38 protein-coding genes and 1 pseudogene (2 of these 39 only partly in view) are annotated in these 57,671 nt (G+C 39.4%); 21 read left to right on the top strand and 18 right to left on the bottom strand.

Annotated elements, in window-relative coordinates; all coding sequences use genetic code 11:
• A protein-coding gene (locus tag ACQKIC_RS13855) for a hypothetical protein (RefSeq protein ID WP_427591500.1) crosses the window boundary here: on the bottom strand, positions 1–79 show its start. 1,544 nt of this gene lie to the left of the window's left edge; only the first 79 of its 1,623 coding nucleotides appear in the window; it begins with the start codon at positions 77–79; the stop codon falls past the left edge of the window.
• A 145-nt stretch (positions 80–224) separates the two neighbouring features.
• Here ACQKIC_RS13855 and ACQKIC_RS13850 point away from each other — a divergent pair, with 145 nt between their 5' ends.
• On the top strand, positions 225–773 hold the full coding sequence (locus ACQKIC_RS13850) for an REP-associated tyrosine transposase (protein ID WP_427591499.1): 549 nt from the start codon (positions 225–227) through the stop codon (positions 771–773).
• Between the two features lie 201 nt (positions 774–974).
• Here the strand turns inward: ACQKIC_RS13850 and ACQKIC_RS13845 are convergent, their stop codons facing one another.
• Positions 975–1,868: a helix-turn-helix domain-containing protein gene (locus tag ACQKIC_RS13845; RefSeq protein WP_402990426.1), complete on the bottom strand. Its 894-nt coding sequence runs from the start codon at positions 1,866–1,868 to the stop codon at positions 975–977.
• A gap of 196 nt (positions 1,869–2,064) precedes the next feature.
• Here ACQKIC_RS13845 and ACQKIC_RS13840 point away from each other — a divergent pair, with 196 nt between their 5' ends.
• Together ACQKIC_RS13840 and ACQKIC_RS13835 are read left to right on the top strand one after the other, a co-directional pair.
• Positions 2,065–2,193: a hypothetical protein gene (locus ACQKIC_RS13840; protein WP_402990422.1), complete on the top strand. Its 129-nt coding sequence runs from the start codon at positions 2,065–2,067 to the stop codon at positions 2,191–2,193.
• Positions 2,194–2,427: 234 nt separating this feature from the next.
• Positions 2,428–2,760, top strand: coding sequence for a hypothetical protein (locus ACQKIC_RS13835; RefSeq protein ID WP_402870447.1), 333 nt, complete (start codon positions 2,428–2,430; stop codon positions 2,758–2,760).
• Positions 2,761–2,791: 31 nt separating this feature from the next.
• On the opposite strand, the gene ACQKIC_RS13830 is transcribed toward ACQKIC_RS13835, so the two are convergent.
• Positions 2,792–2,938, bottom strand: a complete 147-nt coding sequence (locus tag ACQKIC_RS13830) for a hypothetical protein (protein WP_402870450.1) — start codon at positions 2,936–2,938, stop codon at positions 2,792–2,794.
• Between the two features lie 220 nt (positions 2,939–3,158).
• Here ACQKIC_RS13830 and ACQKIC_RS13825 point away from each other — a divergent pair, with 220 nt between their 5' ends.
• From ACQKIC_RS13825 to ACQKIC_RS13800, 6 genes are all read left to right on the top strand, one after another.
• Positions 3,159–4,598, top strand: coding sequence for a hypothetical protein (locus tag ACQKIC_RS13825; protein WP_427591497.1), 1,440 nt, complete (start codon positions 3,159–3,161; stop codon positions 4,596–4,598).
• Positions 4,599–4,750: 152 nt separating this feature from the next.
• On the top strand, positions 4,751–6,763 hold the full coding sequence (locus tag ACQKIC_RS13820) for a penicillin-binding transpeptidase domain-containing protein (RefSeq protein ID WP_427591496.1): 2,013 nt from the start codon (positions 4,751–4,753) through the stop codon (positions 6,761–6,763).
• Between the two features lie 580 nt (positions 6,764–7,343).
• On the top strand, positions 7,344–10,472 hold the full coding sequence (locus ACQKIC_RS13815) for an Ig-like domain-containing protein (protein WP_427591495.1): 3,129 nt from the start codon (positions 7,344–7,346) through the stop codon (positions 10,470–10,472).
• A gap of 825 nt (positions 10,473–11,297) precedes the next feature.
• Complete coding sequence (locus ACQKIC_RS13810; protein WP_427668662.1) at positions 11,298–12,755, top strand: recombinase family protein; 1,458 nt, start codon at positions 11,298–11,300, stop codon at positions 12,753–12,755.
• 523 nt (positions 12,756–13,278) lie between these two features.
• Positions 13,279–15,336 carry a SpoIID/LytB domain-containing protein gene (locus tag ACQKIC_RS13805; RefSeq protein WP_427591493.1) on the top strand — a complete coding sequence of 686 codons (2,058 nt, stop codon included), beginning with the start codon at positions 13,279–13,281 and terminating at the stop codon, positions 15,334–15,336.
• 179 nt (positions 15,337–15,515) lie between these two features.
• Positions 15,516–16,730 (top strand): right-handed parallel beta-helix repeat-containing protein, encoded by a 1,215-nt coding sequence (locus ACQKIC_RS13800; RefSeq protein WP_427591492.1) that lies wholly within the window; start codon positions 15,516–15,518, stop codon positions 16,728–16,730.
• 98 nt (positions 16,731–16,828) lie between these two features.
• Here the strand turns inward: ACQKIC_RS13800 and ACQKIC_RS13795 are convergent, their stop codons facing one another.
• The 4 genes from ACQKIC_RS13795 to ACQKIC_RS13780 form a co-directional block, all read right to left on the bottom strand.
• The gene (locus ACQKIC_RS13795) at positions 16,829–17,377 is read right to left on the bottom strand and encodes an undecaprenyl-diphosphatase (protein ID WP_427591510.1); all 549 of its coding nucleotides are present in this window, start codon (positions 17,375–17,377) and stop codon (positions 16,829–16,831) included.
• Between the two features lie 141 nt (positions 17,378–17,518).
• A complete protein-coding gene (locus ACQKIC_RS13790; RefSeq protein ID WP_427591490.1) occupies positions 17,519–18,940 on the bottom strand; it encodes an alkaline phosphatase in 1,422 nt (473 codons plus the stop codon).
• 88 nt (positions 18,941–19,028) lie between these two features.
• Positions 19,029–21,908, bottom strand: coding sequence for a YhgE/Pip family protein (locus ACQKIC_RS13785; protein ID WP_427591488.1), 2,880 nt, complete (start codon positions 21,906–21,908; stop codon positions 19,029–19,031).
• Positions 21,909–22,369: 461 nt separating this feature from the next.
• Positions 22,370–23,026: an NlpC/P60 family protein gene (locus ACQKIC_RS13780; RefSeq protein ID WP_402954731.1), complete on the bottom strand. Its 657-nt coding sequence runs from the start codon at positions 23,024–23,026 to the stop codon at positions 22,370–22,372.
• 241 nt (positions 23,027–23,267) lie between these two features.
• Between ACQKIC_RS13780 and secA2 the strand changes: the two genes are divergently transcribed.
• Both secA2 and ACQKIC_RS13770 read left to right on the top strand, forming a co-directional pair.
• Positions 23,268–25,655 carry an accessory Sec system translocase SecA2 gene (gene secA2, locus ACQKIC_RS13775; protein ID WP_427591487.1) on the top strand — a complete coding sequence of 796 codons (2,388 nt, stop codon included), beginning with the start codon at positions 23,268–23,270 and terminating at the stop codon, positions 25,653–25,655.
• Complete coding sequence (locus ACQKIC_RS13770; RefSeq protein ID WP_427591486.1) at positions 25,655–26,536, top strand: accessory Sec system S-layer assembly protein; 882 nt, start codon at positions 25,655–25,657, stop codon at positions 26,534–26,536. The genes secA2 and ACQKIC_RS13770 overlap by 1 nt, the downstream gene beginning before the upstream one ends.
• Before the next feature lie 111 nt (positions 26,537–26,647).
• Here the strand turns inward: ACQKIC_RS13770 and ACQKIC_RS13765 are convergent, their stop codons facing one another.
• From ACQKIC_RS13765 to ACQKIC_RS13745, 5 genes are all read right to left on the bottom strand, one after another.
• A complete protein-coding gene (locus tag ACQKIC_RS13765) occupies positions 26,648–27,055 on the bottom strand; it encodes a hypothetical protein (protein ID WP_427591484.1) in 408 nt (135 codons plus the stop codon).
• 436 nt (positions 27,056–27,491) lie between these two features.
• Positions 27,492–28,418, bottom strand: a complete 927-nt coding sequence (locus ACQKIC_RS13760; protein WP_427591483.1) for an LCP family protein — start codon at positions 28,416–28,418, stop codon at positions 27,492–27,494.
• A gap of 205 nt (positions 28,419–28,623) precedes the next feature.
• Positions 28,624–30,402, bottom strand: a complete 1,779-nt coding sequence (locus ACQKIC_RS13755; RefSeq protein ID WP_427591482.1) for a M14 family zinc carboxypeptidase — start codon at positions 30,400–30,402, stop codon at positions 28,624–28,626.
• A gap of 124 nt (positions 30,403–30,526) precedes the next feature.
• Complete coding sequence (locus ACQKIC_RS13750) at positions 30,527–31,579, bottom strand: LysM peptidoglycan-binding domain-containing protein (protein WP_427591481.1); 1,053 nt, start codon at positions 31,577–31,579, stop codon at positions 30,527–30,529.
• A 188-nt stretch (positions 31,580–31,767) separates the two neighbouring features.
• Positions 31,768–33,918 carry a S8 family serine peptidase gene (locus ACQKIC_RS13745; protein WP_427591480.1) on the bottom strand — a complete coding sequence of 717 codons (2,151 nt, stop codon included), beginning with the start codon at positions 33,916–33,918 and terminating at the stop codon, positions 31,768–31,770.
• 263 nt (positions 33,919–34,181) lie between these two features.
• On the opposite strand from ACQKIC_RS13745, the gene ACQKIC_RS13740 reads away from it, so the two are divergent.
• Entirely contained in the window at positions 34,182–36,386 is a 2,205-nt protein-coding gene (locus tag ACQKIC_RS13740) for a PA14 domain-containing protein (protein WP_427591479.1), read from the top strand.
• Positions 36,387–36,424: 38 nt separating this feature from the next.
• Here ACQKIC_RS13740 and ACQKIC_RS13735 read toward each other — a convergent pair whose 3' ends face one another.
• The 3 genes from ACQKIC_RS13735 to tagD form a co-directional block, all read right to left on the bottom strand.
• Positions 36,425–38,149: a transglycosylase SLT domain-containing protein gene (locus ACQKIC_RS13735; RefSeq protein WP_427591478.1), complete on the bottom strand. Its 1,725-nt coding sequence runs from the start codon at positions 38,147–38,149 to the stop codon at positions 36,425–36,427.
• 105 nt (positions 38,150–38,254) lie between these two features.
• Positions 38,255–39,424 carry a CDP-glycerol glycerophosphotransferase family protein gene (locus ACQKIC_RS13730; protein ID WP_427591477.1) on the bottom strand — a complete coding sequence of 390 codons (1,170 nt, stop codon included), beginning with the start codon at positions 39,422–39,424 and terminating at the stop codon, positions 38,255–38,257.
• Positions 39,417–39,815, bottom strand: a complete 399-nt coding sequence (gene tagD / locus ACQKIC_RS13725; protein WP_402954698.1) for a glycerol-3-phosphate cytidylyltransferase — start codon at positions 39,813–39,815, stop codon at positions 39,417–39,419. The genes ACQKIC_RS13730 and tagD overlap by 8 nt, the downstream gene beginning before the upstream one ends.
• A 389-nt stretch (positions 39,816–40,204) precedes the next feature.
• Between tagD and ACQKIC_RS13720 the strand changes: the two genes are divergently transcribed.
• The 6 genes and pseudogenes from ACQKIC_RS13720 to tagH all read left to right on the top strand — a co-directional run bounded on the left by ACQKIC_RS13720 (position 40,205) and on the right by tagH (position 50,657).
• Complete coding sequence (locus ACQKIC_RS13720) at positions 40,205–42,361, top strand: CDP-glycerol glycerophosphotransferase family protein (protein WP_427591475.1); 2,157 nt, start codon at positions 40,205–40,207, stop codon at positions 42,359–42,361.
• A gap of 347 nt (positions 42,362–42,708) precedes the next feature.
• Positions 42,709–46,038, top strand: coding sequence for a CDP-glycerol glycerophosphotransferase family protein (locus tag ACQKIC_RS13715; RefSeq protein ID WP_427591474.1), 3,330 nt, complete (start codon positions 42,709–42,711; stop codon positions 46,036–46,038).
• A 74-nt stretch (positions 46,039–46,112) separates the two neighbouring features.
• Positions 46,113–47,651 (top strand): glycosyltransferase family 2 protein, encoded by a 1,539-nt coding sequence (locus ACQKIC_RS13710; RefSeq protein WP_427591472.1) that lies wholly within the window; start codon positions 46,113–46,115, stop codon positions 47,649–47,651.
• A 177-nt stretch (positions 47,652–47,828) separates the two neighbouring features.
• Positions 47,829–49,031 (top strand): annotated as a pseudogene (locus ACQKIC_RS13705) (CDP-glycerol glycerophosphotransferase family protein); the annotation flags it as partial.
• 3 nt (positions 49,032–49,034) lie between these two features.
• On the top strand, positions 49,035–49,844 hold the full coding sequence (locus ACQKIC_RS13700; RefSeq protein WP_427591471.1) for an ABC transporter permease: 810 nt from the start codon (positions 49,035–49,037) through the stop codon (positions 49,842–49,844).
• Between the two features lie 15 nt (positions 49,845–49,859).
• Entirely contained in the window at positions 49,860–50,657 is a 798-nt protein-coding gene (tagH, locus tag ACQKIC_RS13695; protein WP_402870547.1) for a teichoic acids export ABC transporter ATP-binding subunit TagH, read from the top strand.
• A gap of 13 nt (positions 50,658–50,670) precedes the next feature.
• Here the strand turns inward: tagH and ACQKIC_RS13690 are convergent, their stop codons facing one another.
• The 3 genes from ACQKIC_RS13690 to ACQKIC_RS13680 are packed head-to-tail and all read right to left on the bottom strand — an operon-like array spanning position 50,671 to position 54,860.
• Positions 50,671–51,849: a glycosyltransferase family 4 protein gene (locus ACQKIC_RS13690; protein WP_427668659.1), complete on the bottom strand. Its 1,179-nt coding sequence runs from the start codon at positions 51,847–51,849 to the stop codon at positions 50,671–50,673.
• A gap of 52 nt (positions 51,850–51,901) precedes the next feature.
• Entirely contained in the window at positions 51,902–53,428 is a 1,527-nt protein-coding gene (gene murJ / locus ACQKIC_RS13685) for a murein biosynthesis integral membrane protein MurJ (RefSeq protein WP_427591469.1), read from the bottom strand.
• Positions 53,429–53,432: 4 nt separating this feature from the next.
• On the bottom strand, positions 53,433–54,860 hold the full coding sequence (locus ACQKIC_RS13680; protein WP_427591468.1) for an O-antigen ligase family protein: 1,428 nt from the start codon (positions 54,858–54,860) through the stop codon (positions 53,433–53,435).
• Between the two features lie 111 nt (positions 54,861–54,971).
• On the opposite strand from ACQKIC_RS13680, the gene ACQKIC_RS13675 reads away from it, so the two are divergent.
• The 3 genes from ACQKIC_RS13675 to ACQKIC_RS13665 form a co-directional block, all read left to right on the top strand.
• Positions 54,972–55,715 (top strand): WecB/TagA/CpsF family glycosyltransferase, encoded by a 744-nt coding sequence (locus ACQKIC_RS13675; protein ID WP_427591467.1) that lies wholly within the window; start codon positions 54,972–54,974, stop codon positions 55,713–55,715.
• A 19-nt stretch (positions 55,716–55,734) separates the two neighbouring features.
• Positions 55,735–56,841: a glycosyltransferase family 4 protein gene (locus ACQKIC_RS13670; RefSeq protein ID WP_427591465.1), complete on the top strand. Its 1,107-nt coding sequence runs from the start codon at positions 55,735–55,737 to the stop codon at positions 56,839–56,841.
• 72 nt (positions 56,842–56,913) lie between these two features.
• A protein-coding gene (locus ACQKIC_RS13665; RefSeq protein ID WP_427591464.1) for a glycosyltransferase family 4 protein crosses the window boundary here: on the top strand, positions 56,914–57,671 show its 5' portion. 295 nt of this gene lie beyond the right edge of the window; the window shows 758 of its 1,053 coding nt (coding positions 1–758); the start codon lies at positions 56,914–56,916; the stop codon falls past the right edge of the window.

Raw genomic sequence — 57,671 nt, 5'->3', positions numbered from 1 at the left:
CAACAGCCAAATCATCCGGATCACCGGCCTCCAACAACTCCGCCAGCCGCTCCCCAACAAACAACAACTCCCGCTCCATACTCTCCTCCTTTTTGGGGTCACTTTTAGGGGTCAGACCCCATTTCCCAAAATTATATTTTTGTATTATCATTGATATATCAGTACTTTAACAACACCGGATGGGGGTCAGACCCTATTTCCCGGCATAGGAAAGGATGATGTTCATGCCTCGTAGACCGAGGATATGGTATCCTGGTGCGATGTACCATATTACTAGCCGCGGCAACCGCCGCAGTGATATTTTTTTAGACGATAAGGATCGCCTTCGTTACCTGCGTTATTTAGAGGAAACGAAAGAAAGGTATTACTTCGAACTCCATAGCTACTGTCTCATGACGAATCACGTGCATCTACTCCTCGAAACGAAACAACCCCCGATTAGTGATATTATGCATAAGCTGAATTCCCGCTATGCCATCTCCTTCAATAAACGGCATGACCATGATGGTCACCTCTTTCAAGGCCGTTACCATTCCGTCTTAATCGAATCGATCGAGCAATTCACTGCCACGAGCCGTTATATCCATTTAAACCCTGTACAAGCCAATATCGTCAAAAACCCCGCCGAATATAAGTGGAGCAGCTACAAAGTCTTCCAAACAGGAAAACCAAGCAAACACGTCAACCCCACACAAATCCTTCATTACTTCCAAACCCCACAGAACTATGAAACCTACGTCATGCGGGGGTCAGACCCTATTTCCCAGACTTAGCAAAAATCAAAAAACCTTTGCCAGCCAAGGGGTATGTAGTATTCGGTAAGGGGTCAGACCCCATTTCCCGGCACCCATTTCGAGGTCATCTCTTTATTATACTTCATTTGGGCTTGGAATTTGAAATGTTGTATACAGGTTTTGGAATATGTTTGTGGTCGGAATGTGAAAAGCCATTCCCGGGTTGGGAATGGCTTGGTCTTAATTTGTTTCTACGAGAGCTTCCCACACTTTGAATTTCTCATCGATAAAGGTGACAAAACGGTTTTGTTTTTGTAAATCGAATATGAGGCGGGCTCGTTCCATATATTTTTTTGCTTGTTTATAGTTACTTTGCAATTCGTAATTATATCCCAGGTGGTAATGGAGTTCAGCTAAAAGGTACATATGGTACTCTTCCAAACACCATTTGATCGCTTTTGTACAATACATAATGGAAGATTCATAATCCTCTAAACGGGTGGAAACTCGTGCTGAATTATAAAAAAGTCTGGTCTTTATCTTTTTATCATTTAAAAATGGTAGATGATTCATATGTGTAAGAGCTAATTTATATGTACATAGAGCTTTTTCATAAAGTCGTTCTTCGAAATATATTACACCCATACTTAGCAGATATTCTATTTCCCTTTCAGAGTACACCTTATCGGTTATATCAGATAAAGCAATGGCCTCCTCTAGGTGCTTTATCGCTTTATTCATGTTTTTATTCATCATGTATTCATATATCCCTTTATGCCACAATAACAATTGCTGATTTTGCTTGTTTTGCGTGAACAATGGATTATTTTCCTCTGTTTTAACAATGTCTCTCATATCTTGGTAATTCAAGGTCCTTCGTGTCAATTCCAATTGATGGGCGACTTCTTGAACATAGTCTAACCGAGGGGTCATTCCTATATCAAAAAAGTAATTAACATCTACACCTAACCTTCTGGAAATCATATATAGAGTGGTGGCGTACGGATAAACAACACCTTTTTCGATTTTGCTAATCTGTGCTTGCGTGCAAATCCCCTCTGCAAGTTCCTCTTGTGAAAGGCCGATTTGTTTTCTGAGTTCTTTTATTTTCTTCCCTACTGCTGAAAAATCCATGTTAACTCTCCTTAAAATATGCCTAGAGTTATATTTATAGTGAAAAATAGAAGAATAAATAAGAATGATTTATTTTCTTTATATAATGTGTATGACCACAACGAAAACGTATTTGATAAATCTATGGTTAAATACAACTATAGAATTTATTTCTATTAAATCCAATATTTTTTTTAAAAATAAGGAGGAATTACCCATGAAAAAAAGTCTTAAAGGGATGGCGGTATCCTTTCTTCTAGTAGCTGTAGTAGTTGTTGGTGGCCTAACATCAGTAACTGAATTACCAAGCGTACATGAGTTACCATCAGTTCATGCGAAAGCATAATATAGACGGTTAGATTATAATTCTCTGACACCTCTTGCATGGGGTGTCTTTTTTTTTGCCTTCATCTAAAATATTCTTTCACGCATATGCCTTTAGTTATATTTATCTATGATTTGTCAATATAAGGGGGCATAGGAAGATGTGGAAGAAACGTGAGGGGCTATATGAACACATGGATGCATGTAGAAAGTTTGTTATAGTAAGAGTAACAAAACAGAGAGAGGTGGAAGGATTATGATTGATATTAATATGAAAGTTCAACCCTCTTTTTATGATGACGAATGTGCCATTGTATTTTCTTTCTATTTTGATAGGGCTGCCAAGAAGGTTGGGGAAGCTGTGGTCTACACATGCAAGAAATCAAATGAGAAAAAATACAACCAAGATGATATAGATACAGATGAACTCCTTGACCCGAGTAGTCAAGAAAAAATCGCTTATATAAAAGAGTTTTCCATCGTGGATGAATACCAGGCGAGCTCTATGAAAAAAATTCAACACTTTTTGGACGTAATCGGCATTCAAAATTGCGTGGGGCAAGATCATCAGAAAAAAGTTGCATATTAAGAACGTAAAGAAACTCATGACATCTCATATGTCATGAGTTTTTGCTTGTTAATTGAGAGTTCTGTGCATTGTTTTTCATTTTCTTTATGAATTCGCTCATCCGCTTCCGGTCGTTTGTTTCCGTAGGTTTTACCCGTTCTAATAACTCGAAATGGTATTTGTTCGTATCAGATTTCACGTTGTCGCCCCCTTACCAAATTCTTCTTATTATTTTGTACCCGTTTTGTGGTTGTTCAAACCAGAAATTACCTTCCGTTAAATAAGGAGTGGAGGGGAATAGAAGCTTGTCCGTTTTCTTACCATATTATGCTTCGTTTTTATTTGATAGAACTGGGGTAAGTGAATAAGAGCACGTGAATGAGAACCGGAGAACCCCGGTCAAGGCGGAGGAAAAAAATATGGCTATGAGTAATGAAAAAAACGACCGTACCAAGCGCTCCTTCCAACAATTTATTTTTCCGTTCATGCTAGAAGGAAATAAAATCGAAGGGTTTGTCAAACGGTTGCTTAAGGATGACTTTGTCTTTTTGGATCTGGATAATATGGACCTGCAGGACGATTTTTATGGCGATCATAAAGTTTCCCATCGTAACTTGGAGCAATACTTTATGCCGAATATTGTCCCCATTTTGTTTCCAAGCAGTTCAAAACAGAAAGAGGGCATACGCCGTTTCTCGAAGAAAATGGATCTGGGATGTACGTTCCGTTCGCCATTCTTAAAAACGGCTTTTATAATCAACTCCATTGATATCTATATTTGCCCGTTTCATATCGGGATGATTAATATCCGGGTTACATTGCCTGAGAACCTTCCTTATGATGATGTCCTTTATTTCACGGATACGTTCCGGATTCTCGAACCCATTGCGGAAGATGAAATCGAGATGAAGGTCGGCTGTAGGAATAATGAGTATGATTACGTGAAAGATTTTGTCTTCAATGAGTTAATCCCTCCTGCTGAGAAATATATTGATGACGAAGAAGACCACACATCCTACTTCGGAAGTTTGCCTTTCTTCGTGGATGAACGCATGTTTGTCCTCAGTTATACGAATCTCCCGAAGGATCGAGAAATTACCAAATCGGATTTATACCGAACGAGTCAGTTAAATGGATATGATAATGATGGAGAACCCTATGTCGGCGCCCTGAACCCGAACTATATTGACAAGTATTACAAGGAGAGGGTGTACGATCGTTGGGGGGAGGAAACGTATTATGTCACGAGCGAGGGGCATTTTGCCTGTGTCACAAAAGCGACAGGCAAGCTAGAGAACCAACTTGCGAGTGAAATGTACGGGCAACACTTCTATTCCATGCTGCTTTACTTCTATTATAAAATAGTCCTGTTGAAGCTGGCTCATGACCATTCCCAGATCGATGTGGAAAAAGACCAGTCGGATACGGAATTGCTAATCTTCATGATCACCGAGTTTTCCGCGAAATACTTATTTGCTGAAGTGAACAGCACCTTCACAGGGAAAGAGCTCTTCAAAATGACGAAAGAAGTGTTCAGGATAGAACCGCTCTATCAAGAAGTGAAAGAAACGCTTTCCTACTTGTACCAAAACCAAGATAAGCTATCCGGGAAAAGCAGTAACTACTTGCTGCAAATTCTTACCATCTATACAGTCATCTCCGGCATATTCGGGATGAACCTGTATATAGAGGATTGGCAAAAGAAATTGACGTTGGAAGATTATATGAATTACACACTGTATGAATGGGTGGCTGTATTGGTGACATCATCCGGCCTGATTATTTCCTTTGTCATGGGCTTCTTATTCTTGAAAAAATGGCTTCAAGAACAAAAGAGCCGGAAAAAGAAAGTGCTATAACAATCAAGTCCTGCGCACATGTGCAGGACTTTTGTTTGTGTTCATGATCCTAAATAGTAAAAAGAGGGAAAGTGTCATTACAAATTTCCCCTTTTCCTCCCAACCTTTGATAAACTATAGATATCATTCTTACTGTTCACTAGGAGGAGATTATGAAAAGATTAGCATTAGTTTTCGGCTGTTTGTTGATGAGTGTATTGTTTTTGGCGGGGTGCTCGGAAGAACCTAGTCCAGAAGAACGCTTTGCGGCCTATACGAAACTATGGAATAAACAAGATTTTGCGAAAATGTATGATTATCTGTCAGCTGATACGAAGAAACAAGTCAGTGCAGACGAATTTGCAGAACGATATAAAAAGATCTATAAAGGAATCGAAGCCGACCAAGTCAAGGTGGGCTATACACAGCCAAAAGAGGAAGAAGCAAAAGAACATAAAGATGATGAAAAGGTGAAATTGGCTTATACCGTCGATATGAATACGCTAGCGGGAGCTGTCAGTTCCGACCATAAGGCGACCCTTGTCAAAGAAGAGAGAGACAAGGAAGAGAATTGGTACATTAAATGGGATGAAAGCTACATCTTCCCGGATCTCAAAGCCGGTGAAAAGATATCAGTCGAGTCCTACCCGGCCATCCGTGGCGAAATTGTCGACCGGAATGAACGTGGCCTGGCGATGAATGGGACGGTTTCGGAAATTGGAATCGTACCAGAGAAAATGGGCGACAAAAAAGCCACCGTCAAACAGGTGGCCGGTACTCTTAACATGACAACGGATGAAGTCGAAAAGAAATTGAACCAATCATGGGTGCAACCTAGTTATTTCGTGCCCATCAAGCAAATATCTTCTGATGAGACAGCAACCTTGGATAAGCTGTTAAGCATCCCAGGGGTCTCTGCCAACAGTTCCGAGGAACGAATCTATCCTTATAAAAAGGCCACTGCCCATTTAATTGGCTATGTGGGGGAGGCTTCGGCGGAAGATCTGGAGAAATTAAAAGGCAAGGGGTACACCGCAAATGACGTCATCGGAAAACGTGGCCTCGAGCAAATTCTAGAAGAACGCCTTAAAGGGAAACCAGGCGGCAAGATCTTCATCAAGACAGAAGAAGGCGAGGAAAAAATCATCGCCGAGAAACCGGCTGAAGAAGGCGAAACGATCACGCTAACAATCGATGCCGAGCTTCAAAAGGATATCTTCAAACAATATGATAACGAAGCGGGATCGGCGGCAGCACTTGATCCGAATACCGGCGAGACACTGGCACTCGTATCCAGTCCTTCTTTTGATCCGAACAAATATGTACTGGGCATCACGAACGCGGAACAAAAGGCATTGGAAGATGACCCGGACAAGCCATTGCTGAACCGGTTCAGTTCAACCTTTGCACCGGGATCGACGATTAAAGCACTAACGGCGGCGATTGAATTGAAAAATGGAATCGACCCTAAATCTGCACTCAGCATTCAAGGGACAAAATGGGCCAAATCGAACTGGAAAGACCATTCCATCACACGGGTCTCCAACCCTGGAGTGCCGATCGATATGGAAAAGGCCCTCATCTATTCCGATAATATTTACTTTGCCCAACAAGCATTGAAACTTGGCAAAGATAAATTCTCAAAAGGGCTCCGAGACTTCGGCTTTGATGAATCCCTGAACTTTGACTACCCGATTAAGGCATCAAGCATCGGGAAGCTCGATAGTGAAGGACGCCTGGCTGATGCGAGCTATGGACAGGCCCAAGTCCAAATGAGCACCCTTCACTTGGCGATGACCTACTCGGCTTTCTTAAATGAAGGAAACATCATGGCCCCTTCCTTAGTGACAGGCGATAAAACGGAAAAGAAACCGTTGAAAGAAAACATCATTTCTGCAGATCAAGCAACTACGATCACCAAGATGCTGACACAGGTCGTGGAGCATCCTAAAGGAACCGCACATGATTTAAACGATATTGGCGTGAAGCTGGCTACGAAAACAGGCACAGCCGAGACCAAAGCATCCAAGAATTCCAGCGGAACCGAAAATGGTTGGCTGGTTGCCATGGATACTGAAGACCCAGAGCTGATCATGGCCTGGATGATGGAAGACGTAAAAGGACGAGGCGGCAGCCATTTGGTAAGTGATAAAATGAAGCCGGTTCTGAAGAAATACTTGAAGTGACACAAAAAAGACACCTATTTCCAATAGGTGTCTTTTTTGTGTCACTAAATACCCGTAGAAAGGAGAGTGGACGAAGAAAATTATACCTGAAAAATACTTAGTTTCGCCCAGTTTAAATCAAGAATAAGGCTGGTAATTAACGATTACTTCACTAAAATGTCATAACATAACAAAATGTAGGTCAATAGTATTTATGATTGACAAAATAGTAATATCTAATTCGTTTATTTGATTATATGGAATATAAAACTATTATTATCAAATTTAGTTAGCTATAAATCTAGTTAAAAGAATAATTGGAAACAATTACTAGGTTTTTTCCCAATAAATATTTATAAAAAGGTAGAAATTCCAAAAAACTTGTATTATTATAGATTAAGTAGAACGGATTGGTAATTAACCCAATTATAGTTCTCTAGTTTAAAAGAACTAGTCATTGATATTATTACTTGTCGTAGGAATTATGAATTGGTCATTTAGTATTAAATGTGTTTTTTTGTAAGTCGTTAGTTATTTCGCTCTATATGAGCTTGCGTTCCTAACGCACTACTTTAGATATTGAAAGGGAGTTTTTTCTAACATGGGAAAAAAGAAAGCAATTAAATTAGCAACGGCAACTGCAATTGCCGCATCAGCGTTCGTCGCAGTAGCACCAACACAATCAGAGGCAGCTACTAGCTCAGTTGACAAAGCGATTACAAAAGCTTCATCAGCAATGCTTAAAGCATTCAACACGTATAACAAAACGGCTCGCGTGGATCATAAACTTCCTGCACTAGCAACAATCAAAAAAGACGTAAAATCAGCTCAAGAAGCTTATGCAGCAGCTGCAAAAGAAATCGCTTCAAAAGGCGGAACGAAAGCTCAAAAAGCGACTCTTACAAAAAAACTAGATACTAACAAAAAATATCTAGACCGCGCTGAACTATACTTAAAAGCAGTTACTACTAATCTTAAACCTACTAAAGAAGCATTCACAGCGGCTGTAGCTGGTGGAACACAATCTAAAGTTTTATCTGCACAAACAGCATACCAAGCAAAAATTAAAGAATTCAAAGATAATGTAGCTAAAGTCTACGGACCGGATGCTCGTGATTTACTTTTAGAAAAATATGCTGAACCAGCACAAAAACTTGCTGATTCTGTAAACGATGAAATGAAAGTTTACGCTGCATACAAAGCAATCGAAAAAGGAGATCTTATCGAAAAAGATCTTGAAGCGGCTTTCAAAGAAATCGACGGCGCTAAAGAAGAAGCAGCTAAAATTGCAAAATTAGACACTACATTAGCTAAAAACATCACAAAAGCAGTTGAGAAAAACAACAAAAAATTCGAAGACACTGTTCAAGCTGCAGTAACTATCGAAGGCATCACTGAAGGAGAAAAAACTGACGAAGAAACAAAAACAATCACGGTCAAAGCTACTAAAGGTTCAGAAATTAAGGTAACACTTAATGGAACAGCAGTAGCAGCTAACGAAAACGGATCTTATACTCTTAAACTACAAGAAGGTTCAAACAAAGTTGCAGTTGAATCAACTGTTTACGGAGTGAAAACTGAGTTAAACCAAGAAATCACTTCTAACCAAACACCTGCTGTTAAGAGTGTAAGTGCGATTAACCTTAAACAAGTTGAAGTTAAATTCAATAAAGAACTTGATAAAGCTTCAGCTGAAACTGTTGCTAATTATGATCTTAAAGTAGGAGCTGCAAGTGCAGTAAACCCTACCGATGCTAAAGTTACTGGAGAAGATACTGTTCTTCTTACATTTGCTGCTCAATCTCAATCTACTGATGCATCTTTGACTGTTAAAAATGTTAAAACTGTAAATGGTAAAGTAGTTGCTGATACTTCTAAAGATGTTCGTTTCATTGATGTGGTTGCACCTAAGGCTGAAACTGTTGAAGTTGTAGCTCCACGAGTTATCCGTGTGAACTTCTCTGAACCGCTTCAATCAGCTCCAACTTTCAAATTGAATAACGGTGCAACTGCTATTGTTTCGACATCTTGGACTCCTGGCCAAGACTATGCTGATCTTACAATTGGTATAGATCCTGAAAATGGTTCTTCTCACACTCTAACTGTTTCTGGTGGAACTGACTATGCTGGATTCAAAATTGATGAAGCTTCAAAATCTTTCGTTTATCAAACAAATGTTACAGCACCTAAAGCTACTGTTTCTAAAGTAGTTGATAATAACACTGTTGAAATCCAATTTGATAAAGAAATTAATGCTAGTACTTTAACTAGCAACCTTGAAATTTTCCATACAGTTAAAGGTGGAAATGGTTACAAAGCAGATGCTGTAACTAGCCTTAAAAACGGTACAAACGATACAATCGTGGTGAATTTTGCTGGTGCTGTATTCCCTGAAGGTCAAGTGAAATTTTTCTTAGGTTACGGTGATGAAAAAGGAACGCTTGTACAAGATAAATGGGGTAATAAATTAACAGTTCAAGAACTTACTGCTTCATATGCAGCTGATACTACTGCACCAGTTCTATCTTCTGTAGAAGGTAAAACTAAGCGTACAATTGAAGTTAAATTTAACGAAGAAATTAAAGAAAACACAGTAACACCTGCTAACATTGTATTGGTAGATGCTGATAATAAAGCAGTGCCAGCAACTGTTGGTCTTGGTTCTGATGGCAAAACTGTAACTATTACATCAACTTCTGATCTTGCAGGTGGAAACTACAAATTAACTGTTAAGAACGTAACTGATACATCTAATAACAAAATTGCTGAGGTATCCCGTACATTTTATGTGAATGATATGGTTGCTCCATCAGTTAATGAATCAGCAGACCTACTTGCTGGTAACAAAAAAGTAAAAGTTAAATTTAGCGAAGCTATGAATGCCGCTTCAATTACTGATAAAACTAAATATCAATATAACGGTGCAGAACTGAATTCTGCTGTCACTGTTACAGCAGTAGACGGTAACAAAGCAGTTATCCTTGATTTCTCTGGTGTAACTGGTTTCACTAGTGCTGAAGGTAAAGTTGTAGTAGTTGGACGTGTAGCAGATGCTACTGGAAACCTTACAGAAGCATTCTCTACAAACGTAACAATTTCTGAAACTCAATCTACTATTGCTGCAACAAAAGCAGAAGTTACTGGAGAACATACAGTTAAATTGTACTTTGATGAAGTTATTACCAATGCAGTAGCGGCTGACTTCGTTGTTAGTAAAGAAGATACTGTCCTTACTACTACAAATGTAGTGAATTCCATTGAATCTGGAAAATCAGTTCTAACTTTAACTGTAAGTGAAGATCTTCCAGCAACAGCTGCTGATGTGACTGTTGATTCTAGCACAGCTGATAACTATACAGTTAAAGCTAAAAATAATGATGGACTTCTAGTTAAATTCGCTGATCTTGAAGCTGCTGATAAGTTCGCTCCTGAAATTAAGACTGCTACTTTTGTAGATGGTACTACTGCTGAAGATAAGGACAAATTAGTTCTTACATTCTCTGAAGCTCTTTACGCTCAGTCTGTACAAGATGCTGATTTCACTGTAGTTGGACGCACAATTGAGTCTCTTGAAGTTAATGGTGATACAATTACTGTTAACTTGAAAGCAGATAACTCAGATTCTAGCTCAGTACCTGCTTCAGTATCACTTGTAGGTTCTGTTGAAGATACAGCTCGTAATGCAAAAACTTCACAAGTATTTGTAACAATTGCTCCAGCAGGCGAATAATTTAGATAGACACCTTTGAAGGAAATCTATTCTTGAAAATATAGAAAATTCCTATGAGGAAATGGAACTGTTTCCTATAAATAGGACAGTCTAAAAAAGAACTATGGTTAAGAGGCTAAAAAATGACTCCGGTATTGTACTGGAGTCATTTATTTAGGCTTCACAATAACAACCGGACTTTGTATTAACCATACTAGATTATCCTTTGTGAAAACGTCTTTAACCTTTGGCATCAATAGGATAAGGCGTTTTTTTATTTATATCAGGAACCTACGGAAATTGTTACTATTGGTAAAGAACTTGTGATCACTTTTAACAAAAATCCGTTAAGAAAGAAACAGTATTAAATGCCTCTGGAGAACTATGTAACGCAGGCATAACAGCAGTTGGTAGTGCTACATCGCTTACAGATCCTCTTAAAGCATCTTTTAAGTGATGATGGTAAGAAGGTAACTGTTGAATCTACTCCTAACTATAAAGGTCAAAACGCGGTACTGTTCAGGATGCAGTTTAAACTCGAAATAGTTAAGAATAGGAACTTCCTTTCAGAAAAATACTTTAGGCATACCTTTCTATGAAGGTATGCCTTTATTTGTATAAAATTAGTTACGTTTTGGTAGTTAATTAGGAGGGAGTACAATTTTTAACTACTTTGTTATTTGCCAATTTACCCAATTATTAATCGTTGTTTTTTCTAGTTAACAAGATTGCGGTACTCGTCACACTGTAGATGTTAACAAAGAGTAATCATTGTCTGAAACATAATCGGAGATTTTTATGAGCTAGTTAACTATTAGTTAAATTTAAATAGTTACCATAGTTTGAATGGATTTAATTAGAGCAGTTAAAGAAGAGGTGAAATTAAATTTAATGAGAAGAGGAATTCAGTACAGCAGAAAATCAACGAACCCAAGAGATTTCCTCGATGAAAAGGAAGGCATTAAATACCAAGAGCAAGTAATGGATGAATACTGCATCAAACACAATATCGAGATAATAGCTAGATATAGTGACGTCGGTTATTCCGGGGTTCATACTCAGAGACCTGAACTACTGGAAATGTTAGATTTTCTGAAAAAGTCAGAAGAAAAGATTGATGTACTTCTTTTCTTTAGCGTTGATAGGTTAGGCCGAGATTTAAGGAACAATATTAACTTAGCTTTAAAAATAAGTGGGTTTGTAAATAAGATAGTATTTGTTTCAGAAGGAATTACTAATAACTACGAACACTTCAAGTTATTTTTGATTCTTAAATCCATTGTTGCTGAAGAGGAACGAATCAATATTATTACTAGACTAGCTGGAGGCAGAAGAACAAAAGTGATGAACCGGAAAATATATTCAGGGAACAAAGCCCCTCTAGGATATGTTCAGAAAAAGGACGGTTCGTTAAAGCTGGCTTCTCTAGATGAGACGAAAGATTTAACCGACATTATAGGGTTGGAAGCAGTTAACTATATTTTTTTAGCTTACCTTTCAAACCAATCACTTAGTCAGATAGCAAAGGACCTTAGACGAAAGTTTGGCTTAACTAGAATGGGTAAAGTATGGGATAAAAACTCAGTAGCCTATATTCTACGAAATGATATTTATGCCGGTATTCTAAGCGGAAAAATAAGTGGCGAAGAATACACAATTCCATCAGGCAATATAGAGCCCTTACTATCAATGGTTACTTATCAATTTGTAAAAACAAAAATTAGTAATTCGGTAAAAGGAAGGAAACCGAAGAAAAATACTCTTCCTCAATTGTCAATCTGCATACAATGTTTAAAGCCGGTTGTACTGATTGGAGAGGAAATATCTTGCCCAAGCTGCCGAAAGTCAATTAATGCGGAGCTTTTATCAAAAAGCATTAAAAAAAAACTTGTAGAACACCTTTTTGGTAACTATACCAGCGACATTGTTAATAGATATTTAATGAATGAGAGAACGAATCTATTTTTCCGTATACAGAACCTTAAGGAAAAAGTGAAGGATCTAGAAGGAACACAGTTGTTGATAGAATCAATGTTTAAGGATGATCCGAAAGAGTTAAAACTATTGCTTAGTTACAATAAAGATGAAATTAGGAATCTGGAGAGAGAGATTAGAGAGATTAATCATTTCTTAGAGTTCCTTTATGGTGAAAAAGCTATTGACTTAAATGAAGAGGATGTCCTGATAAAAGGAAGGAATGACTTATCTCTTGACCTCCCACATCTCTTATTGATTGACTTTAATCTGAGAGATGTATATATAAAGTTTCACCCTTGCGTTTTTGAAGGGAAGACGAAGCGATGAGAGATATAAATAGGAGTATTGTCATCGTTTGCGGTTACTGTCGGACTTCGGGGAAAATTAATGGAGAAGAAAGTATCCTAATCAAAAGTTTATTTTAAAAGAATACTCCAATTGGGAATTCACCCTAGTGGAAGAATGGAATCAGCTGGTGGTTTTACAACGAGAAAATCTATTCGCAATTTCAATATTAAAGGACTACTTTTTCAAGTTTGATAGAAACAAGAATTCTAAAAGCAATAATGATAGCCTAGAAGTTAACAATCCCTAAAATAATACCGTAATATAGAAGGATAATCAGGTTTACAACGAGAAATTAAAAGAAAAGCTATAAATTCCACATAACTGTATAAAGAGGTTGAAAGCCAGCCTTGATGTATACTATTTGTGACTAATTTACTATATACCTCTTAGAATCCTACTAACTTTGCCGATATTACTAATATAGCAATCTATCAAAGTTTTTATCTATAAAAAAGTATAGAGATGAGGCGGAAGTAAGATGAGAAGTTTGAGGTATATATGTATGGCTTTCTTTATCATTTTTTCTACATTTCCAGCATATGAAGCAGTGGCAGCAGAAGGGTCTACAGAGATGAAGGTGAAACTGAGAAACTACTTGGGTAATCAAACATCCGTGACGGTAACGGCAACAGGTGACTATCTAACATCTGATGGTGAGCCCTTTATCAAGAGCGGGGAGGAACTGACGGTTAAAGTGGAGACCGGAAGGCTTGTGGTATACAAGAATGCAAAGAAGATGGAAGCATATTCTTCGTTTACCGCTACACCGGTTAAGGAAGATTCACTATTAACCATTAATAACCGCCCGTATCCAGGATCACTAGAGTTCACGGTTGAAGGCGGTTATGTACGGCCAATCAACCATGTTCATATTGAAGAATATATAAAGGGAGTCGTTCCTAGGGAAATGCCGGGACTATGGCATATTGAGGCCGTGAAAGCTCAAACGATTGCAGCCCGTACCTACGCACTCCGTTTTCAGTCTAAGGTGATCGATGATACGGTTTCTTACCAAGTATATGGAGGAGCCGACGGTCATGATCAATCTAATTTGGCGGTGGAACAAACAAAGGGGCTTGTTATCAAGCATGATGGAAAGTTGATTGAGGCGCTTTTTTCTTCAAGCAATGGCGGCATGACGGAACTGAATTCCAATGTCTGGACAAGCGGTAAACCTCTAGCTTATCTGGACATTAAAGAGGATCCGTTTGATCCGAAAATAAAATGGTCGGTTTCACTGGATAAGCAGCAAATTGATCTTTTCAAAAAAGATTTATCGAAGCCGGGAGATTGGTGGACAAGTGTTAAGGAAAAGGATACAGCCGTCGTTCCTAACTTGAAAAGTTGGCTTCAAAGTAATGGCTATAACAAAAAGGATATTAAAATTACGGATATTCCTGTTTTAGCTTTATCAGATAAAACTTCTGGAGGACGAGTGACAAAGGGCTCCATCCAATTGAATTTCTATGTGAAGGATATGCTTGATGAGAAAGGCAAATTAGTACAGCAAACAGTTACGGAACTGAATGTCCCTGCTTCAAAGATCCGGGCTATGGTAGGTACGGATAAGATGAAGAGTTATTTAGTAGTGGATTCCATATCAACCAATTCGGAGAGAGTTTCCATAGATGGGCTAGGTTTTGGCCATGGGGTTGGAATGAGTCAGTATGGAGCGAAATATAGAGCTGAATTTGGACAAACGTATCAAGAGATTTTAGGATTTTATTACCCGAACACGACGATTGTAATGGAGTATGCCGATGCTGAGCCTGAACAGGAGCCTGTAGTGGATAAGGATACAACAGCACCGAGCATCACTGCTGTAAAGGCGACAGCGGATTATTCTAATAATAAGGTCGGCATTACGTATAGCATGAATGAAGATGCGATCGTTTCCTTAACGATTAAAGATGGCATGGGAAATGTTGTAGCCACTCCTGTTCGTGAACAAGCCTTGAAAAAGGGGAGTCAGTCCGCTACATGGAACATAAAAGATGTCAGTAGTGGAACTTATACCGCAGAAATTATCGCAACAGATCGAGGCAGAAATAGAAGTACGGTAATCCGGGCGATTAAGGTAAGCAAAGATACGACCGCCCCGAAAATTACAACCATCGACACATCAGGGAATTACAGCACTGAAAAGGCAAGCATTTCGTATCATATAAACGAAGATGCTAAAGTGACGGTGCAAATCAAAAATAGCAAAGGGGTAGTAATTGCCACTCCAACTAGTGCAAAATCGTTGAAGAAGGGGAATCAGTCGGTTACATGGGATTTTAAAAATGTATCCAACGGTACGTATACAGCCCTCATCACTGCGAGTGACGCAAGTGATAACCAAAGAACCGCTACAACGAAAATCAATATTAAGAAAACGACAGGGAAAGTGACCGCAACTGTTTTAAATATACGAGAGAAAGCCAATACAACTTCGAAGATTGTCGGTAAGCTTAAGAAAAATCAGACCGTCACAATCTTAGCGCAACAAGGGAACTGGTACAAAGTGAAGTACGGTACTAAAAGCGGGTATGTATCCAAAACCTATATAAAAAAATAACGATTCGAGACGCCATTTCATTGAGAGATGGCGTTTTTTTGAATAAATTTTAGAAAATAATGGGGTTTTTATAGCTGAATCTACTCATAACAAACGAATGAATGATATTATAGGGAAGTATGTTAAAAAATGACTTTATTATTATGGAGAATTAAACAGGAAAAAGGAGTGTCTGCTACATGAGGAAGAGGATTGGGTTTTTATGGATATCTGCTATATTATTGGTCAGCGTGTTATTACCTACGTATTCAGCAGAGGCCGCGTCAAAACCAACTTATACGATATCACCATCCAGCAAAACCTATAAGAATAATATGATGAATTTTTCTACATATAACTCATATACGAAGCATTATTATTTATTGCGTTCATACCTTGAAGAGTTAGAGAAAAAAGGTGGCGGTACGCTTATCCTGAAAAAAGGTACGTATACAATCAGTAATACACTCTATGTTCCTTCGAACGTAACAATCAAGATGAAGGATGGCGTAAAGCTGGTTAAAGGAAAGAAAACGGGAACGAACCAGTTCGTTGCAGCCAAATCCATGTTCCAACTTATAAGGCCATCCAAGTCCTCTAAGAAGGGTGTGTATGGAAAATATAATGGAGAGAAGAATATATCCTTCATCGGCGAAGGTAATGTTACTGTCGATTTAAAGTATATAGAAGACAGCATCGCCATCATCATGGGTCATAATAAAAACATCAAGGTGGAGAATATCCATTTTAAGAATATGTTCTCCGGCCATTTTATTGAAATGGATGCCTCGGATCATGTCATGATCCGTAAGAATACGTTTATAGATTCGAAAGTATCCAAAAATGTAAATAAAGAAGCAATTAATATTGATACACCAGACAGAACCACGCTTGGGTGGAGCCAAACTTGGAGTAAGTTTGATAAAACAGCCAACAAACATATTACCATCGAAAATAATACGTTCAAAAATCTTGATCGTGCGATAGGGACTCATAAGTATTCCGGCGCAAAATATCATGATAAAGTAGTTATCCAAAAAAATAACATAGAGAAAACACGTAGCGATGCGATTCGGGTTATGAATTGGTCTGATGCACGAATCATAAACAATACAATTAAAAATGTAGAAAACGGTGAGCCTGGGACACGAGGGATTTTAGCCAGTGGTGCGAAAAACCCTACATTCAAGAATAATACATTTCAAAAAGTTGGCCGACCTGTTCAATTTACCACCTGGAAGAATGCAGGACCAGGTTCTCAATACGATATTACTTACAATGTATTTAGTAAGAAAAACAAACAAGATCTTTCAAACAATCTAGCGATAAATACCGCAGAAAATTTTATCCGGATCAATAACAAATATAACGAATATATCTTATATACCGAAAAAATCTACCTTGTCTCAAAATAGACTAACAAACCAGCTATGATTAAATTCCTAAAGAAGATGTCTTTCATGAGTAGTAAACAAAAAACTGCTAGTTGAATTCAACTAGCGGTTCTTATGTGTTATAAATCTGCCGATTTAGTTTTTTCTACATTCTCTTGCTTATTCAAAAGACGCTGAATGTTCTTTGATTTTGGGACAACTTTGTAAACAATAAATGATACGACCGTGCTAATCAATGCGCCGACAAGAACATCAGCGGGATAATGAACGCCTACCCCTATACGCGATATTCCCACAAGTACTGCTACAATCAACCATAAAAAACGATATCGGCTTTTGCTGAATAACCAGAAGGTCATGCAAAAGGAAAAGAAGAGGATGGTGTGATCGCTAGGAAAAGAATTATTGATATCTTTCTCTATCAATTTATTCACATCGTCCAAAACGGAAAATGGTTGATAATTGGTATGGAGGTTGCTCACTAGTTTCCCCACTACCTCTGCCAAAATAAATGTAAGGCCTGCACATACAACCATCAATCTATTCCTACCATTACGTGTAAAAAAGAAAACGACAACAGCCAAAGCTAAGAAATACAATGAATAGTCAGCAAGAAAAACAAACACAGGATTTAGATAAGCGTGCTCTTTTCCTAAATCATTAATCATCCTAAATAACGTGATATTCAATTCCAAAATGGTCTTTTCCTTTCTATGTAAAACTTGATATATGAATCATTATAATACATGTTCGATCCCTTTTGGCTAAAGCATGAAATATAAAAAACTAGGGCTGACTATGTGTCAGCCCTAGTTTTGGGATAATTGTTGGCCTGGGGTAAAGGGAACGCCGGCCGCTTTTGCAATGATTTGTGAGATGTCTGTATTGTCGAGTACGCCGTCGAATGCCTCACTTCCAGGTCCGGTTGCAAAGACAGGTACCATATTGGCGGTGTGCCCTCCTGTCGAACTGGCTGCACGTATACTTCGGTCCGCTACTCCAGCTTTATAATGTTTGGCGATGGTACTGCCGATTTCCCAATCGATGCTATGCTGCGGGTAGACAAGCGTTCTATTGCTTCTTACGTGTTCGATGAATTGTTGTGCCTCTTCAGGTGTAAGAGAGATCTGGGCATAGTTCTTGAATGCGGAAATGACGCTTTTGGGTTCAATTTTATTGTCTTTATCAAAGGTAAGTTGCTTGGCCATATACTGAGTAGATACTTTGATTTTTTTCAATGCAGCAATGTCCATCGTTTCCGATGCGGAGATTCCCATCGTTTCATGGTCAGCCAACACGACAATCAAGGTATCCTTCCTTTGCTTTGCCCATTCCACAGCCTTCTTTACCGTCTGGTCAAACTCAATCGTTTCCCTCCAAATCCCCGTATAGTCTGCGGCATGTTCCATTGAATCGATGCGTGCCCCTTCCGCCATTAAAAAGAACCCGTTGTCACTTTGAGATAAGACATCAAGTGCTTTTCCCGTCATTTCGGAGAGTGTGGGCTCCTGTGAGTGGACCACTTCTCTATCCAGCTTGAAATTCATATAGGTGGGGTGGAATAGCCCCAGCAGTTTTTTAGGGTGTTGAACGGAGGCGAGTTCTTCCTTATTCGCCGTAAATGAATAACCGGCTTCTTTAAATTTGGCGACAAGGTCGACGCCATTTTGCCGTTCCTCCTCGAAATAGGAAGCACCACCACCAAGAATGACGTCAATCCGGTGATCAAAAAGCTGCCGGGCAATCTGGGAACCACCTGTCCAGCGGTTTTTTACGCTGGCCCCGAAAGCGGCGGGGGTGGCATCGACGACCATATTAGTGGAAATGAGCCCGACTTTTTTTCCATGTGCTTGAAAGGCATCAAGAATGCTGTCGACCTCTACTCCAGTCGAGTCAACCCCAATCGATTCGTTATTAGTCTTGATGCCAGTGGCAATGGCTGATCCTCCGGCCGCCGAGTCAGTCACATAATTATTAGCGGAATAGGTACGCATCAGGGCGACGTGTTCTAGTTTTTCCATATGAAGGACTCCCAATTTTCCATATTCGAATTGGCGGGCAATTTCAATGGCTCCTACACCCATCCCATCCCCAATGAGCAGGATTACATTTTTGGGAGGCTTTTGAGCTTGTCCATGAATCGGGTAGGCCAGGCAAATGAGGAGGAGGGATAGTAGTACTAGACCATACGGGCGGATGAATAGTTGAATGCTTCTGATTTTATTAGTCATGTGGAATCCTCCATTAGATGTATGTCTTTCTATTATTAGTAGAGATCGATAAAAAAAACCTTCCTGAATATCAGGAAGGTAAAAACTTTTATGCTGCAACATCTGCACGTTCTGAATTTCTGCTGGACTTAAACCAAATAACTGCAAGGGAAAGGGCAGCGAACACGACTAGGAATATGGCGATAACGCTGACACTTGACCAGAATAAACTATAATTGTTAAGGGTTATGACTGATTTAAAGCCGTTAATTGTATACGTAAGTGGTAAGAAACGACTTAATGTTTGCAATCCTTCTGGAAGCATATGAACCGGTAAGCTTGAACCTGTTGTGGATAGCTGTAAAACTAAGAATGCAAAAGCGATGAAACGCCCGATATTTCCTGCTAAAGCCACTAGGAAGAACACGATGGCCAAGAAGGTTAAGCTGATGAATACCGAGAATAGGATTAACATGATCCCGTTTGTAAAGGTTGATTTTAAATAGAAGGAAGCGAAAACAGATGCGATGAGCGCCTGGGCTATCGCAAGCACTGCCATGTTTCTGAATTGGATCGCGTACCATCTAAATGCGGAGCCCTCTGTCACCGATGGCAATTGTAAGTTGAAGAGACAAGCCATGACCAAAACTCCTACGAATAATGCTAACGAAAGGATATATGGAGCATTCGCATAACGGTATCCAGGGAATGTATTGATGGACTTTCCACTCAATTCCACTGGTGCCGCAAACATGGCAATGTTCTTTTCATCCGTGTTAATGGCACTTAATTTATCAGCACCGCCAGATAAGCCGGTTGTCAATGTCTTACTGCCATCTTTGATTTGTCCGACACCACCGTCTACTTGTTGGACACCATCGGATAAAGTGCCCCAACCCGTTTTCACGGTCTTCGTGCCGTCACTCACTTGTGTCATCCCGTTATCCAGTTTGTTTGCACCAATTGTAAGGTCGTTCCATCCCGCTTTCACGGTTTGGTTACCTGCAGCAAGCGTTCCCGTTCCAGCGGCAAGCTTACCAGCACCTTCCGCTAGAGTACTTGTTCCAGAAGCAAGGGTCTTTGTACCGTTAGCAAGCGTGCCAGCCCCGGCTACAAGATCCTTACTGCCTTTAGCGAGCGTTCCGGTTCCAGCTGCAAGGTCTTTACTTCCTTTTGCAAGTGTTCCGGTTCCAGTCACAAGGTCTTTAGTGCCGTTAGCAAGCGTGCCAGCTCCGGCTGCAAGATCTTTACTGCCTTTAGCAAGCGTGCCAGTTCCGGCTACAAGGTCCTTACTACCAGAAGCCAAAGTAGCAGTTCCGGCTGCAAGAGTTGTGGTACCTGCCGCTAATGAACCGGTACCTGTTGCAAGCTGACTGGCTCCAGTGGAGAGGTCCCCTGCACCTTTAGCAAGAGTTTGCGTTCCTCCGTAGACTTGCTTTTGTCCTGCTACTAAAGTGTTTAGTCCAGCTTCTAAAGTGTTAGCCCCTGTTGATGCGCTGGCTAATCCTCCTGATATCTGATCAGCTCCCGCTACTAAACCAGGAGTTTTTTCTGCTAATAACCCGAGACCGCCAGCAACCTGTTGACTTCCTTCTAATAGCTTTTGAAAATCTGGACTTGCCTTAAGTCCAGGTACTTGCTCGGCAAGTTGGGCTAGGCCGGATGCAACAGTATTAGCTCCTGGGGCTAATTGTTTTACTGCAGAGTTTACGTCCGCTGCACCTGTAGAAACTCCTTTGCTACCTTCAGCAAGAGTTGAAATGCCTGCCTTTAATGTATTACTTCCTGCTTCCGCACTTGTTAAGCCATCTAATACTTGCTTGGCACCACCTTGCAAAGTAGAGGCTCCATTCACTAATTCTTTTGTTCCACTATTCAATTTTTGGGCTCCATCATTGACTTGACTAGCGCCACCTTTCAGAGAAGCAGCACCGGCATGTATAGAACTGGCACCCGCATTCAGTTTTTGAGCGCCATCACTGACTTGATTAACCCCACCGTTTAATTGCTGAGCCCCGGCATTCAGAGAAGTGGCACCAGTGTTCAACTTTTGAGCGCCATCGTTAACCTGACTAATACCGCCATTGAGTTTTCGGGCCCCGTTATTGACTTGGTTCACACCACTATTCAGTGCTTGAGCTCCATTATTAAGCTTACCTGCCCCGGCGTTTAACTCATTGGCACCAGCATCTAATTTTCTAGCGCCGCCATTTAAGGTCTGAGCTCCATTGTCTACTTGTTTAGCACCATCCGCTAACTTGCCGATGTCTCCCTGTTTACCAGCAAGAGAGTTATACATCACGCTTGTTCCAGCTTTTAATTCCGCCGCTCCACTTGCAAGCCTTGCAATGTCTGGTGCCTTTTGTTTCAAGGAATCAAGGATTTGAGCGGTACCATTTTTCAGTTCTCCGGCTCCATCATTGATTTTTTGAGAACCATTCGCCCCATCTGTGAAACCGTTTTCAATATCACCCAGTTGATTGAGCAAGCTCGTTGTATAAGTGGCGGTCACCTTATCAGCCAAGCTTTCACGAATACGTTCTGTAGCACTTTTGGTTACTTGAGCAGCCATAAAGTGTAGCCCTTCATTTTGTGTATAGATCAATTCAGGTTTTACCGGATTTGTATCCAAGACTGTTGTTACATTCTGTGAGAAGTTTTCCGGAATTTCAATGACCATGTAGTAATCGGTATTATCTAACCCTTTTTTAGCGGTCTTTTCATCAACGAAGTCCCATCCGAGGGTATCGCCAGACCGCAACTCAGCTACTAAATCATTGCCGACATTAATCGGTTTCCCACCTGAAGTGCCCCCTATATCCTTATTGACGACAGCGACAGGTAGTCTGGATAAATTGTCGTAGGGCCCCCATTTTGCAGTAAGTATAAGTGCTGCGTAGATAAATGGGATTAATAAGACAGCGACGATAGCAATGATCCACCCCGTCCTATTTTGGGAGCCGCCAAACTGAAATCCTGATCCTTTCATACATAACCCCCTATAAACTCTTATTTTTAAAGGATGACTGGGAGCCGTCCAATCAAACTTTTATAAGTATATTCTGACCATTTATTCTAATTCCTTCTTATTTTTGACAAAATATTATTCTGAATTGGATATTTTTAGGATTAAAGTTTCATAAAATAGTAATTATTTGGACAAACAAAAGATACTAAAGTAGGATTTTAATTTAAATTTCTTTAAGAACAATGCATATGAATGGTTATTCATTCACTTTTTGAGTGATTTAATAATTAAGATACTTAACTTTAAAACCTGAATAACAATTCTAAAAAAACAATAAGTATTTTTACGAAATCGTATGAAATGTTAGTTTACCGAGTTCTAATATATGAAGATAGTCGGAAATCACTTATAGTGCAGAGAGGAAAAAGAGTGTACTAATAAAAGAAGGTTCACTGAAATTTATTTCAGTGAACCTTCTTTTATTATAGGGTTTTTGACCCGATATATTTCGGCTTCCAGTAGGAGTTGTCCATGCTTGAGATGCTAACTCCTCTAGAAGTGGCAGAATGGATGAATTGATTATCACCTATGTATATTCCAACATGTGAAACACGTTTGCCATTTTTAAAGAATACAAGATCCCCTGGTTCAGGTTCTGATGTTTTCAAACCAACTTTAGAATACAAATCTGCAGCTGTACGTGGCAAGACGACATCTTGTGACTTTTCAAAGACATAGTAGATGAACCCAGAACAATCGAAACCTTTGGGAGAAGTTCCGCCCCATCTATATGGTACACCCATATATTTCTTAGCTTTTTCTATTAATTTGTCATTATCTATGTTGTATACGCCCAAGGCATTAAAGGTCGATCGGTTGGATATTCCATTTTTCTTTAACTTGTGGTCTTTTTGAAAAGCTTTTACTGCCTTTGTAGTAGATTCATTATAATTATTTGAGTAGGAGCCTGATGGTTTATAGTAACCTTTAAACTTCAGAAGTTTTTGAAGTTGGCGTACGTCGGAATGTTTCATTTTCGGTTCTAACGTTTGATCACCAATATTAGCAGATGCTTGATGCTGTAGAGGTGAAAGCAATAAGACGGCAGCGACAACTAGACTACTAAATAACTTTTTCAATGAATTTTCCTCCTGAAACAAATATTGGTTCTTACATAGTAATATAGTCTTGTTACAATAAACGACATTTTACATTACATTTCTGTTACAAAAGTCAAATTATGCATAAAAAAGTGATCATTAAACCTTTAATTCTATTAATTACTTCATATAGGTAATTATTGCTAACACTCCAGTTTATAACTATATATGATATAATTTCTATAGTGCATTCAATTGATTTTATAGGAGAGAAAACCCTATGTTAACTGGTATGAAAAAGATATTTAATGAGAGTTCTAAAGACTTAAAGCGAATTTATAAGCTTGTAGATAATGTGAACCAACTAGAAGGAAAGTTTGAAAAATATACGGATCATGAATTAAGAGGTATGAAAGATACGTTTAGAAGTTTGCTAGCTTCTGGAAAAACGTTAATGGATATTCAAGCTGAGGCTTTTGCCGTAGTACGGGAAGCATCGAAACGTGTATTGGGTCTACGGCACTATGATGTTCAGCTCGTAGGTGGGTTTGTCTTGAATGAGGGTGCAATCGCTCAAATGAATACGGGGGAAGGGAAAACTCTTGTTGCAACCTTGCCGAGCTATTTACATGCCTTGGAAGGTAAAGGCGTCCATATTATCACGGCAAATGAGTATCTCGCCAGCCGGGATAAGGATTTGATGGGGCAGGTGCATGAATTTTTGGGTCTGACAGTCGGCTTGAATATTTCACAAATGGCTCCTTCTGCAAAGCAGGAGGCCTATGCTGCGGACATTACCTATGGGACGGGTACGGAATTCGGTTTCGACTACCTTCGGGATAATATGGTTTTTCGAAAAGAAGAGAAAGTGCAAAAAGGCCATCGATTTGCCATTGTCGATGAGATTGACAGCATCCTGATTGATGAAGCAAGGACCCCGTTAATCATTGCAGGCAAATCAAGTGATGGAACGGAGCTGTTTCATATTACTGCTCAGATTATGAAGTCGTTTAAAGAGGATGAGGATTTTGAGGTGGCTAACGAATCAAGGGCTACCTTTTTAACAGATCAAGGCGCATCCAAGATTGAAAAGGCGTTCGGAGTAAATAACTTATATGATATAGAGCATCAAGAGCTACTGCATAATGTGACGCAAGCGCTTAAAGCACATGCCATTATGAAATTGGACGTCGATTATATCGTCAAGGATGGACAGATATCCTTGATAGATAAATTTACTGGCAGGGTGATGGAAGGCCGAAGTTTTAGTGAAGGTCTCCATCAGGCCATTGAAGCAAAAGAAGGCTTGGAGATTTCTGAAGAGAATGAAACACAGGCTACAATTACCATCCAAAATTATTTCCGTTTATATCATTCACTTTCAGGGATGACGGGAAGTGCCATGCCTTCGAAAAAGGAGTTTTGGGAAACCTATCAGCTGCCTGTTATTGAAATTCCAACGAATAAGCCCATTCAACGACAGGATAAACCAGATTTAATCTTTAAAGATGAAGTAAGTAAAATCAAAAAAATCGTTTCAGAAGTAACACGTATCCATAAAGAAGGAAGGCCAATTTTGATTGGAACGACTTCCATTGAGCAATCGGAAACGTTATCCATTCACTTGAAGAAAGAAAAAATCCAACATCAGATCCTCAATGCGAAGACGGAAAAAGGCGAGGCGGAAATCATCGCCAAGGCCGGACAAAAGGGTCAAGTGATGTTAGCGACGAACATGGCTGGAAGAGGTACCGACATTTTGCTGGATGAAGATGTTAAGGAATTGGGCGGGCTTCATATTATCGGTACGGAGCGGCATGAAAGCAATCGTATTGATATGCAGCTACGTGGTCGTTCGGGTCGGCAAGGTGACCCGGGCTCTACACAATTTATCATTTCTTTAGAGGACGATTTGTTTGTCTACTATGAGGAAGAAGAAATTGAACGGTACGTAAAGAAAGTTAAAACAGATGAAACCGGTTTGGTCGTAAGTCCTGCTCCAGAAAAATTTGTGAAAATGGTTCAGGAAACGATTGAGCAAACACATCAATCTAGCCGTAATCATTTGTTGAAATTGGAACATGCATTAAATGAGCAAAGTAAAATTATCTATTCGATGAGAGATCGGATTCTGGATATGGAAACGGATCAAATGTTTACGATTCTCCTTGAATATATCGAAAGTTACATCCGTAAGCGCGTGACGAAGTATTACCCTGAATATATGGAAGAGCCGAATTCGAAGGCTTTCATTGAAGAGCTGTCCCTTGTCTACTTATCGTTGGATTGGAAAGAGGACGATTTGCAAGGTCTTAACCGTTCTGAAGTGGAAGCAAAGGCACTTACTGCATTCAATGAAATGGAACCTATGTTGTTGACTTTACAAGAGGATGCTGAGTGGGGAAGCCGGTTACGTGCCTTTATGTTGAAACAAATTGATACGAACTGGATGAGTCATTTAGACGAAATGAATAGAGTGAAGGAAGGCATAGGGTTAAGCGGGTATGGTCAACAAGACCCTTATATGTTATTCGAAAAAGAAGCGCTTGTTCAATTCGAACAACTTATAGGTCAAATCGAGTCAGGCATCAGTGTCCACTTTATGGAGTATGTAAAAAGCCAAAGGGATCAAGAAGAGGAACTTGATGAGAAGGGGGAAGATGAATAATGGGTCTGTTTAGTAAAAGTGGAAAAGCAAAAGAAAAAGTCAAAATCGAGACAGCAACAGCGGAAGAGTCTGTCTCAAATGCAGAAGATGCGATCTATACTACCTTGGTTTTTCATGATGACTCTGATTTTTCCAAGCAAGAAAAGTATGTTTACCAGTTCCACCATCAACAATTGCCATCATTAAAACCAAATCAAATTTCCATTTCAGGAGTTAAATTATCAAGGTTTGAAGAGGAAGTAGTGGTTATGGCCTTCATCCGTAATACATTAGATAAAGCGGTCCGCTTTGAAGTAGTGGATTTATTATTATTGGATGAAAACGGGCAAGCTTTGGCGAAGAAGTCATTTGATTTATCGGAAATGGGCGAAATCCCTGCTGTTTCTTGTATGCCATGGAGCTTCTTATTTGAAGAAGAAGATACCTTAGCCGAGATTCCGGACAATGGCTGGAAGATAGCTTTTGAACTGAAAAATCAGGCGCCTCAAGAACATGCATTGGATTTGGCACCAACATGGAGAGAGCAGCTTTCGGATGCTCAACAGAAGAATCTGCAAAAACTTGTTGCCGGGTTACCCAAGCTTAACCAAGGCGAAGTGAACTTCATGGGACTAGAAGCTACGTTCAAGGAGAATGATCAATTAGCCGTCACGGTTTTAATTCGGAATGGTAGTGAAAAGCAAATTAAGATTGAAAAACTGCCATTGATTGTAGAGGATGCGGATGGAGATCAAGTTTGCCAAGGTGGTTTTTCCCTTGATAACTTTGAAGTGAAATCAAATACAAGTAAGCCCTGGACGTTTATTTTTCCAGGAGAACTCGTGAAAAAGAAAAATCCTGATTTATCACGTTGGAAAGTATATCCGCCTAGTTCTGTATAAAGATCCTGAAAAGCCCTCATAAGCGATGAGGGCTTTTATGGTCCCATAAAAGTTAATTAGTTATGAGATTAAGAATATTTAGGTTTTTAGATAGCAAGGTTTTTTGAGGAATCAAGAAAATTCCGGCCAGTTTTTTTGCACTTGATCGCCTTCAATTTTCACAAGGGTACGATAGTTTAAGGGTAATAAATCGCTTTCTCCCTTACCGGTATGCGGTAGGGCCAATTCAAAAGGGATCAAAGTGAATTCTTCTTCTGTTTCGGAAATCAGATACACACCTTTAATTTGACCATGTTTCTCCATGTCCAAAGTCAAAAAGGCGGGATAGTAGGTTTCATCATTAGCCATAAGTACGGCTTTAGCGGTAATAAGGTGATCTTCTTCCTTTTCTACATCCGGGTTACTCGTTTTCTCAAGAGTTTTTACCGCCCATCCTTGTTTCTTATAGCCACCAATGATTTTAGGAGGATTCTCCTGCAACTTCTTTAAAAGATCATTTGTTTCGTCATGATTATCCATTTATGTTTTGTTCCCTCCAATGATAATTCGTTGTTATGGCAACTATGTAAAAAGCTTCAAATAATTCAATCATTAATATTATACCTATCTTTTTCTATTAGGTAAAATATCTATCTGACAAAATACTGAGTAGTCATGCTGCATCATGAATGTGTTCGCTTACAATTAATGATTCCGATTGCTTTGTATGAGAGGGTTCATTAGCCATTGAAGGTTACTAGGTAGTTTAGTAAGAACTGACACCACATTAAAGTTAAAGTTTCTTTGGATTAGAGGGATGCCTATAAAATGTCGATGATTAGGCAGTACTATTCCATACAATCCAAATTAAGAATGGTTGAAGGTTTAATGATTTAATCAAACGTTTGATTAAATTAGGGGAAGCCTTACCTGAGGTGATTGATTTGGAAAATGAGGGAGTGGCTCCCTCATTTTCTTATATGCCAAGATGCATCTTCAAACGATTTTGTGCTTCGGTTTTTGTTTCATTGGATACAATGTTATACCAAAGTCCATCAACTCGTTGGTTCTCTCCTGCAAGTGTAAATTGTTCAATATTATTGAGGGAAGATTTGTAGTTTTTCTGAATGCTTAACATTTCATTGAACGTTAAATTAGTTTCTACATTTTTTCCGATGGCTTTAAGGATATCATCATAATTGGTCAAAGTGGACAAGCTTGCGCCTTCTTTAATGACCGCTTGTATCACTTGTCGCTGTCTCATTTGTCGACCGAAATCACCGCGAGGATCTTCTTTTCGAATGCGGGAATATATCAAAGCTTCTTTACCATCTAAATCAATTGTTCCTTTTGCAAAGCTGTAATTTTTATAGTTGAGGTTCATATCATTATTGACTGTGATGCCGCCAACAGCATTAACAATGTCCTGGAAGCCCTTCATATTCATCTTTACGTAATAATCTATTGGTATATCTAAATAGGCTTCGACTGTGTTGATCGACATAGTAACGCCACCGTAGGCATAAGCATGGTTCATTTTCTCCGTTGTACCTCTCCCGATAATTTCTGTACGCGTATCTCGGGGGATGCTTAACAATTGAATTGATTCTTTTTTAGGATTTACTGTCATGACAATCATCGTATCTGAACGACCACTATCGTTCTTTCTTTCATCTACTCCTAGTATCAGTAATGAAAAGGGGTCCTTGTTTTTAAACGTTATATCTTCGACGCGTTTATCTGTTTTATGCTCAGTACCCTGCATAGTGTTTATTGTTCCTAATAGGGACTGGTATATAGATGTTGCATAAGCTCCTCCACCAATGAAAAGGATAAGAAGGATGAATCCCAATACTTTTAACGATTTACGTTTTCTTTTCTTTTTTTTACGTTCTGATCTCATTTGTGTTCCTCCTCGAACCATTCCACTTAAATGGAAAAGTGTGAAAAAATACCTAGATGGTATGTCTAATATACCTTTTTTTTACTAAAAAAAGAATAGTTTCTTTTTGTACATGCAGTACATATTTACCTTTTTTAAATGGGAAAAGCGAGGGAATCTAAATGACAAAGATTCCTTCGCTCACTGGGATTGGTGGTTATTCTTATTAAGCGTCTGAGCCGTCTTTTGGAACTTCAGAATCTGGGTCCGGAACTTCCGGGTCTTCAATTGGCGCAGGCTGTTCAGGTACTGTCGGGACATCTGGTTCTAGCAGAAGAAGCTCATCTTCAATTGCTCTTAGCCTATTTTTGAACATAGTTTCTAGTTTTTTGTAGGAGTTAGTAGATTTTAATTTTTTATATTTAGTAATATTTTTTTTCACATCATCGTATTGTTCATTATCCACTTGTTCTTCCATATCCAATAATAATTCATATCTTGCTATATCGTAGTCTGCATTTTTCTTGTTGGTTTTAGCAGGAGTGACATATTTGAGTGTGGCCAATTTTTGAACACTCTTACTGAACATTTTTTTGATTTTATTTTCGGTAGTGCTGGTCTGCTTGACCAATTTATCATAGGTAGTAAATGTTGTACTATTTAGTTTTCCTGCTGTTAAGTGATCCGCTAACTTCTTATTTGTTTGGATAAGATCGTCTCCAGCTTGAATAGCATTCATAAAGGCCAGAGAGTTATCGCGATATGATTTAGTCGTTTTTAATGCTGCATTTGGCTTTGTACGATATTTAGCGGGAAGCTTGGCGATTGCCTTTTCCTGTTTTTTAATTTCTTTATTCGTTTTGTTATATAGGGACAGATGTGCGCTGGTCACTTTCAATTTACTTTGGCTTTTAATGTCGGTAGAGTAATAGTTTTTTAATTTTGCTGCTGTCTTATTATATGTTTTGATTTGCGTGGTCACTTTATCACTAGCTGCAGTATTGCGGGTATCGTAAAGCTTGAATCCTTCTTGTGCTGTATATAGGCCGATGCTTGCATTTTGACTCCAGATTCTAGCGTAATTCCTAAGGGGTACATGGGTTTCACCAACTGCTGGCGACACTTCAATAGTGAAGGCTGGTTTTTTTTCTACATTGGAGAACCAGTCGCTGAAACCTCCACCGAATGATTTCGATTTAACCAAGCTATAGCCAGTTATTTTGCTCAGTTTACTTGCATATTTGGCATCTTGGGCATAACGGCTTCCGGTTTGCTGATACTTCCAGAAGATGATTTGTCCACTCGAATGGTATGAAATGGCCATTTCTGGGTCGATTTTATCTACAAATGATAGTAGAGCTTTCGTTTCGGATGCGACCGCCACTTTTGATCCGTTGTAATTTTTATAATAGGGAACCTTAGGGCCACCAAGGTATTTCCAATTAGGACTATATTGTCGGTTTAAATCCACGCCTTTGGCATTGGCTTTCCAGCGCTTGAAATTCTTGCTGCCACCATTCATTTTAATGATTTTGGCATGGTCTTTTGTAGGAAAATATTTTAGACCGTATTGTTGTAAGGTGACCCCATCCGGGTTGACCATTGGCACAAACCAAATGGTCGTATTATTGAGAAGCTTTTTAACATTGTAGCCGTTTATGTTGGAGTTGCTTTTATATGCAGCGGCATATGTATCTAACATATCCATATTGAGATTGGTTGTGATCCATTCACGTGCATGGTGAGATCCGTTAATGAAGACTTTGGATTCTCCTTTTCCAAGTGAGACAGCGTAGATATTACGACCGTATTCGGATTTCCCAATGACTTCTTTTTTGACTAGTCCTGGATAGGTCTGTTCTAGTTTTTTTATATCTTTTAACATTGTGGTAGTGGAATAGGTTTGGTTAGGATTAACAATTGACTTGGCAAAAGTAGAATTCGAGAATAGGAAAGTTCCACAGAGGACGATAAGTGAAAGTAATAAAAGACGAAATCTGGACATATTGTGCCACCTTTTCTAGTTAGTATCTAGTTAATAATGACTATATTAACATAAATAACTAGAATAAATTATAATTTTTACATAAAAATACCAGACTTATAGAAATATAGTCTGGTAAAAAGAATTATAGACTTCTGTATCCTATAAGTTTGCTTTTGTAATAGGAGTTTGAAACGTTGTTAATCTCTATTCCATTGCTTGAAGAAGCATGAATGAATTGTCCATTTCCTAAATAGATGCCCATATGACTGACGACGGATTTACTTGATCCAGTCGCAAAGAAAACGAGATCACCTGATTTTGGCGAAGACACTTTCTTGCCCATATCATAATAGGTGGAAGAAGAAAGTCTGGATACTTCATAGCCTGCTTTTTTAAACGTGTAGTAAATGAATCCACTGCAGTCAAATCCTGAAGGGGAGGCTCCTGCCCAGGAATAAGGGGTGCCGATTAACTTTTTTGCTTCAGAAATGAGTGTATCCACTTTATTACCTGAGTCTGTTACTTTTTCAGGAGTTTCTACTGCAGAAGCTGGAGTTGCCGATTTAACCAGGGATAATTTCTGACCGATTCTTATAATGTCGGAGGTTAAGGAATTGTATGATTTAAGGTCAGCTACTGATATGTTTGCCTGTCTAGCGATTTTTGATAGGGTGTCGCCCTTTACAACGATATATGTATTCGAAGTGAGATTGACTTTAGGTGTTGAGACATTCGCTGGCTTGGCACTGCTCGGTAAATCAATGGTCGTGGTTGTTTTAGAGCTTGAAACAATCAGCTTATTACCGGCATATATCATGTCGGATTTCAGGTTGTTTAGTTTTTTTAATTCAGCGAGTGTAAGATTATGTTTGTTGGCGATTTTTGTTAACGTATCTCCGGGTACGATGATATAGGTAGAGCTTTTTGTTTTTTCAACGGATACTGACGCTGTTGTAGCTTTTGTTTTAGTTGTAGTTGTTTGAGATTTAGACGTAATAATCTTTTGATTGATCTTTAACATGTCTGTTTGTAGGTTATTAAGTAGTTTTAACTCTTTTACGGTCGTCTTGTGTTTTTGGGCGATTTTGCTTAAGGTATCACCGCTTTTTACTGTATACGAGTTGGCAAGGGCTGGAGAAACAAAAGTCGAAGATAGGACGGCTAATGTCGAAATTGCAACGATACTCTTTTTCACGTATTCCACCTCTAACATGTCTTTTTCCCTATTCTAACAAACTAAATGGAAAAAAATATATTACATTTATGTTACATGGATAAAATGGTATAAATTAACTGACTTATTTTGTTGTAAAATAGTTGTGTTAATTTTGTTGTTTTCTCCTATATTGTGAGTGTTTTTTCACCATGGAAAATGTGTCACACTCACTTTCCTTTTCTTTTGTCGACTACTTTAAAAGTGATGCTAGTTAATGTGCGGGTATTTCCAGCGGCGTCGGTTAACTTTCCTTTAAACTGATAGGTTCCTTCTTTTGCATAGACATTATTGGATATCCTTCCATCCCAGGTAATTGTATGACTTCCTTTTTGATAATGCCGCAACGTCTCTAGTTTTTTTATGGTGTCACCTTTTGAATTGATAATGGAAATAGTAGAAGCAACCGATTCATTCTTGGTGATGGTTGTGGTGATTGTAGAAGCCCCAGTCATTTTAAAAACTGTGCTTGAATTTTTCATGGTTGCTTTAGGGGATTTAGTATCCACGACTACCTGAAGTATCTTCTTCTTTCCTTTATGTTTATCCATATCAAGTAGTGAGGCTTGGAGCGAATAAACCCCATCCTTCGCCTGTTTATTGCTATTGGTTTTTCCATCCCAGAAAAGTGTGTTCTTCCCACCTTTGAAAGTCTTAGATTTTGATAGGGTATCTATTTTCAAACCGGTGTTATCCACTAGAGTTGATGTTAATACAGCAACTTTGTTCAGATGAAAAGGAATTTCCAATTGATCGCCTCCGAGTGGGGAATAACTAATTGATTTCTGATTGAAAGTAAGCTCAGGCGTTACCTCATCTTTTACCGTGACATACGTGCTCTTGGAAACACTATGTTTCTTGCTGTAAATCTTCACAGTGACCTTCACTTTCCCGGAAGGAGCATAGGAGCCATTATCCAATTTCCCGTCCCACTTCGTTGAAAAGACCTGCCCGTCCGACTTTTTATTCGTCACAAGTTTCCGGATGGGTTTATTGTTGGCATCATGAATGAAAACGGATATACTCGTTCCCTTTTTTGCCTTGAACGAAAGGGAAAGGGAATTCGTTCCGTCTTCGATCAGTGTTTGGCTTGATGTCGTCAGCTTTGATAAGGGTCCTGGAGTATGGGTCAATGCGTTATAGGCATCGACACGGCCATGTCCATAGAAATCATCTCGGCCCATTACTCCAAGGTCCTTACTGGATGTTTGTAAGATATCCGCCACTTCTGCTGGAGTAAGGAATGGGTTCTTCGATAAAACCAATGCGGAGACGCCGCTGACTACTGGAGCAGCCATGGATGTCCCACTCATGACATCATAGGAATTCCAAGGAACAGTGGAGTAGATATCCAGACCAGGTGCAGCTAAATCGATAGATGTACCATAGTTGGAGAAATCAGCTTTCCTATCTTGTTTTGTTGTGGCGCTGACGCCTAATACATGATCTAATGCGGCCGGGTACTGTTCAGTCTTTGTATCCTCATTTCCGGCTGCAGCCACGATGAGGATCCCTTTCTTCCACGCGCTCTGTATGGAGTAATCCAATACCTCTGTATAATCTTCCATTGTCAGACTCAGATTAATGATATCCGCCCCCGATTTAACGGCATAATCGATTCCGTCGATAATCGTAAAAATATCCGCCTCATTTTCACTGAATACGTTGACCGGAATGATCTTGACGTTTGGGGCAATCCCAGCGATTCCCTTTCCATTTAGGGAAGCACCGATAATGCCGGCAACATGGGTACCGTGGTCATTCGAAGGTAGCGTTTTGTTGCTCCCGGTAACAGCATTGAATGGCATGATGATGTGGTCCTTCAGTTCGGGATGAGTGGCTTGGATGCCAGCATCAATGACGGCTACTTTAATGTCTGGCGATCCTTTGGTTAGGTCCCAAGCTGTATCCATATTGATTTTCTTTGCGTACCATTGTTTGGAGTAACCCGAATCTGTAGGAATATAGCTCGTCCTCACTTTATAGTTGGGCTCTACCGCCTCTACCTCATCCCACTTTTTAAGAGAGGTGATGGCCTCTTGCCTATCCATTCCTTCATGGAGGGAAATGAGGGTGAAGTTTCCGTTTTGGATGGTTTGGAGTTCTTTTGCTTGAATGCTCTGTAATATGGATTCTTTAACGTTATAGGTAGTCTCCCTATCGAACTTAATGATTAGTTGCTCGGTTTGATAGCTTGTGGTGGAAGAAGACACTTGGTTCTGATTATCATTCGGCTTCGAATTCATTTCGGAACCATAGGCATGTGACCAGTCCGTCGAAAAGAATAGAAGGATAAAGAGCATGGGAATGCATTTTTTCATTAACATATTCCTCCTGAGTTGTTCTAGAAGATTCATATCTAAATAGTATCATGGATTGAAGCATAACCTAGTATTTTCCTTTTGAGAAGTGTGTCGAATCACCTCTAAAAATGTCTATGAGTGATTCAACCTAGGTGGTTAGTACCCTATTTATGCTAAAATTACTCATTTTTCTTAACAATTTATGTATATATACGATATTATTAACAGTATATCGATAAAATTGGACTAGGAGTGAGTTAATTATCAAAACAAAGTGGTTAATGGTTGGCGTAGTTACCTTAGGATTGGTGTTATTTTCAAGCGGAGGATTTTCAGGGACGACTGCTGAGGCGAGCAGTGGTAAATGGAGCGTAACGTATTATCCGAAACTTAACTTCAAAGGAACCGCCGTCAAGAAGACGGTAAGTGATATCAATTTTGCCTGGGGCACTAAATCCCCGGCAGCAAAGATTCCGGTCAATAAATTTTCCGCTAAGTTGACGAAAACGCTTACGGTCAAAGAGGGCGCGAAATACCGTATTTCCGGAAAAGCGAATGACGGTGTAAGAGTCTATGTAAATGGTAAGAAAAAAGTAGACTATTGGAAAGATGGGTCTCATTCATTTAAGAAGGACCTTATGTTGGCAAAAGGAGATCATAAGGTGGAAGTGCAATATTATGATCAAAAGGGCAATGCCTACTTGAATGCCGACGTTGAAGAGGTACCGGAGACCATCCCAACAGACAAATGGACAGGCTTGTTTTTCCCAAGTTCTAACTTCACGGGAACGCCAGTAAGTACCACGGCTAGCAATCTGAAATTTTCATGGGGTTCAAAAGCCCCCGTCGATAAAATAGCAAAAGGTACATATTCGGCCATCTATCAAAAGAAAGTGGTCGTGAAAAAAGATACGAAATACGTGTTAATGGGGAAAGCGAACGATGGCGTCCGCATTTATGTGGATGGTGTAAGGAAAGTAAACGAATGGAAGAATGGCACGCGTAACTTCGAAAAGAACCTCACGTTGAAAAAAGGGACTCATACGATAAAAGTAGAATACTATAATAAAAGTGGAAGTGCGCAATTACAAGTCGATCTTAAGGAATCGGAAAAGGTTACACCGTTAGAAAGATGGGCAGTGACCTTATATGGTAACCAGGATTTGACGGGGAACAAGGTCTATCAAAGTGCCGCTACATTGGACTATGATTGGGGCACGAAAAAGCCAGCCACTGGAATCCCGACCAATCATTTTTCAGCGATATTCGAGAAACGGACAAAGCTGACAAGCACGGGTACGTATATCTTATCAGGCGGTGCTAATGATGGGATACGGGTATATGTAGATGGAACGAAAAAAGTAGATCAATGGAAAAATGGAACACATCCTTTTAACATAGAGATGAAATTGGATGCAGGCATTCATGTCATCAAAGTGGAGTACTATGACAATACGGGGTTTGCTAAAGTTGAGGTGGATTTAAAAGAGAAATCGAATATCACCAGGGCAGCAAAGACCGGGTATAATGTGACCTTGGATTCGGCTCTGTCGAAGCAAATGTCGACTAACCCGCAAACTGATAAAAAATATGAAGCTTTCATCCCTGCAAGCAGTGTGAAACTTGCTTCGACGAAGACGAGCGGGACAACGAAGGAAAAGGTCAACATCATTACAACGGACTCAAGGAAATTAGGTTCGTTATCGAAGAACGCGAAGGTGACGATCCAAGATAATAAAACGATCGATAAGAAGAAGTATTATAAAATTGTAACGGGTTGGGTTAGTGCTTCCAAAGCTGATACGAAGTATTATATGGATCCGAGTAACTTTACGAAATCGGATACGTCCTATTATCAATTTGCTAAACTATCAATGTTTTCCGCACTGAATGAAAGTGAAATCAATCAAAAAATCCTCCAAGATAAGGGGATCTTGAAAGATCAAGCAAAATCATTTTTAGAGGCTGGATTCAAGTATGGCGTGAACGAAATCTACCTCATCTCCCATGCTAATCTTGAAACGGGCAGAGGGTCCTCAAGGCTGGCTAAGGGAATCAAAGTGAAAACGAAAAAAGACAGCAAAGGCAACATCGTTTATGCAGCCAATAAGGAAAAAGAGATAGTTGTATTGGCAGATGATGCGAAGGATTATGAAGCCAAGGTTTACAATATGTACGGAATCGGTGCCTATGATAGCTGCGCTTTGGAGTGCGGTGCAAGAAGGGCGTTCAATGAAGGCTGGACAACTCCAAGCAAGGCCATCGTGGAAGGTGCGCAATTCGCGGCGGAGAACTATATTTATGCCGGTCAGGATACGCTTTATAAAATGAGATGGAATCCAGATCAGTTGGTGGAGAAAGGGTATGCCACCCATCAATATGCCAGTGATATTGGCTGGGCCGTTAAGCAGACCAAAAATTATGTAGAGCTTTATTCTCTACTCAATAGTTATACGGTCGTGTATGATGTTCCAAGTTATAAATAAACGAAAAAAAGGGTACCGCTCGGGTACCTTTTTTTTCGTTATTGAACATTGGAAGAGGCGATATACCAAGTCGTTTTCGAACCTGATACTTGGATCTTGTACCAATTGAACAAGTTGGCGGCATTATTGTCTTCGATGGAGCTTTCTACAATTTTGAATGTCGTTCCCTTTTTAAATGTTTGCTTTTTGGAACTGGTTGTCGATGGCTCATTTCTAAATAGCGTATCCTTCTTTAACGTGAATGAAGCTCCTTTTTCATGGAGCTGAGTGGATTGTGTTTGTTTAGGTGTTTGATAAGACAGCTTGTTTTGGAAATTCAGGATGCTGTCGCTTACCTTGATATCCACATCATCTTTGGTGAAGATATAAGGATTTACAAAGGCTTGTTGATTAATCAAATGATAGACCTTTGCCTGATAGGGAGCCTTTGCAGCTGGGTGGTTCCGTTCGGATAGACCGTTATAGGCCATGATGGCAAAGTACCAGTTTTCAAGAATGTCTGTTTTATAGTGATTGACCTTAGGCAATACAGGTCTCTTCGCATTGGCATAGTCCCACTTTTTTAGTAGGATCTCCACGCCGGCCTGAATATTATACTCCGTATCATACTTTACTTTATCCAAATCATAGCTTTTGTCTTCTTTGGATTGGGGCGTGATCTGCATGATTCCGTACCCACCATCCGAACTTGTGAACACGTCGCCGGCATTCGTGAATTGGTGCCACTTTCCATTCTCCGTTTTGGCAATGGCTTTAACAACCTCAGGTGGAATGTTCTTTTCGATTGCCTTCTTCGTTAGCAAGGCTTTTAATTCTTTCGTGCTTAGAAACATGTCGGACATGATGGTTGTTAGTTTTTGCTCCAATAAGTTTCTTTCAGAAGGAAGAGCTTTTATCTTTTTCATAATGGAATCACGAGTTTGTGGGACCTTTGCATCTGACTTTCCTCGGGAGATAAGGCCATCTACCTTATCGTAGTCAGATTGAAGGGCAACCCATTCGCCAAGTTGATCTTTCTTCGAGAATTCCTTCTTGGCAAGGTCGTTCTGTATTGCGCTGAATTCCTTCTTCAGTTCTGCCTTTTGTTTTGTGTTAGAAATCGTATCAATATATAGAATGACCTTTTTATAATATGGCAGGATCTTTACGCTAGTGGCATTCATATTTTTCTTGGTATCGTTAATGGCCTGTTTCACGGTCGAAACCGTTTTTAAATTCCTCTTATGCTTTTCGACAGGCTTGATATACAGTGATTTCATTTTTTCTTTTGTTTTGGTTCCTTTTACCTGAGTGACCTTAATGGATTGCTTATCAAAGGTGGCTATAAGGGAAAGGTATGCCGTATGAGCGGATTGCGTGTAGGGCCCGGTTTTCAAAGCCTTTTCTAGTTTCATCCGTTTTTTGTCTATTTCTTTCCCGGCTTTAACAGCGGCGATATAAACCTTTCCAGTGTCCACTTTTGTCTTCACTTTCTTGAGGCGATTGTTATACTTTGTTTTCGCCTTACCGTTGGATAGCTTATTGACTTCCTTTAGAGCTGTCGCATACTTGGTGTTTGCCGATTTATATTCTTTCTCAGGCAGGTTTTTCCCGGTCGCTTTACCAGGGAGATAACTCAACGTATATAAAGTGGACGCTGCCTTTTCCGCATTGGCGACTGAGGTCTCTGTTTTGGAAACGGCATGCGTTGAACTTGGCTGTAGAATGGCAACGAAGAGAAAAAGGGTACAGAGGGTAAGAAAAAGTTTTTTAGCTTGTATCAAGAAATGAAACCTCCTAGTAAAATAGTCTACGTTACTAGTATTCTACCAGAAAATATATGAATTTACATAAAAAACCACCCTTGTATTTGGGGTGGTTGAAATAGTCTATTTTTTAGGAAAAAGGAAGTCGACCAGATTTCTGCTCGAATCCCCGGTTGAATACTGATTCCATTTTTGCTTGAAGGGTTCGACTTTTTCTAACTGGTAATCAGCTGTACGAATTTTCTCGAGAAGTTCTTCTGTTGTTGTGACGATGGGCCCTGGCATCGAGGATTTGTAGTCTTCCCAGAACCCACGCTCTTCTTCGTATTCTTGCAAGTCATAGGCAAAGAAGATCATGGGCTTTTGTAAAATGGAAAACTCAAATGGAATCGATGAGTAGTCCGTTATGAGAAGGTCTGTGCTTACAAGAAGCTCGTTCACGTGAAAATCGCCGGTAACGTGATACACGAATCCAGGAAACTGATGCATGACATCATGTTCAGCTGTTACAGCTGGATGAAGCTTGAGTAGTACCGCATAGTTCTCATTTTGTAGTTCTCTGTAGAGCAAATCTAAATCGAGCGCTACTTTTCCCGAGTTTAAGTCGGCATTCCGAAAAGTGGGAGCATACAAGATGATTTTCTTATTCTCAAGTTCGGGATATTTGGTCAACAGTGCCCGTCTTGCATCCTGCTTTGCACTTTCATTAAAAAAGAAGTCGGTACGCGGAATTCCTGTTCTGAGTATATGGGAATCCGGCAACTGAAAACTTTCCTGATAAATCCCGGCCATTTTATCTGAACCGGTCGTGACATAATCGAATTGTTGATAGACGCTTAAAAATCGTTTTCTGGCCCTGGATGAACGATCGACAATCGAAGGGTCCATTGCGCCGAATTTCTTGACGGCACCAGCCGCATGCCAGACTTGCACAAGGCTTACGGGCTTTTTGAATGTTACCGTCGAGAGAAAACCAAAATAGTTATCCATAATGATCCATTTGGATGTGGCCAGGTGATAAATGGATCGGATTAAGGCAATGATATTCTTGGTCTCAAACGGAAGGACGATGGTTGTCCCATCGTCCTTTACTTGTATATAGCTGCCTGCCTTCGTTAGAATCACTTTTTGGGAAGAAATGTTTTGCTTGTCCATTTCATCTTTAATGTACTGGCAGTTATCTCCGAATGTAGTGACGAAAGTTGTTTTATTTCTTAATGGGAATAGCTTGAAAAGTGAGAAAAGAACTTTGAAGCCTAATAAATAAATCTCGATCGCAATTTCCCTAGCCATTTGTAACTTTTAAAAGGTCATCTTTGATTTGTGAAGTGGATATTCCAATGGTTCTTGGCAGGTATACGACTTCACAAACTTCAGCTAATTCATCGAATTTGCCTTTCCAATCATCGCCCATGACAAAAACATCTACACCTTCACGAATGATATCTTCTCTTTTTTGTTCCCAAGTATTTTCCGGAATGACTTCATCTACGTATCGTATGGATTCAAGAATCATTTTCCTGTTTTCAAAGCTATGGTAGGACTTTTTATCTTTTAATGCGTTAAATTCATCCGTGGAAATAGCAACGATTAAATAATCTCCTAAATCTTTAGCGCGTTTAAGTAGATTAATATGTCCCCAATGAAGTAAATCAAAGGTTCCGTAAGTTATAACTTTTTTCATGATTTTCTCCTCCTGTACTTGTGAATTTATATATTTAGCAGAAATCTGAATGGTCAAATAGTAAGGAATCAATAGTAAAGCACTATTCTTAAACTTTTTAGATAGTAAGCAGTACACCTAATTATACCTTATTAAATTTACAATTGAACCACAAAATTTTTACAATCTTGTTGAAGATATAACATATCTAATCAACTTGGATATAATTTTACATTTTTTCCTGACGTAATTCAAAAATTTCTATTTCTAAGTTATGATGGTATTACTTGAAAAGTGGATTTTAAGTATTTCTTAAGTGGAAGAATTACGGGGACTGCTTCGTTGAACTTCGTGTTTTTATAATAGTCGCAATATTCTTTATATTAGTTTGGGAGGAGAAAAGATTACGGATGCAGAATAGTTTACTAAAAAATAGAAAGATAATTAGTGTGCGCTTAGATAAAGATGTTTATTGCATTGAAGTGGTCATTAAGCAGACGTACTTGGAAGGTGTGGAAGATTTCTTTTTTGTTATAACGAATAGATTTAATGAAGATAATAGTATGTACTTGGATTTTGTGAAAAAGGATCAACTGAATGACTTTGATTTGTTTGAAATAATGGTGCCATTCAGTTCAAATATAGAGAAGCTCGTTGAAGGCGAAATATGGGACCTTCATATTTTAAGGATATTAGATAATAACGAGGTTAAGTCTAGAATTAAAAGCAAAGGGCACGAATTAAATCTGTATTCCATTGTACAAGAAGACCTAGAAAAAATGGTTTATCCTTATACTACTAAAAAGGGGAATTTTTCTTTTTGTGCGAGTGATTATAAACTATTTTCTATGTTCGATGAATTACATGTAAAAAAGGATGGAACTATTCAATTTTCTGGTTATTTTAATTATCCACCATTATTTCAAATAAACGGTTATGAGTTTGGTCAGATGACGCTGCTCGTTAAGGATAATTTAACGGAAAATGAAAGGATGGTTCCTTTAAAAAGCGTAAATCGCGCTGAACAGGGCAAAAAGTATATCGGAAGTAAATTACCCGAAAATATAGGTTTTCAAGGTGAAGTTAATCTCCTGGAGGAATTAGAGTTAGAACAAGTTAAGCACTTTTCGTTTTACATGGTGCTTGATTATAAAATCAATGGTGTTCAGAAACAGCTGTTGAGTTTAAGAATGAAATGCAATTTGGTTCAAGGTCTTCCTGTTAGATATATTTTAAAGGTGAAGGACAAAAAGGTACAGCTGCGAATTAAATCGACAAAAGTCTCAGAGTACTTATCTCTTTCCGTTTCCCGTTATAACCTCAAAGCTGAGGTTGTTCAAGGGATTAAAAAGAGATGGGTGAAAATTCGTAGAAGCAAGCGGCTTATAAGCTGGTACAAAGCTGCTTTCACAGTTATCGGGATGTTGGTGCCAACCAATAAGAAGCTGGTGGTATTCGAGAGTTACCACGGAAAGCAATATAGTGATAGTCCAAGGGCTATTTACGAATATATGAAGGAACATTGTCTGGATTATAAGCTGATTTGGAGTGTGAACCGTGCTTCTATGAACTATTTTGCTCAAAAAGACGTCGAGTATGTTAGACGATTTTCAATACGTTGGCTTCTAATTATGACGAGGGCGAAATATTGGGTGAATAACGTTCGGTTTCCGATATGGCTTCCAAAGCCAAAGCACACGATTTACGTGCAAACATGGCACGGTACGCCACTTAAACGCCTAGCTATGGACATGGACGCAGTACATATGCCTGGAACAAATACCAGTAAATATAAAGCGAACTTCTTAAAAGAGGCAGGTAAATGGGATTACTTAGTGTCACCAAATACCTATTCAACGGAAATTTTCCAACGGGCGTTTCAATTTAATAAGGACGTGATTGAATCAGGTTATCCGCGTAATGACTTCCTGAAGAACTCTAATAACGAAGAAACAATAAATGATCTTAAAAGGAAATTCAATCTGCCACTTGATAAAAAAATTATTTTGTATGCCCCTACGTGGAGAGATAATCAGTTTTACAGGAAAGGGAAATACAGATTCAATCTAGAGTTGGATTTAATGCGAATGCGTGAAGAGCTGGGCGACTCCTATATTACTATTATGCGTATGCATTATTTAGTGAGCCAAAATATGGACCTTACTGAATTTGAAGGCTTTGCGTATGACTTTTCCCACTTAGAAGATATTCGAGAATTGTATGTAATATCGGATATCCTTATAACTGATTATTCATCTGTATTCTTTGATTATGCAAACCTAAGAAGACCGATAATCTTCTTTACATATGATCTTGAAGATTACCGTGATAACTTAAGGGGATTTTATTTTGATTTTGAAGAAAAGGCACCGGGCCTTCTGACAAAAACGACAGAAGAGCTTATTGCCGGTGTGAAAGATATTCAAAGTAGGCAATTTAAGGTAAGTGAACGATTTGAAGAATTTTATGAGAAGTTTTGTTATCTTGAATGTGGACAATCAACTAAACGTGTCGTAGAGGCATTTGTGCAAACGGAGAAAGTGACCATGGATGTGGAACGTGAATGACCCCGCTGTTTTGACAGCGGGTCTTTTTAATTTGAAAACAATGTCCTTTCGGTGGATTATTACATAGTACGTGTTTTGGTGATACTTTCTGATTTCTACTTTAGTATGTACAAATTTTATTGAGTAATTACTTTAAATGTCTGTCTTAGTGATTTACATTATATAATGTACTCTTCTGCATAGAGTTAATTACTTAGAAGGCAAACGACATATCTTAAATGAGGATCCGCCTGGCTAATTGGACCTTATTATCATCAACATTGAGAAAAATATGAAAAAAGTTTATGATTTTAAAGTATATATTTTAAAATAGTTCTTTTTAAATAATAAATTATAGGTGGTTCGCCATGATAAACAAGCTTTTTAGAATAGGGAAAGCAAGAAAATCTCCTAAAATTAAATTAAAACAAAGTCTGACCATTACCCAAGATAAAGATTTTGTATTGATCAAAGGGAAGTTCTCTAAAGAATATTATTGTGCAAAAGAACTTTGGCTTTTTTCTAGAGAAGATGAAGAAAAAAAAGTAAAAATAGCTGAAACTGTTATTTCATCTGACTTTAACTTTGAATTGAACCTGAAACATTTAATCCAAAGTTTACAAGAGGATGAACCAGTTGTTTATGACTGTTATATAAAGGTCACCGTTCCTGTTGAACTGATTGGAGAAAAGACATTATTCAAAGTGCAGCATGGGGCCGAATGTGTAGAAGTTGATGGGCATTTAAATATTGAATATCTTATTCGACTTGGCCGTTTCCAGGAGACGAACATTGGTCAATTAGATTTTTATAACGATAAAGATAGACAATGTATATTCTCTATAACTAAAAAAGGGAATTTGTCTCTTTATATGGATGTCACACCTAATACTTCGATAAAATCTCAAATTGAAAAAATAATCAATAAACCAAAAATGATGCTTATCGATGGTCAAATCTTCACTAGACATTCAAAAATTTTATCTGGAGAAGGTGTAATCAAAGGACGACAAAGCGATCAAGAGTATAAGGCAGATATTTCTTTTATATATAACCAAGAAATGAATATAAAGAAGTTTGGTCTGAATCGCTATATATATAATATTAAATTAGATCTGGAACAAATAGTAAGTGAATCCTTAGAAGATGATGTATATGATATTTATATGAGGCTGCAGTTACATGATCAGGAAGAACCGAAGCTGGTCCGTATTGGGAGACCAACGACTCGAGCTAAATTATTTACTAAACAGACCAACGTTAGTAGAAATCGTACCGTTGCGATTATCAATCCGTACTATACGTTTAAAGCTTCCAATCTGTCTTTAGAAGTGTTTAACTTCCCGAAAGATACGTATGAATATCTAAGAAGGAAAATGGGATGGAGAAGATTCCTGAATGTATTTAAACAGAAGAAAGATGTCTGGCTGATTGGTGAAAGAATTTATAAAGCACAGGATACAGGATATCATTTCTTTAAATATATGAGAGAGAATCATCCGGATAAAGAAGTTTATTATGTGATTGAAGAAGGCTCTGTTGAAGCTAAGAACGTAGAGCCACTTGGAAATGTACTCTACTTCAAATCCAAGGAACATATTAAAAAGACATTGGAATCGACACGTGTTATTTCTTCACATCATCCAGATTATTTATACCCTCTAAGAACGTCTACCTTTAAAAAGCGGGTTAAGTCGATTAAAGTCTTTCTTCAACATGGTGTAATGGGCACAAAAAATATGGTGGCTAATTACGGGAAGAACTCAACATCTGGTTTCAAAACGGATATTTTTCTAGTGAGTTCAGATTTTGAAAAGAATATGATTGTTACAGATTTTGGCTACAATGAAAAAGAAGTGTTTGCTACGGGTTTATCTAGGTTTGATTCCCTTTTTAATAATGATGTTTCAGTAAAACGACAACTGTTGATTATTCCAACTTGGAGAGATTGGATTACATCCGATGAAATCTTTTTGGAAAGCGAGTATTTTGAGCGTTATCAGGAATTAGTAAATCATCCGTTTTTACATGCTCTTTCTAAGAATTTTGGCTTTGAAATCATATTTTGCTTGCACCCCAATATGCAGAAATTCACTTCTTATTTTAAAGATGCCCCAGTAAGGGTGATTAGTCAGGGAGAAGTGGACGTTCAAAGGTTAATTAAGGAAAGCTCGATTATGATAACGGATTATTCTAGTGTGGCCTTCGACTTTAGCTTCCTGCATAAGCCAGTGATTTACTATCAATTTGATAGAGATCGTTTCATAGGGAGAAGACCATCGCATTTGGATTTAGATAACGATCTTCCGGGTGAAATCAGTAATGAATTGGATGAACTGCTTGCTATACTTGATAAGTATGCCAAAAATGATTTTACAATGGAGAATAAGTACATTGACAGAGCCAATCGCTTTATTAAATATCGTGATGTTCATGCTAGTGAGAGAATCTTTGAAGTCATTCAAAATGTAGGCAAAGATGAAAAGACGGCAGTGAAAATTTACAATCATCCGGTTATCAAGCTCTTAATGAATCGTTTTAGAAAGAGTAAATATTACTTCCCTGTTATGAAGAAAGTATATAAAATCATGTCTAAAGCCATTCCAGTTGATCAAAATCTTATTCTTTTTGAAAGTGGAATCGGGAAGCAATATTCCGATAGTCCTAAGTACATTTTTGAAGAACTAGTGAAAAGGGATAATAACTATAAAAAGGTTTGGGTTTACAACAGTAATTTACCTGTGAAGGATAAGAATACTATACGGATAAAACGTTTAAGTCCGGAATATTATTATTACTTAGCGAAAGCAGGCTATTGGGTAAATAATCAAAACTTCCCTACGTATTTAAGTAAAAGGAAAGAAACTACTTATATACAGACATGGCACGGTACACCTTTGAAAAAAATGCAATTCGACATTGAAAATATTCAAGGTAGAGATGATGGATATTTAAATCGAGTGCACAGTGCAACAAAGACATGGGATTACTTAGTGTCACCAAGCTCGTATGCCTCTAATGCCTTCAGGAGTGCATTCCGTTATGAAGGAGAAGTATTAGAAACTGGCTACCCGAGGAATGATCTGTTTTATAGAGAAGACGTTTCAACGATTGCTAATGTTGTAACAGATAGATTGAAGTTACCGAAAGGGAAAAAGGTTATCCTGTATGCTCCTACTTTCCGGGATAATCAAACCTCAAAAAATAATAAATTTACTTTTGATTTAAATTTAGATTTAGAGAAAATGAAAGAAGCACTTGGAGATGAATATGTTCTATTACTAAGAATGCACGTAGTGATTAGTAATAAGCTCAAAATTCCAGAAGGGTATGAAGATTTTGTTATAAATGTGTCCAAGTATTCAGATATACAGGAACTTTACCTAATTAGTGATATATTGATAACTGACTATTCATCAGTCATGTTTGACTTTGCTAATACGGCTCGTCCAATTTTGTATTACACCTATGATCTGGAAGATTACAGAGATAATATCCGTGGATTCTATATCGACTTTGAAGGTGAAGCACCAGGGCCATTCCTTAAAACGACTGAGGATATTATTGAATCCATTACCAATATTGATGAAATCAATAGGCAATATGAAACAAGATATAGTTTATTTAGAGAAAAGTATTGTGGAATAGAAGATGGACAGGCAGCGAAAAGAATCGTTGATAAATTCTTTGATAATTGATTCCTTAAAAGGGTATATAGTACAATAGCTGTTTTATTGAAATATGTACTTTAGACTTAAAAGGAGTGTATCGAATGAATTTTTTGGTGCGTCAAAAAGCGAGGGAACTTCTAAAGAGCGGTAATTTTCTTATAAAAAATAATCCTTCAAGCTTAAGAAATAAATTTTTAGGAAAAGTTAGAAAAGTTACTGTAGTTACTGCTGCTTATAATGCCGAAAAATTCATAAGAAAAACGATTGATTCAGTAGTAAATCAATCCATAGGTATAGATCAGATCGAATATATCATTATTGATGATTGTTCGACAGATGGGACTAATAAAATCATTCAAGAGTATACAGCTAAGTATAAAAATATCTGTTCAGTTACCCTACAAGAAAATAATGGGTCACCTGGGACCCCCAGAAACATTGGAATAGAATTGGGGACATCCAAATATATAACTTTTTTAGACGCGGATGACTGGCTTGCTCATGATGGATTGGAAACCCTCTATAACATCCTCGAAGAAACAGGCGATGATTATGTAGTGGGGAAAACGGTAAAAGTCGAATCTAAGTCAGAGAGTGTTATAGGTGAGTTTGCTTCCATTAAAGAAAGAAGAAGTATTACCCCAATGGATGTTCCACACTTTTTTTATCATATGGGTCCAACGGCTAGAATGATGAAACTGCCTATGGTTAAAGAAAATGAAATTGGTTTTCCTAATTTGAAATTTGGTGAAGATAAATGGTTTTTTACGGATGTTTTCTTTAAAGTGAGAGCAGTATCAACTACTAAAAAACCTATTTATTATGTCAATAGAACTTCTGAGAACCCATCGTCCTTAACACGTGCTACGAATGTGTTAGATAAAAGAAAAGCGGATCTAGAGGTAATAAGATATATTCAATCCAAGGATATTGCCAATGAATTGAAAAAGGCGGCTCTTAACCGGATTTATGAGTACGATATTGTGAAAACGTTCGATAGTCAAACTTTTGTGAAATCTAAGCATAAAAATGATTTTATAGAAATATTAAGGGAAGCTGTCGAAACAACGAAAACTCTGTCATATGACTTTAAGAATGAATTTAAAGAACCTATTTATAAATGTGCCATTGATTTATTTATGGAGGATCGTATTGATGATTTCGTAAAGTTATTTGAATGGTTAAAACGAGATCCCAATAAAAAATATCATATTATAGATGGTTTACCTTATTATGAACTTCCATTTCTGAAAGATGATTATCGCTACGTAAGGATACCGATGCTAGCTCGTGCAATAGATTCCTTTGTTATGGATAATGTCTATCATCAGAGTTTTGAGATCTATGGTGATGATCTAGATAACATAGACTCTGTATTGATACGTGATAGAAAAAGAATTGACAATGAAATCAATTGTGAAGTCCAAATAGAAGATAATAGAGGTCATTTCACTGTTTCTTTAGATAAAATTGATCGAATGGAAAAGTCATTATTTGCAGTATTCATTCGCTATAATGATTATCAATTGGTGAATATTAAAAGGATCCTGAAAAATAAGATGATCTATAATAATAAAAATGTGGAGTTTTATACAACAGTGGCAAATAATTTAGGACTAGCAATAAAGTCTTTGGAGTAGCTGTTACGTGTACACGGAAATAAGCTCTCCCTGATATGGGCGAGCTTATTTTTAGTTTTGAATATTTTAAAGAAGTAGGTTCTATTCTCTGGGTTAAAGCATTCAATCACCACCACTACTACTACTCAATAAACAGGGAGAAAAGATATGTCAATTGAAAAACCGAAAACGCCGAATAAACCTTCCTTGCTATCCATATTGAAAAAAAGTTTGAAAGCCATCTTTTTCAGAGCATATAAAATGGCATTCAGCATGGCAGGGAAAGTGTTGCCCGTCAATCAAAAGCTTGTTGTTTTTGAAAGCTTTTTAGGAAAACAATACAGTTGTAATCCACGTGCGATATATGAATACTTGCAGAGTAACCATCCTGAATATAAAATGTATTGGAGTGTCGACAAAAGGTATACGGCGCTGTTTGAAGAGGCGGGCATTCCACACCTCAAACGATTTTCGGTAGGGTGGTTGCTTAAGATGACGCGTGCCCATTATTGGGTGACGAATAGCAGGATGCCGCTATGGATTCCCAAGCCAAAGCACACCGTATATTTGCAAACCTGGCATGGTACACCATTGAAGAAACTTGCGTCAGATATGAAGGAAGTCCATATGCCTGGGACGACGACGGAGAGCTATAAAGAGAATTTCCATGCTGAATCAAGCAAATGGGATTATCTGATTTCTCCGAATGCCTATTCCAGCGAGATTTTTGCGCGCGCTTTTAATGTCGACCCCTCTAAAATTCTGGAAACCGGTTATCCACGCAATGATTTACTGTATAATGGGAATAATCGTGTTACAATCGACTCATTGAAACAGAAGATAGGGGTACCGGTGGAGAAAAAGGTCATTTTATATGCCCCCACTTGGAGAGACGATGAGTTTTATAGCAAAGGAAAATATAAGTTTGAAATAAAGCTGAATTTGTATCAAATGAGACAGGAATTAGGGGATGAGTATGTCATTTTACTTCGTCTTCATTATTTGATTTCCGAGAACTTGGATTTATCGGCTTATCAAGGCTTTGCCTACGATGCATCGAGTTATGAGGACATCAGCCATTTGTATCTCATTTCAGATTTATTAATAACGGATTATTCATCGGTTTTCTTTGATTACGCAAATTTACAGCGACCGATGTTGTTCTATGTATATGATATTGAAAAATACAGGGACAAGCTTCGCGGGTTTTATTTCGATTTTGAAGGGACCGCACCAGGTCCGTTAGTAAGGTCATCGGATGCTGTCATTGAAAGCATCAAGGCGATGGAATTGGAGAAGCCCGTAGAGTTGGATCAGTTCCATGAGAAGTTTTGTGCACTCGAGGATGGTCAGGCTTCACGCCGTATCGTAGAAAAAGTGTTTTTAGGAAGGTCTGTGTAATATATGAGTTCAGCTTTGACCGTTTTAAAAGAACAAATCAATAATTTTTATTTGGTTAGACGCTTGTCAGCCTATGAAATGAAAAGCGCCAACAGCAATAACTACCTGGGGATCCTCTGGGAAATCATCAATCCGATGATTCAGATTGCGATTTATTGGTTCGTGTTCGGTTTCGGGATCTTCAATCGTAAAGATGTAGATGGCCATCCATTCTTACCATGGCTGATGGCGGGGATTGTCGTCTGGTTCTTCGTGAACCCAGCCACGACCCAGGCGTCCAAATCGATCTATTCGAGATTGAATATGGTGTCCAAGATGAACTTTCCCATGAGTGTCATTCCTTCTTATGTCATTTTTGCGAAGTTGTATCAGCACTTTATGTTACTAGCAGTCATCATCATCCTTTTAGTTTTCACGGGATATGTCCCGACGTTTTACATCGTTCAACTGCCATATTACATCGTTGCAACGGTAGCGTTGCTGTTTTCGTTCGGATTGATCACGTCGACGTTATCGACTGTCATCCGTGACGTCCACAATATGATCCAGTCATTGATGAAAATCTTGTTTTATTTAACACCCATCCTTTGGATACTAAATGCGACCCAGCATCCGACGATCGTCAGTATTATGAAGCTGAATCCCCTATACTATATAGTGGAAGGGTATCGCGCTTCGTTGTTGGGGGAATCATGGTACTTCATCGGTCATTGGGAATACACACTTTATTTCTGGGCAGTCGTACTCGTCTTCTTTTTGATAGGTTCCTCGCTGCATGTTAGATTTAGAGATCGCTTTGTTGACTTTAAGTAAACTGGAAGTGAGATATTGGAAAAATCGGTAATTGTCAAAAACGTAACGAAGAAATATAAATTATATAATAAAAACTCGGAAAAGCTTCTCGACCTCCTTTTGCCCAAAAGCTATGGGGAAGAGTATTATGCGCTGAGAAACGTTAGCTTTGAAGCGGAAAAAGGTGACGTCATCGGATTTGTCGGGGTCAATGGCTCAGGGAAATCCACATTATCGAATATCATTGCCGGAATCGTACCGGCAACGGATGGAAACGTCGTGACCAATGGTAAGACGGCATTGATCGCCGTTTCATCCGGTCTTAACAATCAATTGACCGGGAGAGAAAACATCGAATTGAAAATGCTGATGCTCGGATTCGATAAAAAGCAAATCCGTGAGCTGGAGCCTGAAATCATCGAGTTTTCGGAACTGGGCAAGTTTATCAATCAACCGGTAAAATCCTACTCAAGCGGGATGAAGTCACGACTTGGATTCTCCATTTCGGTCCATATCGACCCGGATATCCTGATCATTGACGAGGCTTTATCGGTCGGCGATAAAAACTTCGCTGAAAAGTGCTTGGAAAAGATGAATGAATTCAAGGAAAAAGGCAAAACGATGTTCTTCGTCAGCCATTCAATCGGTCAGATGAAGAAGTTCTGTTCGAAGGCATTGTGGCTCGAATATGGGGAAGTTAAAGCATATGGCACGATGAAAGAAGTCATGCCACAATATGAAACGTTCTTGAAGGAATATAAAGCGATGTCCAAAAAGGAACAAAAAAAATATCGCGAAGAGCAAATGGAAAAACGCAGTAAAGCAACAGTATAAAAAACAGGCAGACTCAAAACTTGGGTCTGCCTGTTTTTGTGTCGAGTACTTCTTGATAGACGTCCATAAAATGCTTGGCGGCTGTTAGATGAGAGTATTCATTCTCGATTTTTTCTCTGGCTTTTATGGCGAGCCTCTCGCCTTGGGAGGAATCGTTAAGCAGCATTGTAATGGCTTGAGCGAGTTCCACGGGATTCTTTTCTTCCACTAGCAGTCCGTCTTCCCCATCTGTAATGATTTCTTTAAGTCCGCCGATCCTGCTGGCAATGACGGGTGACCCGGAGCCCATTGCTTCTAAGGCTGAAATGGAGGTGGCTTCTTCCACTCCGTGTGAATGGACACTCGGGATAAGGACGATATCAGAAGTGCCATACACGTTATTCATGTTGTCATAGGGAACAGAACCGAGGAAGAGCACGGACTCTTGCAGACAAAGCTTTGTTGCCGTTTCTTCAAGCTTGCTTTGTTGCTCCCCTGTCCCGGCATAGACTAACACCGTATCAGGATTCTTTTTCAGCACTTCTGGAAGAGCAAGAAGGGGGTAGATGACACCGTTTTTTTCCGTCATCCGCCTTGGGACGAGAAGCATCCTTTTATGTGAAGGAATTAGGAATCGTTTTTGCGTTTCTTCCCGGTTGGTGGTTTTGGGTTTGAAAGCAGTGACATCAATGAAGTTTTTGATCGTGGAGGCCTCGACATGTGCAGCATGGTCGATGTATTCCTTGATGCGCCGGTCGACCGTCACGACTTTTGCCGCTGAACGATAAGCTTTTCTTTCATACTCTTGAAGCAGTAAGTCCTCCTCGCTGTTCTCGAAAATGGCGCCCCTGCTAATTGCCTCAAATGAATAATATCCATGCACCGTTTGGATCGTCGGGATTCCGGCTTCAATGGAAGCAAGGGTCGCAAAGATATCCTGGGCATGGATGATGTCGTACCTTTTCGTAGATTTTTTAATGGTTGCAGTCAATAATTTCATCCGTTGCCGGTCGTTAAACAGCTGTCCGCTTCCTTTTTTCATTGAATTCAATAGAAAGCCAGGGGCTTTTGCAAGAAGCGTTTTCCTGAATGGCGGCAAGTGCGAGAAGGATAAAACATCCACCGTATGTCCCATCGATTCTAAGCCGCTTTTCAACGTCGTGATGTGACTGGACAAGCCTCCCTCATGGGGATAGGAAAATATCGTTGTCATCAAAATGTTCATACGATGATCCTTTCTTTTGAATGGTGAGTATCCAAATTCTTTAATTTCTTGAACGGATGTTTCTTAAAATCTGCAGGCTGCTGCTTTTAAAAAGGAAGGATAGAAGGAGATAACCTCCGAATACGAGAGCGGTGATCATACTCAATTCAAGGGAAATCGGAAACTCTATACTATATGGATGAAGCCATGAAGCGATTCCATAGAGGATGCTACCCATGACCAAAAGCTTGCCCATCTCATGAAGAATGTCAGTGAATAAGGATGCATCCGCTTTTGTCGTGTTCACGTGTAGCAAGCTGAACAGGAAGATACATTGGAGGAGCATCGAAAGGCCTGTTGCAAGGGCGATTCCTCCGACACCGAGAAAACGCGATAGCACCCAGCTGAGCAGGATATTCAGTAAAACGGCACTCAAGCAGGAATACATCGCCATTTTCGTTTTTTTCAAGGCGTAAAAGGCATTCATCAAATAATCCCTCGCTGCAAAAAAGGGAAGGGCTGCCGCATAAAAGAAGAAAGCGGCATAGGTGGTGTCTGTTGCGGACGCATCAAAGGCACCACGTTGAAAGGCAAGTGCGATCAAGCTTTTCCCACTGACCAACATGACGATCATAAAGGGGACTGATAAAAAGGCAAGTGCCTTCAGCCCTTTTAAGGTAAGAGTGAGAAAAGCACGATAACTTTCAAGGGCACGACCGACGATGGAAGGATACAGTACGGTAATGATGGGTGTAAGGACAATGCTCAGTGGCAGCCAAAGCAGCCGGTTTGCATAGTTAAGGGCCGACACGCTTCCTGACTCAAGTGAGGTCGCGATGATCCGGTCGACGACACTATTCAGCTGGAGTGCCAATGCCGCGATGATGATCGGGTAAAACATCGACAATGCCTCAATGATTTCCCGTTTATGTGATTTGAAAGAAAACACCAAGTGAAAATGGTCCTTTTTTAATGCCGGGAATTGAATCAAGAATTGACTGGCGGCCCCGATTAAAAATCCCCAGGCCAATCCTTTCACACCAAAGGGTGCTGCAAATAAGACCGTGGCTACAATGATCACCATATTGTGGGCCGTTGACGTGAAGGCGGGAAGCAGGAAACGTTGATTGGCTTGCAGGATTCCTGTTGCCATGTAGGCAAGTGTGAAAAACAGTAAACTTGGCAGCATGATCCTAGTCAATACTTCCGTTAATTCGAGTGCAGAACCCGTGAACCCTGGGGCTACCATCCAGACGAGCGGCTTTGTGAAGAGAAGGCAGAGGAGGGTCAGGATGATGGCAACCATCACGAAAAAGGAGCCCAAAACACTGATGAATTCATCGGCTTTTCTTGGGTTTCTCTCTTTTTTCTCCAAATAGATAGGGATGACACCCGCTTGAAGGCCACTGCCGAGTGCGGTAAATAGCATGGTCGGAATAAGGCTTGCGACAAAGAAGATGTCGGCCGTCGATGATGCACCGAAGTACGCAGCGATGATGGATTCCCGCCCAAAGCCCAGGACTTTTCCAATGGCACCGATGATGGTGACGATTCCTACCGATTTAACAACATGTGAAAGTGCAGGCATAGGTTCAACCCTTTGAAAAGATGTCCTTTTGTAAACAAAAGCCTAAACAACTATAAAAGAAGAGCGTAAATGTCTTATCTTCAAGGATATTGTAAAAAAGTCCGGCTATAAGCGCTGCCAGCAATAGGCAGATGGTGAAAGTGGCCGCCGACCGGTTACTGCTGTGAAGTAGTGTGCGATAGGTTAAAAAAACAAATCCGAAAACGGCCGCCAAGCCGAGCAGGCCGGTCTGGACCAAAACCTGGATGTATTGATTATCTGTATACATGTTTTCGCCAATTCCGTATTCCTGATAAATCGGCGATGAAAAGGAAAGGGTGGCGGAATCTCCGAAAGTCGCAAGCCCTGTACCGATTATAGGATGGTCCCTGAAAATTTCCAATCCTTTGATCACCACATATAACCGGCCCCACTCTGTACTCTGGCTTAAGCTCTCATCAGAATAAATCTCTGAAAACCGCTTGGAGAGGGCCTGATCACCTTCGGGAGGTAGGCTCCCTATTATCATCGTGTCGACAGGAACGGAGGCGGACAGATCATCATTGCTTGATGTGAATGAAATGGGAAAGTAAATGAGAAGCAGGCCACAAAGGAATGAACCCAACCCATATAGAAAAAGCGGTTTGTTTTTTGTCAGGATGATGTACAGGAGAGAGGCCATCCCGAATGCAATCATCGTACCCCTGGAATAGGTGAATAATAAGGTCCCGAATATCAGGGCGGACGAAAGAAAAATCCAGACTCTATGTTTTTTGGCAGCTTGGAAGAGAAAGAAACTAAAAAAGAACTGAATCCCTAAAAATAAGGCAAATACATTGGGATTGGCTGCTGCTCCATAAATTCTCATGTTGTTTATCGGAGGGAGATCCCATGCGCCCCAACTGTCAGGAATGAGAATCGTGCGCGAGAAACCTTTCTCGATTAAACCGTGAATGCAAAGTGCGACCGCAAATAGGAGCATCCCCTTTAAAAAGAGTAAGATATCCTTTCTTTCTAGATGTAGTTCACCGATAATGTAGAGGAGCAAGAAGGTCACGAGCAATGCCCGTAGTTCAAATAAAATCGGAATGAGATCCACACCGGTCATGAATGCGGCGATCACACCGACTAAGCAGAACAACAAAAATGGAACTGTAAAATGATAGTTTGCGGTGGACCACTTTTTATTCTTCACTCTTTCAATTATCGTAGAAAGAAATAAGATGAGGATGATGAGGTCACCGGTATAGGTTAATCCGTTGTTTAGTTCCATGAATAAGGGTCGGGCAGGGAAGTACATGAATAGAATGAATAGCAGATGTTTTTTATGGATGAATGCGAAAACGACCAGCGTTGCGGTTGCGGCGTAGCCGACAATCGGATTAGGCATGGCTAATGGGAAGAGTAGGCACGCGATCAGAATGGGCAGTGAATATTTTTCAAGAAGCTTCAATGACGATAAACCACCTTTGCATGAAGGTTCCGTTATAAGATGTGTATGAGAAAAACATTGAATAATTCCTGACCCTCTAAATATATAGTACATATGAAAGGCTGAAAAAATATGAGCGAGAAGTTTGTGGAAATCTTAACGATTCCCTTTATAGATACGAATATGGATGAATTTGTAAATCAGATGCTTTATCCAAGAATGAGAAATCAAGAAAAAACGTTTGTCGTAACGGCAAATCCTGAAATTGTGGAGTATGCAAATGAACATCAGGATTATAAGGATATCATTACGAACGCGGATTACATTACCCCGGATGGCATAGGTATCATTATGGCGTCCAAATGGCTGGATCAACCACTACAGGAGCGAATTACAGGGTTCGACCTGATGAATGAACTTTTCTCCATTGCCAATGAACAAGCACTTAAGGTGTATTTATTGGGGGCGGAGGAATCCGTGATTGAAAAAGCGGTCGCCAAAGTCCAACAGCAGTATCCTGGACTAAACCTGGTCGGCCATCATCACGGTTATATTGATATTGAGGATGAAACTTTGGCGAAATCGATAGCGGATCTTGAACCGGACATCGTTTTGACGGCCTTAGGCTTTCCACGGCAGGAAAAGTGGACATCGCTCCACTATCCCTTGTTTAAGAAAGGGCTTTTCATGGGAGTCGGCGGAAGCTTCGATGTTCTCGCAGGGAAGGTGAACCGGGCTCCTGTTGTGTGGCAAAAAATGCGTCTTGAATGGATGTACCGGCTGATTCAGGAGCCTTCCCGATGGAAGCGGATGCTGGTGTTGCCACAATTCGTATGGAAGGTCAGGCGGATAAGGAGAAAGGTACAGCGTTCCTAAACAATAAGGAGTGGACTGGATGAAAATCTTGCACCTAAACGCTGGAAATGAAACCGGCGGTGGTATGTTTCATATTCTGTCCTTGCTGAATCAACTAAATAAAGAAGAGTGCCTGCTTGGCGTGTTTGAAGAAGGGGAATTGTATCGTCAGGCAGTGGCTTCTGGCATTCAAACCGAAATTTTCAGGCAACGATCCAAATTTGATTTGACCATATTGAAACCTTTACGGAACTTTATCCGTCTACATCATATAGACATCATTCATACCCATGGACCACGGGCTAATATTTACGGGGTGCTTTTAAAGCGGTTGGTAAAATGTCCGTGGGTCCTTACTGTACACAGCTCCCCTGCTTATGATTTTTTAGGGATGGGGCTAAAAGGGAAGCTCTATACAAGCTTGCATCTATTGTCATTAAAGCAAGCAGATCATCTATTGGCGATTTCCAATGAATTTAAAGATGAATTGACTGGTCAGGGAATATCACCCACCCGAATCACGAAAATTATGAATGGCATAAATTTTGAACAGAAGATAGATGAACCTTATCAAAGGGCGGAATTCGGTTTGGAAGCGGATGATTTCGTCATGATCATGACAGCCAGGCTTGAACCGGTGAAGGGGCATGAATTCGCCTTGGAAGCAGTAGCTGACATGGTTTCAGATTTTCCTCATATAAGGCTGTTGATTGTTGGAGATGGTAGAAGAAGGCGTGCATTAGAACAGGTGGTTTTGGATAAGGGATTATCTGACCATGTGTTCTTTTTAGGGTACCGTGATGATATGGAAAGGCTCTATCCTTTGGCAAATCTGACCTTGCTGACTTCGATAAGCGAGAGTTTTCCGCTTGTTTTATTGGAAGGGGCGAGGGCTGGATTGCCAGCCCTTACAAGTGATGTCGGAGGGGTGAAGGAACTCATACCCGATAGAGAACATGGATGGATTACCCAGGTGGGCAATGTCCAGGAAATCACGGAATGCATTCGTGAGGCCATCATCCTGAAAAAAGACGGAAAGTTGACAAAGATAGGAACTAATTTACAAAAATTTGCAAAAAACAACTTTCCTATAGAGATTTTAGCTGAAAACATATATAATATTTATTTGAGGATGAATAAAAATTAAGTAATGACATATATAGTTTGTTTTATAGATTATTAGGGTATTAGATTTTAAGTTGAATAGAGGTGGTTCTTGATGTTAATAGGGGCCTTATTTGTAGCATTCTTTTTATCTCTTCTTTTGACTCCATTTGTCGGGAAACTCGCCTTTAAACTTGGAGCAACCGATAAACCGAATGAGCGGAAAGTTCACGTAAAAATTATGCCACGCATGGGTGGTTTGGCGATATTCTTGAGTTTTTTAATTACTGTACTGGTTTTCACGGATGACTTTTTAGGGCAGTTGCCACTGTTGGTCGGCGCCCTTGTCATCATTTTGATTGGTATTGCGGATGATATATATGAATTAAGGGCTGCGCCTAAGTTTTTAGGCCAGATTTTAGCTGCTCTCATCATCGTGTTATGGGGCGGCCTTGAAGTGGAATTTATCAATCTTCCATTTTTCACGGATAAGCTTGAGTTTGGGATCTTCAGTATTCCCATCACGATTTTATGGATTGTCGGCATCATCAATGCCATCAATTTGATTGATGGCCTAGACGGACTTGCAGGTGGGGTCTCGACGATCGCTTTGGTGACCATCGCGACGATGGCCCTTATCAAAGGAGATTTATTTGTTGCGACGATTGCCTTGATTGTCATTGGTAGCACCCTCGGGTTCTTGAAATACAATTTTCACCCGGCAAAGATTTTTATGGGGGATACAGGTGCCCTGTTCCTGGGGTACATCATTGCGGTACTTTCCTTGCTTGGATTCAAAAACGTCACAATGATTTCCTTGATTGTCCCGATCATCATCTTGGGGGTTCCCATTTCGGATACATTCTTTGCAAT

The organism is Peribacillus sp. NPDC046944, from assembly GCF_050272735.1.
GTDB lineage: Bacteria > Bacillota > Bacilli > Bacillales > DSM-1321 > Peribacillus.
This window is presented reverse-complemented; position numbering and strand designations above follow the sequence as displayed.

Bases quoted from the DNA above. Each gene is read 5' to 3' on its own strand.
- ACQKIC_RS13675 (WP_427591467.1), top strand. From the start codon at position 54,972: ATGAGCGAGAAGTTTGTGGAAATCTTAACGATTCCCTTTATAGATACG.
- ACQKIC_RS13690 (WP_427668659.1), bottom strand. From the start codon at position 51,849: ATGACAACGATATTTTCCTATCCCCATGAGGGAGGCTTGTCCAGTCAC.
- ACQKIC_RS13755 (WP_427591482.1), bottom strand. From the start codon at position 30,402: ATGTCCAGATTTCGTCTTTTATTACTTTCACTTATCGTCCTCTGTGGA.
- ACQKIC_RS13765 (WP_427591484.1), bottom strand. From the start codon at position 27,055: ATGGATAATCATGACGAAACAAATGATCTTTTAAAGAAGTTGCAGGAG.
- murJ (WP_427591469.1), bottom strand. From the start codon at position 53,428: ATGCCTGCACTTTCACATGTTGTTAAATCGGTAGGAATCGTCACCATC.
- ACQKIC_RS13790 (WP_427591490.1), bottom strand. From the start codon at position 18,940: ATGACTAATAAAATCAGAAGCATTCAACTATTCATCCGCCCGTATGGT.
- tagD (WP_402954698.1), bottom strand. From the start codon at position 39,815: ATGAAAAAAGTTATAACTTACGGAACCTTTGATTTACTTCATTGGGGA.
- ACQKIC_RS13820 (WP_427591496.1), top strand. From the start codon at position 4,751: ATGAAAAGATTAGCATTAGTTTTCGGCTGTTTGTTGATGAGTGTATTG.
- ACQKIC_RS13810 (WP_427668662.1), top strand. From the start codon at position 11,298: ATGGATTTAATTAGAGCAGTTAAAGAAGAGGTGAAATTAAATTTAATG.
- ACQKIC_RS13760 (WP_427591483.1), bottom strand. From the start codon at position 28,418: ATGAGATCAGAACGTAAAAAAAAGAAAAGAAAACGTAAATCGTTAAAA.
- ACQKIC_RS13700 (WP_427591471.1), top strand. From the start codon at position 49,035: ATGAGTTCAGCTTTGACCGTTTTAAAAGAACAAATCAATAATTTTTAT.
- ACQKIC_RS13840 (WP_402990422.1), top strand. From the start codon at position 2,065: ATGAAAAAAAGTCTTAAAGGGATGGCGGTATCCTTTCTTCTAGTAGCT.
- ACQKIC_RS13745 (WP_427591480.1), bottom strand. From the start codon at position 33,918: ATGAAAAAATGCATTCCCATGCTCTTTATCCTTCTATTCTTTTCGACG.
- ACQKIC_RS13770 (WP_427591486.1), top strand. From the start codon at position 25,655: ATGGGTCTGTTTAGTAAAAGTGGAAAAGCAAAAGAAAAAGTCAAAATC.
- ACQKIC_RS13720 (WP_427591475.1), top strand. From the start codon at position 40,205: ATGCAGAATAGTTTACTAAAAAATAGAAAGATAATTAGTGTGCGCTTA.
- secA2 (WP_427591487.1), top strand. From the start codon at position 23,268: ATGTTAACTGGTATGAAAAAGATATTTAATGAGAGTTCTAAAGACTTA.
- ACQKIC_RS13845 (WP_402990426.1), bottom strand. From the start codon at position 1,868: ATGGATTTTTCAGCAGTAGGGAAGAAAATAAAAGAACTCAGAAAACAA.
- ACQKIC_RS13715 (WP_427591474.1), top strand. From the start codon at position 42,709: ATGATAAACAAGCTTTTTAGAATAGGGAAAGCAAGAAAATCTCCTAAA.
- ACQKIC_RS13785 (WP_427591488.1), bottom strand. From the start codon at position 21,908: ATGAAAGGATCAGGATTTCAGTTTGGCGGCTCCCAAAATAGGACGGGG.
- ACQKIC_RS13795 (WP_427591510.1), bottom strand. From the start codon at position 17,377: ATGATTAATGATTTAGGAAAAGAGCACGCTTATCTAAATCCTGTGTTT.
- ACQKIC_RS13800 (WP_427591492.1), top strand. From the start codon at position 15,516: ATGAGGAAGAGGATTGGGTTTTTATGGATATCTGCTATATTATTGGTC.
- ACQKIC_RS13710 (WP_427591472.1), top strand. From the start codon at position 46,113: ATGAATTTTTTGGTGCGTCAAAAAGCGAGGGAACTTCTAAAGAGCGGT.
- ACQKIC_RS13805 (WP_427591493.1), top strand. From the start codon at position 13,279: ATGGCTTTCTTTATCATTTTTTCTACATTTCCAGCATATGAAGCAGTG.
- ACQKIC_RS13835 (WP_402870447.1), top strand. From the start codon at position 2,428: ATGATTGATATTAATATGAAAGTTCAACCCTCTTTTTATGATGACGAA.
- ACQKIC_RS13740 (WP_427591479.1), top strand. From the start codon at position 34,182: ATGGTTGGCGTAGTTACCTTAGGATTGGTGTTATTTTCAAGCGGAGGA.
- ACQKIC_RS13825 (WP_427591497.1), top strand. From the start codon at position 3,159: ATGGCTATGAGTAATGAAAAAAACGACCGTACCAAGCGCTCCTTCCAA.
- ACQKIC_RS13670 (WP_427591465.1), top strand. From the start codon at position 55,735: ATGAAAATCTTGCACCTAAACGCTGGAAATGAAACCGGCGGTGGTATG.
- ACQKIC_RS13815 (WP_427591495.1), top strand. From the start codon at position 7,344: ATGGGAAAAAAGAAAGCAATTAAATTAGCAACGGCAACTGCAATTGCC.
- ACQKIC_RS13850 (WP_427591499.1), top strand. From the start codon at position 225: ATGCCTCGTAGACCGAGGATATGGTATCCTGGTGCGATGTACCATATT.
- ACQKIC_RS13730 (WP_427591477.1), bottom strand. From the start codon at position 39,424: ATGGCTAGGGAAATTGCGATCGAGATTTATTTATTAGGCTTCAAAGTT.